The organism is Paenibacillus mellifer (assembly GCF_023195895.1).
GTDB classification, from domain to species: Bacteria; Bacillota; Bacilli; order Paenibacillales; family Paenibacillaceae; genus Fontibacillus; species Fontibacillus mellifer.
Map to the genome: position 1 here is coordinate 57,672 of NZ_JALPRK010000018.1, position 50,416 is coordinate 108,087.

The 50,416-nt window shown below is 54.5% G+C and carries 46 protein-coding genes, 1 pseudogene and 1 riboswitch (1 of these 48 running past the window's edge); of the genes and pseudogenes, 7 read left to right on the forward strand and 40 right to left on the reverse strand.

Features of this window, described 5'->3' with window-relative positions:
- The 7 genes from M0651_RS17420 to M0651_RS17450 all read right to left on the reverse strand — a co-directional run.
- Positions 1-245 carry the 5' portion of an ABC transporter permease gene (locus M0651_RS17420; RefSeq protein WP_248553001.1) on the reverse strand. 955 nt of this gene lie to the left of the window's left edge, so 245 of the gene's 1,200 nt are visible here — the first part of the coding sequence; the start codon lies at positions 243-245; its stop codon lies beyond the left edge, outside the window.
- The gene (locus M0651_RS17425) at positions 242-931 is read right to left on the reverse strand and encodes an ABC transporter ATP-binding protein (RefSeq protein ID WP_248553002.1); all 690 of its coding nucleotides are present in this window, start codon (positions 929-931) and stop codon (positions 242-244) included. Before M0651_RS17425 ends, M0651_RS17420 begins: the two co-directional genes overlap by 4 nt.
- Positions 928-1,995: an efflux RND transporter periplasmic adaptor subunit gene (locus tag M0651_RS17430; protein WP_248553003.1), complete on the reverse strand. Its 1,068-nt coding sequence runs from the start codon at positions 1,993-1,995 to the stop codon at positions 928-930. The genes M0651_RS17425 and M0651_RS17430 overlap by 4 nt, the downstream gene beginning before the upstream one ends.
- A gap of 30 nt (positions 1,996-2,025) precedes the next feature.
- On the reverse strand, positions 2,026-2,661 hold the full coding sequence (locus M0651_RS17435; RefSeq protein WP_248553004.1) for a Yip1 family protein: 636 nt from the start codon (positions 2,659-2,661) through the stop codon (positions 2,026-2,028).
- A 310-nt stretch (positions 2,662-2,971) separates the two neighbouring features.
- The gene (gene nadE, locus M0651_RS17440; protein WP_248553005.1) at positions 2,972-3,781 is read right to left on the reverse strand and encodes an NAD(+) synthase; all 810 of its coding nucleotides are present in this window, start codon (positions 3,779-3,781) and stop codon (positions 2,972-2,974) included.
- A 136-nt stretch (positions 3,782-3,917) separates the two neighbouring features.
- Positions 3,918-4,352 (reverse strand): BrxA/BrxB family bacilliredoxin, encoded by a 435-nt coding sequence (locus M0651_RS17445; RefSeq protein WP_248553006.1) that lies wholly within the window; start codon positions 4,350-4,352, stop codon positions 3,918-3,920.
- Positions 4,353-4,494: 142 nt separating this feature from the next.
- A complete protein-coding gene (locus M0651_RS17450) occupies positions 4,495-6,192 on the reverse strand; it encodes a two-component system sensor histidine kinase NtrB (RefSeq protein WP_248553007.1) in 1,698 nt (565 codons plus the stop codon).
- A 129-nt stretch (positions 6,193-6,321) separates the two neighbouring features.
- Between M0651_RS17450 and M0651_RS17455 the strand changes: the two genes are divergently transcribed.
- Positions 6,322-7,590 carry a BaiN/RdsA family NAD(P)/FAD-dependent oxidoreductase gene (locus M0651_RS17455; protein WP_248553008.1) on the forward strand — a complete coding sequence of 423 codons (1,269 nt, stop codon included), beginning with the start codon at positions 6,322-6,324 and terminating at the stop codon, positions 7,588-7,590.
- 81 nt (positions 7,591-7,671) lie between these two features.
- Here M0651_RS17455 and M0651_RS17460 read toward each other — a convergent pair whose 3' ends face one another.
- The 17 genes from M0651_RS17460 to M0651_RS17540 all read right to left on the reverse strand — a co-directional run bounded on the left by M0651_RS17460 (position 7,672) and on the right by M0651_RS17540 (position 27,920).
- On the reverse strand, positions 7,672-8,196 hold the full coding sequence (locus tag M0651_RS17460) for an MgtC/SapB family protein (protein WP_372490991.1): 525 nt from the start codon (positions 8,194-8,196) through the stop codon (positions 7,672-7,674).
- Positions 8,197-8,278: 82 nt separating this feature from the next.
- A complete protein-coding gene (locus M0651_RS17465) occupies positions 8,279-8,857 on the reverse strand; it encodes an HAD family hydrolase (RefSeq protein ID WP_248553009.1) in 579 nt (192 codons plus the stop codon).
- A complete protein-coding gene (locus M0651_RS17470) occupies positions 8,850-9,869 on the reverse strand; it encodes an ABC transporter ATP-binding protein (protein WP_248553010.1) in 1,020 nt (339 codons plus the stop codon). Before M0651_RS17470 ends, M0651_RS17465 begins: the two co-directional genes overlap by 8 nt.
- Positions 9,866-10,909, reverse strand: a complete 1,044-nt coding sequence (locus tag M0651_RS17475; RefSeq protein ID WP_282577974.1) for an ABC transporter ATP-binding protein — start codon at positions 10,907-10,909, stop codon at positions 9,866-9,868. Before M0651_RS17475 ends, M0651_RS17470 begins: the two co-directional genes overlap by 4 nt.
- 34 nt (positions 10,910-10,943) lie before the next feature.
- Entirely contained in the window at positions 10,944-12,107 is a 1,164-nt protein-coding gene (locus M0651_RS17480) for an ABC transporter permease (RefSeq protein ID WP_248553011.1), read from the reverse strand.
- Positions 12,108-12,109: 2 nt separating this feature from the next.
- Entirely contained in the window at positions 12,110-13,108 is a 999-nt protein-coding gene (locus tag M0651_RS17485; RefSeq protein WP_248553012.1) for an ABC transporter permease, read from the reverse strand.
- A gap of 103 nt (positions 13,109-13,211) precedes the next feature.
- On the reverse strand, positions 13,212-15,182 hold the full coding sequence (locus M0651_RS17490) for an ABC transporter substrate-binding protein (protein WP_248553013.1): 1,971 nt from the start codon (positions 15,180-15,182) through the stop codon (positions 13,212-13,214).
- Between the two features lie 384 nt (positions 15,183-15,566).
- Positions 15,567-16,595 (reverse strand): LacI family DNA-binding transcriptional regulator, encoded by a 1,029-nt coding sequence (locus M0651_RS17495; RefSeq protein ID WP_248553014.1) that lies wholly within the window; start codon positions 16,593-16,595, stop codon positions 15,567-15,569.
- Between the two features lie 92 nt (positions 16,596-16,687).
- Complete coding sequence (gene iolB / locus M0651_RS17500; RefSeq protein ID WP_248553015.1) at positions 16,688-17,524, reverse strand: 5-deoxy-glucuronate isomerase; 837 nt, start codon at positions 17,522-17,524, stop codon at positions 16,688-16,690.
- Between the two features lie 4 nt (positions 17,525-17,528).
- Positions 17,529-18,578 (reverse strand): inositol 2-dehydrogenase, encoded by a 1,050-nt coding sequence (gene iolG / locus M0651_RS17505; RefSeq protein WP_248553016.1) that lies wholly within the window; start codon positions 18,576-18,578, stop codon positions 17,529-17,531.
- A 27-nt stretch (positions 18,579-18,605) separates the two neighbouring features.
- A complete protein-coding gene (locus M0651_RS17510) occupies positions 18,606-20,054 on the reverse strand; it encodes a CoA-acylating methylmalonate-semialdehyde dehydrogenase (protein ID WP_248553017.1) in 1,449 nt (482 codons plus the stop codon).
- 42 nt (positions 20,055-20,096) lie between these two features.
- The gene (gene iolC, locus M0651_RS17515; protein WP_248553018.1) at positions 20,097-21,113 is read right to left on the reverse strand and encodes a 5-dehydro-2-deoxygluconokinase; all 1,017 of its coding nucleotides are present in this window, start codon (positions 21,111-21,113) and stop codon (positions 20,097-20,099) included.
- Entirely contained in the window at positions 21,110-22,030 is a 921-nt protein-coding gene (gene iolE / locus M0651_RS17520) for a myo-inosose-2 dehydratase (RefSeq protein WP_248553019.1), read from the reverse strand. Before iolE ends, iolC begins: the two co-directional genes overlap by 4 nt.
- 32 nt (positions 22,031-22,062) lie before the next feature.
- Positions 22,063-23,925: a 3D-(3,5/4)-trihydroxycyclohexane-1,2-dione acylhydrolase (decyclizing) gene (gene iolD / locus M0651_RS17525; protein ID WP_248553020.1), complete on the reverse strand. Its 1,863-nt coding sequence runs from the start codon at positions 23,923-23,925 to the stop codon at positions 22,063-22,065.
- A gap of 521 nt (positions 23,926-24,446) precedes the next feature.
- On the reverse strand, positions 24,447-25,745 hold the full coding sequence (locus M0651_RS17530; protein ID WP_248553021.1) for an ABC transporter permease: 1,299 nt from the start codon (positions 25,743-25,745) through the stop codon (positions 24,447-24,449).
- 51 nt (positions 25,746-25,796) lie between these two features.
- Positions 25,797-26,453: an ABC transporter ATP-binding protein gene (locus M0651_RS17535; protein WP_248553046.1), complete on the reverse strand. Its 657-nt coding sequence runs from the start codon at positions 26,451-26,453 to the stop codon at positions 25,797-25,799.
- A gap of 147 nt (positions 26,454-26,600) precedes the next feature.
- On the reverse strand, positions 26,601-27,920 hold the full coding sequence (locus tag M0651_RS17540; RefSeq protein ID WP_248553022.1) for an MFS transporter: 1,320 nt from the start codon (positions 27,918-27,920) through the stop codon (positions 26,601-26,603).
- 266 nt (positions 27,921-28,186) lie between these two features.
- On the opposite strand from M0651_RS17540, the gene M0651_RS17545 reads away from it, so the two are divergent.
- Positions 28,187-28,654 (forward strand): MarR family winged helix-turn-helix transcriptional regulator, encoded by a 468-nt coding sequence (locus M0651_RS17545; protein ID WP_155607251.1) that lies wholly within the window; start codon positions 28,187-28,189, stop codon positions 28,652-28,654.
- Between the two features lie 284 nt (positions 28,655-28,938).
- On the opposite strand, the gene M0651_RS17550 is transcribed toward M0651_RS17545, so the two are convergent.
- The 8 genes and pseudogenes from M0651_RS17550 to M0651_RS17585 all read right to left on the reverse strand — a co-directional run bounded on the left by M0651_RS17550 (position 28,939) and on the right by M0651_RS17585 (position 34,823).
- Positions 28,939-29,112, reverse strand: coding sequence for a hypothetical protein (locus tag M0651_RS17550; protein WP_248553023.1), 174 nt, complete (start codon positions 29,110-29,112; stop codon positions 28,939-28,941).
- A 22-nt stretch (positions 29,113-29,134) separates the two neighbouring features.
- Entirely contained in the window at positions 29,135-29,476 is a 342-nt protein-coding gene (locus M0651_RS17555) for a hypothetical protein (protein WP_248553024.1), read from the reverse strand.
- Between the two features lie 71 nt (positions 29,477-29,547).
- Entirely contained in the window at positions 29,548-31,071 is a 1,524-nt protein-coding gene (locus M0651_RS17560) for an MDR family MFS transporter (protein ID WP_248553025.1), read from the reverse strand.
- A gap of 140 nt (positions 31,072-31,211) precedes the next feature.
- Complete coding sequence (locus M0651_RS17565) at positions 31,212-32,165, reverse strand: ABC transporter ATP-binding protein (RefSeq protein WP_248553047.1); 954 nt, start codon at positions 32,163-32,165, stop codon at positions 31,212-31,214.
- Positions 32,166-32,306: 141 nt separating this feature from the next.
- Positions 32,307-32,765: pseudogene (locus tag M0651_RS24310) on the reverse strand (energy-coupling factor ABC transporter ATP-binding protein); the annotation flags it as partial.
- A 1-nt stretch (position 32,766) separates the two neighbouring features.
- Complete coding sequence (locus M0651_RS17575) at positions 32,767-33,372, reverse strand: ECF transporter S component (RefSeq protein ID WP_248553027.1); 606 nt, start codon at positions 33,370-33,372, stop codon at positions 32,767-32,769.
- Positions 33,373-33,486: 114 nt separating this feature from the next.
- A complete protein-coding gene (locus tag M0651_RS17580; RefSeq protein WP_248553028.1) occupies positions 33,487-34,239 on the reverse strand; it encodes an energy-coupling factor transporter transmembrane component T family protein in 753 nt (250 codons plus the stop codon).
- Positions 34,240-34,241: 2 nt separating this feature from the next.
- The gene (locus M0651_RS17585) at positions 34,242-34,823 is read right to left on the reverse strand and encodes a GNAT family N-acetyltransferase (RefSeq protein ID WP_372490993.1); all 582 of its coding nucleotides are present in this window, start codon (positions 34,821-34,823) and stop codon (positions 34,242-34,244) included.
- Between the two features lie 183 nt (positions 34,824-35,006).
- Here M0651_RS17585 and M0651_RS17590 point away from each other — a divergent pair, with 183 nt between their 5' ends.
- Positions 35,007-35,960 (forward strand): alpha/beta hydrolase, encoded by a 954-nt coding sequence (locus M0651_RS17590; RefSeq protein ID WP_248553029.1) that lies wholly within the window; start codon positions 35,007-35,009, stop codon positions 35,958-35,960.
- Here the strand turns inward: M0651_RS17590 and M0651_RS17595 are convergent.
- Positions 35,942-36,142 carry an aspartyl-phosphate phosphatase Spo0E family protein gene (locus tag M0651_RS17595; protein ID WP_248553030.1) on the reverse strand — a complete coding sequence of 67 codons (201 nt, stop codon included), beginning with the start codon at positions 36,140-36,142 and terminating at the stop codon, positions 35,942-35,944. The genes M0651_RS17590 and M0651_RS17595 overlap by 19 nt on opposite strands.
- Before the next feature lie 219 nt (positions 36,143-36,361).
- Between M0651_RS17595 and msrC the strand changes: the two genes are divergently transcribed.
- Positions 36,362-36,853: a free L-methionine (R)-S-oxide reductase MsrC gene (gene msrC / locus M0651_RS17600; protein WP_248553031.1), complete on the forward strand. Its 492-nt coding sequence runs from the start codon at positions 36,362-36,364 to the stop codon at positions 36,851-36,853.
- Between the two features lie 173 nt (positions 36,854-37,026).
- Here the strand turns inward: msrC and M0651_RS17605 are convergent, their stop codons facing one another.
- A complete protein-coding gene (locus M0651_RS17605; protein ID WP_248553032.1) occupies positions 37,027-39,018 on the reverse strand; it encodes an endonuclease MutS2 in 1,992 nt (663 codons plus the stop codon).
- A 765-nt stretch (positions 39,019-39,783) separates the two neighbouring features.
- Between M0651_RS17605 and M0651_RS17610 the strand changes: the two genes are divergently transcribed.
- On the forward strand, positions 39,784-41,664 hold the full coding sequence (locus tag M0651_RS17610; protein ID WP_248553033.1) for an LTA synthase family protein: 1,881 nt from the start codon (positions 39,784-39,786) through the stop codon (positions 41,662-41,664).
- A 72-nt stretch (positions 41,665-41,736) separates the two neighbouring features.
- Here M0651_RS17610 and M0651_RS17615 read toward each other — a convergent pair whose 3' ends face one another.
- Positions 41,737-43,173 (reverse strand): MATE family efflux transporter, encoded by a 1,437-nt coding sequence (locus tag M0651_RS17615; RefSeq protein ID WP_248553034.1) that lies wholly within the window; start codon positions 43,171-43,173, stop codon positions 41,737-41,739.
- Between the two features lie 148 nt (positions 43,174-43,321).
- Between M0651_RS17615 and M0651_RS17620 the strand changes: the two genes are divergently transcribed.
- Together M0651_RS17620 and M0651_RS17625 are read left to right on the forward strand one after the other, a co-directional pair.
- Positions 43,322-44,227, forward strand: a complete 906-nt coding sequence (locus tag M0651_RS17620) for an AraC family transcriptional regulator (RefSeq protein WP_248553035.1) — start codon at positions 43,322-43,324, stop codon at positions 44,225-44,227.
- A 107-nt stretch (positions 44,228-44,334) separates the two neighbouring features.
- Positions 44,335-45,195, forward strand: a complete 861-nt coding sequence (locus tag M0651_RS17625; RefSeq protein ID WP_248553036.1) for a DegV family protein — start codon at positions 44,335-44,337, stop codon at positions 45,193-45,195.
- Positions 45,196-45,277: 82 nt separating this feature from the next.
- Here the strand turns inward: M0651_RS17625 and M0651_RS17630 are convergent, their stop codons facing one another.
- From M0651_RS17630 to M0651_RS17650, 5 genes are all read right to left on the reverse strand, one after another.
- On the reverse strand, positions 45,278-47,002 hold the full coding sequence (locus M0651_RS17630; RefSeq protein WP_248553037.1) for a methyl-accepting chemotaxis protein: 1,725 nt from the start codon (positions 47,000-47,002) through the stop codon (positions 45,278-45,280).
- Positions 47,003-47,031: 29 nt separating this feature from the next.
- Entirely contained in the window at positions 47,032-47,520 is a 489-nt protein-coding gene (locus M0651_RS17635) for a chemotaxis protein CheW (protein ID WP_248553038.1), read from the reverse strand.
- A gap of 292 nt (positions 47,521-47,812) precedes the next feature.
- Positions 47,813-47,897: riboswitch (cyclic di-GMP riboswitch) on the reverse strand.
- Between the two features lie 139 nt (positions 47,898-48,036).
- On the reverse strand, positions 48,037-49,179 hold the full coding sequence (locus tag M0651_RS17640) for a phosphodiester glycosidase family protein (protein WP_248553039.1): 1,143 nt from the start codon (positions 49,177-49,179) through the stop codon (positions 48,037-48,039).
- Positions 49,180-49,303: 124 nt separating this feature from the next.
- The gene (locus M0651_RS17645) at positions 49,304-50,092 is read right to left on the reverse strand and encodes a sulfite exporter TauE/SafE family protein (RefSeq protein WP_248553040.1); all 789 of its coding nucleotides are present in this window, start codon (positions 50,090-50,092) and stop codon (positions 49,304-49,306) included.
- A gap of 77 nt (positions 50,093-50,169) precedes the next feature.
- Positions 50,170-50,416, reverse strand: a 247-nt coding sequence (locus M0651_RS17650) for a glycosyltransferase family 2 protein (RefSeq protein WP_248553041.1), incomplete at its 5' end; no start/stop codon positions are given.

Sequence of the window (50,416 nt, forward strand, 5' to 3'; positions counted from 1 at the left end):
TCCCGCTGCCGGAAATAGGCGTTGTCATCGGGCTCTCCGTTGTTATAGTTCGGATAAATCAAGAAATATCCATCTTCATAGTTCGACATTTCGGACATAATCGAGCTTTGGCCGGCTTGCCCGATGGACACGACCGTAACCACTGCAGCGACACCAAAGACGATGCCGATCATCGTCAAGAAGGAACGCAGCTTATTCATTCGGAGATTGTCCAGGGCAACGAGGATACTCTCCCAAATGCTCATAGGCTAACACTTCCTTTACGCTTGTCGCTTAAGATCCGGCCGTCCCCAAACGTAATAATCCGGTCGGCATGCTCGGCGATATCCGGCTCGTGGGTCACGAGCACGATCGTCGTGCCATCGGCATGAATTTCTTTGAACAACTCCATGATTTCATAGGATGATTTCGTATCCAGGTTCCCGGTTGGCTCGTCGGCCAATAGAATCGGTGCGTTCATCGTCAGCGCCCGGGCGATCGCCACCCGCTGCTTCTGCCCGCCGGAAAGCTCATTCGGACGATGCTTAACCCGTTCGGCTAGTCCAACCCTGCCCAACAGCTCGAGCGCCCGTTCGTTCCGCTTCTCCCGGGAGATGCCGGCATACATCATCGGCAGTGTGACGTTCTGCAGGACGGTTTGCCTTCCCAGCAGATTAAAGCTCTGGAACACAAAACCGATCTTGCGGTTTCGCACCCGGGACAGCTCCTCCTCGCTCAGGGACTGCACCGGATCTCCATCCAGCTCATAACTGCCGGCGGTCGGGATGTCCAGGCAGCCGATAATGTTCATCAGCGTCGACTTGCCGGAGCCCGACGAGCCCATGATGGCTACGAACTCGCCTTTTTCGATATGCAAGTCAAGCGGCATCAGAGCCTGCACCTCGAGAGGGCCGTTTTTGTAGACTTTAGTAATGCCTTCTAGCGTAATCATCGAACCTTCACCTTAGCGCCATCCTGCAGTTTGTCGCCGCCTTCCACTACGACGAGATCCCCCGCGGCCGCTCCCGTGACCAGCTCGATTTGGTCTTCGCCTTCCTTGCCCGTGGTAACAAGCGATTTAACGGCAACCCCGTCCTGGACCTTAAAGACGTAAGCCTGCTCACCGTCGTATTGAACCGCGTCGATCGGTGCGAGCAACCGCTCCTTGTCGGGGATCTCCATTTCCACCGTCACGTTATAACCCGGCCGAAGCTCCGGAGATACCTGATCCAGGGTAACCTTCATCTCTACGGATGTATCCTTGGATGTCGGATCGGACAGCCCCGCCGTTGGAGCGAGATAGGAGATGGTGCCATCATAACTGTCGGCGAAGGCCTCGCCGGTAACGACGGTCTTCATCCCTTGCGCCGCCTTCCCTGCATCCAGCTCGTTCAGGTATGCCGTAACCTTCAGACTGCTCACATCGGCGATCTTCGCGATTTCCCCGCCTTCGGCAAGCATCTGTCCCGCGTTTACCGTTAGTGAGGTAACCACACCGTCCGCCGGAGCCAGCACCTGCTGGTTAGCGAGCTGCTTCTCCAGGGATTCGATCGTCAGTTGACTGGAGCGAATACGTAAGTCATAGGCGGTGAGGTCCAGCTCCTTCGGCTCCTGGTCAGGGTTATCGGTAAACGCCTGCTTGAAGCTTTCAAAATGTTGCTTCTTGGCCGCCAGCCGCTCCGCTTCGGTCAATTGCAGATTAATTTGCTCCTTCTCTAGCTGCTCCTTGACCTGCTCCATACTTAGCGTTAATAGAACCTGTCCTTTTTTAACCGTATCGCCTTGCTTGACCTTCAACGCTCCTACTACGCCGCTTGCCGGCGCATATACTGCCATTGTCTGACCCGGCTCCAGCTTGCCGTTCGTAAAAATCTGCTCGACGATCTTCCCCATCGTTACTTCTGCGGTCTTCACCTCGGCCGCCCGATTGAGCCCCACCATATTGGTGATCACCAACACGATGACGGCCAATCCGACGACGGCACCCCAAAACCATTTCTTCTTGAACAAGTCCATCACCTATCCTATTTATGTATAATAGCGGACTTAACTCAGCAGCAGAGAGCCCAGCGAAATCACGAGCCAAGCTGCAATAATCCAGGTGGCCACCGTTTTGCGCGGCCGATTCATGATTACCGAGGAGCCGATGATATACAGCACAAGGCTCCAAATGGAGAACGGATTGATCAAGGATAATAATTGATACATTTGACTGGACTTATCTGTGACAAACGCCCCCAAGCTAAGTGAAACGTCCGTTTGCGATTGAACGTCCATCGTCATGATCATGATCCCCGTGATCAAGCTGCCCACGATGCCCGGCAGAGCTGCAAATGCGGCGATGGATACAAACTGCATGTATTTGCCTTCCCCACGAACCACCAGATTCAACAGCATCAGCAGCAATCCCGTTACAAACAACATGATCACCGGCACGATCGCGCCCATGACGTATGCCGTCGTTTTGGCCGTGGCCATAAATGTTTGCTGCATCCCCGCGTCGATTTGCTGGTTCTGGAACTGCCGTTGAAACTCCTTCTCCAGCGTCGGCATCTGCATGTAGATCACCACGATGGAAACCACCAGCAGCACCGCAAGCGCGAACAACCAAGCCGTCTTGCTCTCCCGCACCCGCTTAAACGTTTCCTCCGGTGCCGTAAAAATCGTCAATACGTTCTTCAATGAAACCCCTCCTCAAATCTCCCAACTTAACTCCATCCTATACCTCTTCCAAATAAAGACTATAACATGGATCATGTTATATATACGGACAAAGTCGCAAAGAGATTCACAGGCGGTTCCATCCGCAAGTCCGCGCAAGCCTCGTTCGTGATGTCTCCCTGCATTATAGCGTTTTCTCACGCCGCCGCCACAGGCCTCGGTCCGGGATTTGTCCTGGACTTAAGTCCAAGCCTAAACGGCAAAAAACGCGAGTCTCCAGGCAATAACCCAGGCTCGCGTTGTAGTGAAACCGATGTGTGGTATTCAGAGATCAGATACCCGGAATTGGGCTGCGCTTATGCTCCGTCTTCCGATAGAACGACTCCAGCCGCTCTTGAACTGCTGGATCAACCGGCTTACCTTCAAGATAATCACTGTTATCGTCGTAACTGATCCCCAGCTCCTTCTCGTCCGTTTGCCCCTCCCACAGACCGGCGGTTGGCGCCTTATCAATCACGCTTTGCGGCACGCCGAGGCGAGCGGCAAGCTGGCGAACTTGGCGTTTGTTGAGCGAGCTCAGCGGCGTAACGTCGACGGCTCCGTCACCCCATTTGGTATAGAAGCCGGTGATCGCTTCGGAAGCATGGTCAGTGCCAACGACAAGCAGATTCAGCTCAAAGGCCAGCGCATACTGCATGACCATCCGCGTCCGCGCTTTGACATTCCCTTTGCCTTGATGGCTTAGGTGACGGGACTTTCCGATATTTTTCAGACTGTGCTCGACTTCAAGCGCGATTTCGTCTACGGCTTCCTCAATGTTCGTCTCCGCCGTTTGTTCTAGCCCAAACGCCTTGGCCACCTCGTAGCTGTGATCGATGTCCTCCTGCTTCCCGTAAGGCTGGAACACGCCCAGCGTCATATACGGCTGCCCGGTTTCCTCCGTTAGCTCGTCCGTCGCCCGTTTGCATAAGCCAGCGGCCACCGCGCTATCGATCCCGCCGCTGATGGCGATTAAGAGACCTGTCGTGCGCGCTCCCTTGACCTGTTCCTTCAAGAAGTCGACGCGTCGGCGAATTTCCTCATCCACGTCAATAACCGGTTTAACGCCCAACCGTTTGATGATTTCCTGCTGCAAATTCATCCAAATCCCTCCGCATCCAAAATATTACACCTTATGTAAGTAGTATACCCTAAATCTAAAAACGCCCCGGACCATCCGGATAGGCCCGGATGACGGGGCGAACACGGCCGGCTAATTGGCCGCCGCTGCGATCGGCCTACCGGCAGAACCGGTCGAACGCGTTAGTCAAATCGGCCGCGATTTCCTCAGCCGAACGGTCTTCAATTTGGTGACGCTCGATGAAATGCACGAGCTCTCCGTCCTTCATCAAAGCGATCGAAGGCGAAGAAGGCGGATACGGCGCGAAATACTCGCGGGCCTTCGCCGTCGCTTCTTTATCTTGTCCAGCGAACACGGTGAACAAGTGGTCCGGTGTCAGATCGTGTTGCAGCGCCTTCGCAACGCCTGGACGGCATTGTCCCGCCGCACAGCCGCAAACGGAATTGACGACGACGAGCGCCGTCCCCTTCGCGCTTGGCAACTTCTCTTCAACTTCCTCCGGCAAGCGCAGCTCTTGAACGCCCAACACGGTCAATTCGTCTCTCATCGGTTGCACCATGTCTCGCATATATTGGTCAAATGACATCGACATTACCCATCACTCCTTAAGCATAATAAAATGGCCATTACCCAAGCGCCGCACCTCGCGCCGCCCTTAGCCAGATTAATTTTATTATACATTCATAAGGAAGGAAAGCAACTCCGCTCCCCATCATTCCCCTGCGAAATGAGGCTTAGGAGAGCGGGAAAAGGACGGTAAACGTGGTCCCTTGGCCCTCCGCCGAATCAACGCTGATTTTGCCGCCGTGGCGTTCAACGATGCTAAGGCATAAAGCCAGCCCAAGCCCTGTCCCCTTCGCTTTCGTGGTGAAGAAAGGCTCGAACAACTTCTCCCGCTGCCCGGGAGGAATCCCCGGTCCCGTATCACTGACAAGCAACAGTGCTCCTTGTTCGGCTACCCGGGTCTCGAGCGTCAGCTGTCCCTTCTCTTCCATCGCTTCCATCGCGTTGCGCGACAGGTTCAAGATCAGCTGTTTGATCTCCTTGGCGTTCAGCAGCAATGGCGGCAAGGCATCGTCCAATTTGACCTCGATCGTTTGCCCGCGAAGGTTCCCGTCCGCCCAGAGCAGCGGCGTCAATTCCTTAATGATGTCGTGGAGATGGCATTTCTCGCTTTCAACCGGACGATTCTGTGCCAGGGATAGAAAGTCGTTGATGATGCCGTTAGCTCGGTCCAGCTCCTCCATGACGATTCGATAGTAGTGGTCCAGCGTCGGCGGGCTCTTCTCCCGCATAAGCTGCAGGAAGCCCCGGACCACCGCCATAGGATTGCGGATCTCGTGAGTAATGCCGGCGGCCATTTGGCCAACCAGGCCCAGCCGCTCCACATGGTTCAGCTCCATTCGAAGCGTTTCCAATTCGGTGATATCCTGAACAATAGCTACCGCACCGATGACTTCCTTGGAGTGACTTTTTTGAATCGGCGAAGTACTGGTAAAATAAATGTGATCGTTCGCTTTGATCAGGTCGGTCATCTTGATTTGGCCTTCAAGCGATTGTTCGACCCTGGAGGCGATCGACTCGATTGGGACACCGCTGAGCACATCGTTCAGCTTGCGCAGCAACAAATCCTCGCGCCGCAGCTCCTCCGACTCCTCGCGGTACGTCCGGTATAATTGGAGAAACGTGTCGTTTATCGATATAATAGAGCCTTGTTGATCCAGCAAGACGATGCCAAGCGGAGCGGCGTCCATCATCTGCTGAAGCTTCTCCGCTTCGCGGAAGTACTCACGCGACAGCTGCAACACTTGGCCTCGCAGCTTCTCCTTCTCCAGCGTGCTCTCGATCATGTAGACAAACAAGCTGCCGGCCAGCATCGTCACGAGTATGTTGATAAACCCGTTCGACAACGCGCTGAGGTCGGAATGAAATGACATATTGTTTTCCAAAAATGGAGACAAGCCGATCATCATCTCTCCACCCATGAAGAAAAGGGAAAGGATGGCCACTTTTCCTTGGCGGCTGGTTCTTTTAAAATAACGGGAAGTGAGCAGGACGAGGGGATACAAGAGCAGCCCCGTTTCCATGATAAACCCAACAAGGGTGTAATTTACTGCAAATAAAGGATAGAGTATGATTTGCATCAGAGCCAAGGCGACCCCATCCCGAAACCTGCCATACAGCATCAGGGCAAACAGGGGTAAAATTCCATAATTTAAAGGGATAACGTCCCATAACCGCGAGGCAAAGATGTCGCAAAGCAGCGTGCTGGTGAAGCAGGTATACGTTAAGCCTATGGCGAAGGGACGCTCCTCGGCTTTACGTTTATTGTGCTGCCAGTAGCAATTTCTTTTCTCAAACGTCAACGGAAACAGAAAAGCCGGTAAACTGGCGATCAGCACTTGAAGCATGATCTCTTTCACAACATCCACGTTCTCCCTCCTCAGGCGGAAGAATACAAGAATACAACTCTAGTTTCGATTAAATCATAGCCGACAAAGTTTTACAATAATGCATAGTTTAGAAAATAGTAAGAAAGTACAAATCGAGAGGATACGGACATGAAAAAAGCAGACGTAATCGTCATTGGCGGCGGCCCCTCCGGGCTGATGGCTGCCATTGCGGCGAGCAAGCAAGGTGCCAAAGTTCTTCTTATCGACAAAGGGGACAAGCTGGGGCGCAAATTGGGCATCTCTGGCGGCGGAAGATGTAATGTCACCAACGCGAAGGAGCTTGATGAGCTGATCAAGTATATTCCTGGAAATGGACGTTTCCTGTACAGCGCTTTAACCACTTTCAGCAATCAGGACATTATGGCGTTCTTTGAGAGTTTAGGGATCAAGTTGAAAGAAGAGGACAACGGGCGTATGTTCCCTGTCTCCGATAAAGCCAAAACCGTGGTAGATGCGCTGATCAACAAGGTGCGCTCCCAAGGTGTCCAAATCAGAGTAAACAGCCCCGTAGAGGAAGTGCTCTATGAGAATGGGCGAACCGTCGGCGTCAGGCTGAAAACAGGGGAAGTGTTAGAAAGCACGGCGGTGATTGTCGCTGTTGGGGGGAAATCCGTACCCCAAACCGGTTCGACGGGTGACGGATATGCCTGGGCGGAAAGCGCCGGACATACGATAACGGAGCTTTTTCCAACAGAAGTTCCGTTGACCTCGAACGAGCCCTTCATTCAAAGCAAGGAACTGCAAGGGCTCTCCTTGAGAGACGTTTCTCTTTCCGTATGGAATCCCAAGGGAAAAAGGCTCATCGAGCATCAAGGCGACATGTTGTTCACGCACTTCGGGATATCAGGACCGATTGCTTTACGTTGCAGTCAGTTCGTCGTCAAAGCTTTGAAGCAATTTGGTGTGGGCAATGTTGAAGTGTCCGTCGATTTTGCTCCCGAGAAAAGCATGGACGAGGTCTATAAAGAGACTCTGAAGCTTGCGGAACAAGAACCCAAAAAATCAATTAAAAACGTATTAAAAGCTTATTTGCCTGAGAAAGTCATCCCGATCCTTCTTCAGATGGCAGAGTTAGATCCTCACATGACGTACGACCACATTCCGAAGCAAAGGTGGCTGCAATTCGCCCAGTTCATGAAACGTTTCCCCATTCGGGTGTACGGTACATTATCCATTGAGGAAGCTTTCGTCACGGGCGGCGGGGTGAATTTAAAGGAAATCGACCCCAAAACAATGCAATCGAAGCTGATGCAAAGACTTTTCTTCTGCGGCGAAATTCTGGATATCCACGGTTATACGGGAGGGTACAACATTACAGCCGCCTTCTCAACGGGTTATACCGCAGGCAGCAGCGCAGCGCAAAGCATCGACGGATAAATGAGGAACGGTAAACGGGACGCCGCAGAGCTAAAGGCCTGCTTCGTCCCGTTGTTCATCTCCGTCCTCCGGCGGTGTGGATCAGTTTGAATGATCCGCATGATCCTGATCATCCATCTCGCATCGGTCCGCCTCCAACCGATCATGTTCCCTTCGCTCGATCCAGCTGCCGATGCGCACAAAGACAAAGGCGATCACTACAGTGAATAACACAATGCCGTAGAAGCCGGCGCCAATCCCGATCCCCACACCGCCGGCAAATAGGATCATCGCCGCGGATGTCAGTCCCTTCACCTCGAATCCGGCCTTCATGATGAGGCCCGCTCCGAGAAACCCCAGTCCGCTGACGATTTGCGCCGTAAGCCGCATCGGGTCCATCATCGTTCGGTCGTGCAAATGGCCGTATTGAACGACGCTCTCGATCGAGATAATCGTAATGAGCGCCGACGCGAGTGTGACGAACGTATACGTCTTCACACCCGCCGGCTTGTTCTTGTGCGTGCGGTCGAAGCCGATCACGAGTCCGAGCAATGCGCTGATGAGCACCCGGAAATAGATTTCATACATGTAAAAGAAAGCCATCATCTGCATCCCCGCTTCACGCATCCTCCCCCCTCCAATCGATACGCCTTCCGGTTTGCCCGTCAGCATACACCGCTGTCAACTAGGGTTCTCTGACTCCGTCACCTCACCCTTCACCGTCATTCCCTTTCTCGGACAGCTTCGCATCCAACCTTTCAGCCAGTTCGATCAGCTCCAACGGAGTTCCAATTGTACACTGCGGGATCTCCGAATCGTCTGCCGGCGTCTTCGGATAACGCGGCGTCCAGCTTAGGAACACGCTCGTGATTCCGAGCGCATTTGCTCCCTTGGCGTCGCGGCTTAAGTTGTTGCCGACCATGATGATTCGGGGAAGATCAGACTCATCCAGCTCCATCGCGCCCATCGCTGCCTTGAACATCCGCGGACTCGGCTTCGTTGCACGGATGTTCTCGGAGTAGATGAGCGTCTCGAAATATTCATACAGCCCGTTTCGGGTCAGCAGGTTCTTGAACGATTGCGCAGCGCCGTCGGCCACAATCGCCAGCCGGAATCCTCGCTCCGCCAGCGTCTTCACCATCACGTCCGCGCCGGGAATGACCCGGCCGTCAAGCACGATGCCCTCCTCGTCCCTTGTCTCCGTGCTTTCATCAATAATCGTATCTCCGCAATCCAGGAAGATAATCAACTTTCTTGGATTTGGATTGGCTGGGGCATGTTCAATCATGGCGTACACCTCTTAAGTTTAATTGTTCCGCATAGTGGCAGGCCACGGAATGGCCGTCCGCGATTTCCCGGAGTTCCGGCGATTGCAGCTCGCATTTCTCGGTGCGGTAGGCACAGCGCGGATGGAAATGGCAGCCGCTCGGCGGATGGGCCGGATTCGGCACCTCGCCATCCAGAATGATACGGCTGTGGTCCGCTTCCGGATCGGGCTGCGGCACGGCTGACATAAGTGCCTCCGTATACGGATGTTTGGGACCCGCGAACAACGCCTTCGTTGGCGCCAGTTCGACGATACGTCCCAAATGCATGACGGCAACACGATCTGAAATGTTCTGCACAATAGACAAGTCGTGCGAAATAAAGAGATACGTAATCTTAAACTGTTCCTGTAAATCCTTAAGCAGATTAATGATCTGCGCTTGAATGGACACGTCCAGCGCGGACACCGCCTCGTCACAGACGATCAGCCGCGGCTTCATGATCAGGGCGCGGGCGATGGCGATCCGCTGGCGCTGGCCGCCGGAGAATGCATGCGGATAACGGCGTAGATAACTGGCGTTGAGGCCAGCTTTTTCCGCGATATCCTTCACTCTCTCTTCGACCTCTGACCGGCTCAGCTTGAAGTTGGCGACAAGCGGCTCCGAAATAATATCGAACACGCTCATGCGCGGGCTAAGAGAGGAGTAAGGATCCTGAAAAATCATCTGGATATCTCTGCGCAGCCGCTTCGCTTCCTTTCCCTTCAGCTTCAGAAAGTCGACGCGTTCCTCCTCTTCGGTGCGGTAAATGACTTGCCCTGTGGTGGCGGGGATGCCTTTGACCAGGCAACGGCCCAGCGTCGTCTTGCCGCAGCCGGATTCCCCAACGATACTTAGCGTCTCGCCTTCGTACAACTCGAACGAAATATCGCTTAACACCTGAACCTTTGTCGGCTTAGCGAATAACTTCGCCGACTTCGGCTTCACCTGAAATTCCTTGTTCAACCCGACAACGTCGAGCATGGCTTTCGTCAAGGCGATTCGCCTCCTTCCGGTTCCGAGTACAGGAAGCATCTGACGGTATGATCCTCGGAAATCGAGGTTATCGGAACGGCAGACGCATTACACACCCCTTCGATGCGGTCCTTACAGCGTTCATAGAAGCTGCACATCGGCGGCATATCGATTGCCATCGGCACCGAGCCCTCGATGGACTCCAGCCGCTTCTCCTTGCCCCCTCCAAGCCGTGGCATCGATCTCATTAAGCCTTTGGTGTAAGGATGTTTGGGATTGCGGAACAATTCCTTCACCGGCGCTTGCTCAACGATTTTGCCCAGGTACATCACCGCGACCTCGTCACACATCTGCGCGATGATGCCAAGGTCGTGCGTAACCAGTAGGATCGACATGCCAAATTCCTGCTGAAGCGACCGCATCAGTTCAAGCACCTGCGCCTGAATGGTCACATCCAACGCTGTCGTCGGCTCGTCGGCAATCAAAAGCTCGGGGTTGCACGACAGCGCCATCGAGATCATCGCGCGCTGCCGCATCCCTCCGGAGAACTCGTGCGGATATTGATCAAACCGCTTCTCCTCGTCCGAGATGCCGACCTTGGATAACATCTGGAGCGCAATTTGTTTGGCTTCTTTCTTGTCCTTCGTCCGGTGGATGCGAATCGCCTCCATGATCTGATTGCCGATCGTATACATCGGGGAGAACGCCGTCATCGGCTCTTGAAAAATCATCGAGATTCTGCGGCCGCGGATGGAGCGGATTGCCTTGCCGTTGGGTTCAAGAGAAAGGATGTCAATCCCCTTCTCTCCCTCGCTGTCGGAAGGGCGGTAATGAATGGAACCCGACGTCTCGCATTCCTTAGGATTGAGACTGATGAGCGATCGGCTGGTTAAGCTTTTGCCGCAGCCGGACTCGCCGACGAGCCCCAGGGTCTTCCCTTTTTGAATTTCAAAATCAACCCCGTCCACAGCATTCATAACCCCGTTGTCCATCTGGATACGAATCTTCAAGTTTCGAACCGAGAGCAGAGGCTGCTCGGTTGCTAGCGGTTGCGTCGTCATACGGTCCCCTCGCTCGCTTCATAGTATCGTTGAATCATTTCTTGTATGGATCGGCGGCATCGCGCATCCCGTCGCCCAGGAAGTTGTAAGTCAGCACGGTTAATATGACGATGCCCAGCGGGAACAGCTTCCACGGATACAAGGCAACGTTCTCGATCTGCTGGGCTTCCTGCAGCAACACGCCCCAGCTTGTCGCAGGGGAGCGAATGCCAAGGCCCAGGAAGCTCATCGCCGTCTCGGAGAGAATCATGCCGGGAATCGCCAGCGTCGTCGCCACGACGAGGTAGCTGATAAAGCCGGGCAGCAAATGCTTAATAATGATTTTCGTATCGCTGACCCCGGCGATTTTGGCTGCAACGACGTAGTCTTCATTTTTCAACGAGATGAACTTTCCCCGCACGACACGCGCCAGATCCGTCCAACCGATCAACGCGAAGATGATCACGATGTAGAGATACATCGTGACGACCGGGATGCGCGGCGGAATCGCCGCCGATAATGCCATCCACAGCGGCAACGTTGGGAACGAGCGGATAATCTCGATGATCCGTTGGATCAGCGAATCGATCCAGCCGCCGAAGTAGCCGGAGATTCCGCCAAGAATGAGGCCGATCACGAAGCTGATGCCTACCCCGACTAGCGGGATTGACAGCGAAATTTGACTGCCAAGCACAATGCGGGAGAATAAATCCCGGCCCATGCCGTCCGTGCCAAGCATGAAGATTCGCCCCGGCTGCTCAACCCCCAGTAGGTGAATGTCGGTGCGGAACAAGCCGAGGAACTTGTAGTCCTCCCCCTTGACGAACAATTGCAGCGGATATCTCTTCTCCTCGTTATTGACGAAAATTTTGCGCATCGTCTCCGGATCCCGCTCGGATTTCAACTCATAGACAAAGGGACGAAGGTGGAATTTCCCCTCGGCGTCAACGAAGCGCGGCAGCGTTGGCGGCGCGTTGACGTATTTACTGTCATAACTTTGCAGGCTATACGGCGCGATGAATTGGGCCAGCAGCGCGACAATGTACAGCAGCCCGAGAATGACAATGCTGATCCGGGCCAGCTTGTGCTTCTTGAACCTCAAGTACATCAGCTTCCATTGCGAGCTGTAGTTCAGGTCCGATTTATCGTCCTGCTTGCCTGGCCTTGGGACTTTGGCGGTTGTCGGAACTTTCTTCTTAAATATCGTCGATGTGTTCATCGTTAGTTACCTCTGAACTCTGTACGAATTTTTGGATCAAGCCAAGCCAGCAAAATATCCGAGATCAACGTTCCCAGCACGGTAAGCAACGCCATAAACAGCAGCCATGAACCGGCTAAGTACATGTCTTGGCCCAACAGGGCATTGTACATGACCGGCCCCTGGATCGGAAGGTTAAGGACGATCGCGGTAATGGTCGAACCCGTAAAAATAGAAGATAGCGACCAGCCGAGCGTACTTACGATCGGGTTTAAGGCGGCGCGCGTCGGATATTTGAACAGAATTTTCAGATTCGATACGCCCTTCGCGCGGGCGGTTACGATATTCGGCTTGTTCAACTCGTCAAGCATCTGGCCTCTCATGACGCGGATCAGATCCGCAGTATGCGCAATCCCGATGACAATGACCGGGATGATCAAGTGCTTCGCCAAATCAACCACTTTATCCATAGACCACGGCGCATTGACGTATTCGGGCGAGAACAGTCCTAGCAGCGGGTCCCCAAACCATTTGTAGGAGAAAAACATCAGAATAATAGCCAGCAGGAAGTTCGGTGTCGCCATGCCGATAAAACTGATTCCCGAGAAGAAATAGTCCCCTGCGGAATACTGCTTCACGGCCGTATAGATGCCGATCGGGATCGCAACGATATAATGGAAAAACAACGTGACGAACGAGACGACAAGCGTAAGGCCCATATACTGCTTGACGACGTCTAGAACCGGTTTGTTGTAGCTAAACGAAAAGCCAAAATCGCCGTGAAGCACGATTTTTTTGATCCAGACCGCATATTGCTCGTATACCGGACCGCTTAGCCCCAGGTTCTCTCTCATCTCATCCATTTCCTCCGCCGTCATGTTGTCGCCCGCGGCCGCCATTTGCGCCGCATAGGTGGACACGTAGTCCCCGGGAGGCAGCTGGATAATATAGAAGACGATAAACGAGATCAGGATGACGACGGGAATGGCCAATAAAATGCGCTTGAGAATGTATTGAAGCATCTGTGATCTGTCCCCTCCAATGCGATTTCGCGCGTGCCCGGCATGGAGACGTGGGCAACGGGAAACTTGGATTTCCCGCCGCCGCCTCCCTGTATCGCCGAGTTTATTGCTTCAGGTAAAACTGCGCCGGATGCCCGTGACCTAAGGAACGGAATTCGTCCGCCCACACGGCCTTCTCCGGAACATTGCGCATTTGATTGCTGGCCACGACCAGCGTTGGCGTCGGGCCGGCGTAGCCGATCACCCATTGGTTATCCATATGAACTTTATAGATTTCGTTAGCAATGCGATTGATTTCATCTTTGGAGCTACTGGCTTTCAATTGCGACCAGAGATCCAGGATTTTGGCGACATCACCTTCCGGCTTCACGCCTTCCTTGCCGCCCGACTCCGTATACAAACCGTAATGACCAAACCATGGCGTGATCACGCGCAACGGTACAAGCGTATCCGGACGGAATGCGACGTTTGCGACGGAAATCGCTTCGGTGTTAATGGGGACTTCGTTCGCGTATTTCATATCCGTAAACGCGCCGGACTCGACGACCTTGACGTTAAACTTCAATCCCATATCTTCAAAATACTTCTTCAGCAGCTCCAAGAAGGAATCTGCGTTCGTGCTTGATTCGATATCGGTTAAGGTGAGATCCGAGCCGTCCGGGAACGTGCGGAAGCCATCCTTGCCGCGTTTCAAGCCGATTTCATCCAGCAGCTGGTTCGCGCGGTCCGGGTCGAACTCGGCCCACTTCTGTGCCCATCCTTCCTGGTAGCCGAACACGCCTTCCGGAACAGAAGCCTGAACCGGGTCGGCGATGCCGTTGGTCACGATTTCAGTAATCTCGTTACGGTCGACCCCGATCGAGAGCGCCTCGCGGAAGCGGGTATCCTGGAACAGCTGGCGCAGCTTCGGATCCTTCGTGGTCTGGTTCAGCTGGATGCCCGCACTCGTCCAGCTTGGCTGCGTCCACGGCAGGACGCGAAAATCCCCCTTCTTTTCGTTTTCTTTCAGAATCGTAAAGTCTTTCGCGCCGTAAGTCGCCAGATTATAGTTGCCAGCCAGCGTACCCAGCAGAATTTGGCTCGGATCCTGAACTTTGGTCACGACAATGCGATCCAAGTAAGGCAGTTGATGGCCTTCGGGGTCGGTTTTCCAGTAGTACGGATTGCGCTGCATGACGAACTGGTCGCTATTCGGATCCGTGCTAGCAACCCAAGCACGCAGCGTTGGGATTTGCGGGTGTAGCCAGTAGTAGTAACCGGTATCGACGAGGAACGCCTTCGCATCCTCATAACCCCATTCCTTGGCAATTTCGGCGGTTTTCGCCTCACCGACGAACTCCGGAAGAATCGTCTTGTGGAAATGCGCCGGCGCGAAAAACCACTTATTATCAATCGCGACCCGCTCGAGGAACTGCACGCTCGGATACTTGTGCGTTACGGTGAACGTATAGTCGTCAACCTTCTTCACTTCAGCGAGCGCTCTCTCACCCGTTACCGGATCAACCGAATAATAGGCGTCATAGATCTTCTTGCCGAACGTTTCCTTGGTCAGCATATGCTCCCAATAGAACAACACGTCGTCGGCCGTAAACGGCACGCCGTCCGACCATTTCATGCCTTCGCGCAGATGGATCGTGAACACCGTGGAGTCCTTATTCACCTCATAACTCTTGGCAACGTTTGGTTCCACCCCGGTGCCGTCCGCATTGAAGCGGAACAACGCTTCCTCCGTCGGCTGTCCGACGGCCCATTTGTCGCCAGGTCCCGTCCAGGCCATCGTCCAGTCACCGCCGTATTGGCCGATCTCCTCAGCGACCTGCTCAACCATGATGTCCCCCGCTGCCGGCATCCGCTCCTCCAGCTTTGGCAGCTTCCCCTCCTCTACGAGTTTGGCGAGTGCGGGAGCTTCCTTACTCCCCGTGCTGACACCGCTGGCTACGGGCTTCGAGTCCTCGGCCTTCTGGGGATCATTAGACTTCGCCGTGTCGGGTGCCGCTGCGTTATTCCCATCACAACCTGCGAAGATGACAGCTATCGTTAAAAGAAGTGCCCACAACATTCCGGACTTTTTCATATAACCCCTCCATTAATGATTTACGTCCTGTCCTGCTCCTTCTTGCTGTCATTTAGCACTTAGATGTTCCGGCCTCACCTCCCCAGCTGTTAGAAGTAGCTTCAAGCAAGACCTTATCCGGGCCATGGGATTGAAATCTTACTCACCGAGCCTTAATGTAAGCGCTTTACATTGTGGTTTAAGCAAAAACCATTCGATCTAAATGAAAGGATGCGCGCTATGGCGGTGTTTGGAAAAGGCGATGGTGTATGACAAGATGCATACCATTAGGAGATGACGATGGGTTCGACTAGCTGGTGTGTGGGAATGGCGATGGATAGAATGAGATGTGTTGGGATGTGGAGATTGCGATGAGTATGTTGGGCACGAGGCCCCAGGCCGGCCTTAACGGCCGGCGGCTTCGTGCGGTGAAGGGCCTGTGGATTCTCGAACGACGAGCTTGGGTTGCATCACGATCCGTTGTCTGATGGCGTCCGTCACTCCGTCCGGCGAAGAGAGGAGCAAGCCGAAAGCAAGCTTCGCCATTTCGTCTGTCGGCTGAGCGATCGTCGTTAGCGACGGGTTCGTGACGGTTGACAATATCGTGTTGTCAAAACCGATGATCGACAACTTCTCCGGAACGCGAACACCGCATTCCCTGGCGGCCTGCAACGCCCCGATCGCCAGCATATCGTTGCAGCAGAAGATCGCCGTCGGCGGATTGGGCCCGCCAAGTAATAACTCTGCCGCACGTTTGCCGTCCCTGATCGTGGAACGGCAGGCGACAATCCGTTCGTCGTCCAGCGTTTTGCCCGCCTCGAACAAGGCAAACCGGAACCCTCTTACCCGCTCTTTACTGCTGCTGAATTTGGCGTTCTCGGACAAGATCGCTACGTTCTCGTGCCCGAGCTGCAGCAGATGACCGGCAGCCAGCGAGCCGCCCTTAAAGTCATCCGTCAGCACGCTATGCACGTCGATGTCCGGCGTCTCGCGGGCGATCATAACGATGGGGACGGAATTCTCGGATAGTTTCGCAATAATATTCGCGTTCTCCACGCCGGTACCAATCAGAACGCCGTCGACGCTTTTCTGCTCCAACAGCTTGATATACTTCTCGATGCGTTCGTCATTATTATCCGTGCTGCACACGATGACGCTGTATCCTTCCTCATGGGCCATGTCCTCCACGGCCCGGGCAATTTCGGAGAAGAACGGGTTCGACACATCGGGAATCAGAAGCCCCAGCGTATACGTCTTCTTCCCCATCAAGGCGGATGCGATGACGCTTGGCTTGTATTGCAGACGATTCATCACCTTAAATATTTCTTCTCGTTTCTTCTTGCCTACGTTGCCTTTGCCGTTAATGACATTGGAGACGGTTGCAATGGACACTCCCGCTTCCTTGGCTACATCGTAAATCGTAGTCGCTTTCATATCCAACCTCGTTCATTATCGGATGAATTCGTACAAGCGTTGCCGCTCTCTATTGTGCTATTATCCGATGATTCCTTTTCCTTTGCAAATGTTCATTCTTGTCTGTCCTCACGCGTACGCAGCGGATCAAGCGTCCATGCGTGGTCCGGATCGTTATGAATCTTCCAAACGCGAACGGGGCCGGCCATGACGTTAAGATAGTAGACCTCGTATCCCGGAGGCGCAGATACCGGATGATATCCCTTTGGCACGAGCACCGTCTCGCCGTTCTTCACCGCTAGCGTCGAGTCGAGCGAGCCGTCGTCCGTGTATACGCGTTGAACGGCAAACCCTTGCGGCGGATTCACCCGGTAATAATACGTCTCCTCCAGCAGCGATTCATCCGGCAGGGCGTCTTGGTCGTGCTTGTGCGGAGGATAGCTGGACCAATGTCCCGGAGGTGTAAACACCTCGACGACAAGCAAGCTGTCCGCGGATTGCTGTTCCGGCAAAATATGATGAATATAACGCCTCGTCACGCCTTCTCCCCTGACCTCGACGCGGATATCCTCCGGCCCGATCCTACGCGCCGGATGGCCGCCTTTCCGATCCGGCGCATGGCAGATCGCCAGCTCCGTTTCGGTCAATGCTTCGACTTGGTACCGGTTGCCGCCCGGTACGTAAACTGCGTGCGGAGGAATGCGTTCGAATACACTCATTCGCTCGCCGACCGCCTCCCACGTACACTCCGCGGTAGATACATTTACTTTCCCTTCCAATAGGACGAGGCAGTACTCGCGTTCTCCCGTATCCCGTTCGATTCTCTCCCCAGGCTTCAGACGATGCACGTCAAACCCGACATAACTCCAACCGGCGGACTCCGGTGTAACCGATAGCCGGGGGCGTTCCCCCGACACTCCCGTGTCGGGACGAACGATCAAATTTGACATTCCCTCATCTCCCTTCGTTTCCCGCCTGGATGGATCCAGTGACATCCAGCTCCGACAGCTTGACAATTCGGCGCTCCCGGAGTGACAGCTTCGCCGCCCGAGCGATCCGCTCCGCTTGCCAGCCGTCCTCCCCGTTAACCGGAACTGAATTGCCGCTTAACACACAGTCGACGAATTGCTGCGTCTCCAGCACATATGCTTCGTTGTAACGCTCCAAGAAGAAGTGCAGCGGCTTGTCGCCTTGCACGCCTTTCGATGTACTGAGTGCCACCGTATTGGCATGATCGTTGTCAGCGCTTGCCGCTCCGAGGGTGCCAAACGCTTCCGCGCGCTGGTCGTAGCCGTACGCCGCTTGACGGCTGCAATCGATGACGCCGAGCGCGCCATTGGTGAATCGCAGTGTCACGACGGCCGTATCGACATCCTCGTATTTCGCAAATACGGGGTCGACGAGCACGCCGCCGTATGCGAATACTTCCTCTACCTCGCTGCCGGACAAATAACGCGCCATATCGAAGTCGTGGATCATCATATCCATGAAGATCCCGCCGGATACCGCGATATAGGATTCCGGAGGCGGACTCGGGTCGCGGGACGTAATTTTAATGAGGTGTACGTCGCCGATCGCTCCCGACTCGACATGCTCCCGAACTCGGCGGAAATTGTGGTCAAAGCGACGATTGAAGCCAACCTGCAGCTTCACGCCGGCGCGGCGCACTTCCTCAAGCGCCTCCTCCGTCTGAAGGATATCCATGCTGATCGGTTTCTCGCAAAAAATATGCTTGCCGCTTCTCGCGGCGCTCTTGATGAGCGGAACATGGCTGTCTGTGGACGAGCAGATGAAGACCGCGTCGATATCGGGATGATGAATAATCGCGTTGCTGTCGGCCGTTACGATCGGAATCTCCCTCTCCTGTGCCCATTCCTCCAACTCGGCATCCGCGTACAAATCGCTGATCGCGACGACCTCCGCTTGCTGCAGCCTTCTCAGATTATCGACGTGAATTTTGCCGATTCTCCCGGCGCCGATAACGCCAATCCTTACTTTGTCCATGTAGCCCCTCCCCCTGCTTCTGCCTGGTCACGACCAGCGAGCGGTCACCATTTTTTTGCGCGTATAAAATTCGACCCCGTCTGTGCCGTTCGCATGCAGGTCGCCGTAGAATGACTTCTTGTAACCGGAGAACGGGAAAAATGCCATCGGGGCAGGCACGCCTAAGTTGATTCCAAGCATCCCGGCGTCGATCGTCTCACGGAACTTCCGGACATTGGCGCCGCTGCTCGTGAACAGGCAAGCGCCGTTTGCGAATTCCGAGCGGTTGGCGATCTCGACCGCTTCCTGGAGCGTCTCGGCCCGCATGACCGACAAGACCGGCGCGAAAATCTCTTCCCGGCCAATCGCCATCCCGCCGTTCACCCGATCGAAGATCGTTGGGCCGAGGAAGTAGCCCTCGCCGCTGGCCGCCTCATCACCGCGACCGTCTCTGACGAGCACTGCACCATCGGCGACGCCGCTTTCGATGTAGCGAATCGTCCGTTCCTTGTGCGTCTGCCGGATGACCGGGCCAAGGAACACGCCTTCGTCAAGACCGTTGCCGATTGCGACCTTGTCCGCGGCGGCGGACAATCTGGCGACGAGGTCATCCGCAATCTCGCCAACGGTAACGACGACGGCGCAAGCCATACAGCGCTCACCTGCAGAGCCAAATGCCGCGCTTACGATTTCCTTGACCGCAAGGTCCAGATCCGCGTCCGGCATAACGATCGAATGGTTCTTGGCTCCGGCTAATGCCTGAACGCGTTTGCCATTTGCCGCGCCGGTCGCGTACACGTATTCGGCGACCGGCTGCGACCCGACGAACGAGATCGCCTTAACACCGGGATGCCGCAACAACCCGTTCACGACATCGTGCGCACCGTGTACGATGTTCAGTACGCCGGGCGGCAGGCCGGCCTCATGAAACAGCTCAGCCAGTCGGTTCGCCAGCAGCGGCGTCCGCTCGGACGGCTTAAGCACGAACGTATTGCCGCACGCGATGGCCAGCGGGAACATCCAGCAAGGCACCATCATCGGGAAATTAAACGGCGTAATGCCGCCAATGACACCCAGCGGATAGCGGTACATGCCGGATTCGAGGTTCGAAGCGATGTCCGGCAGCTGTTTCCCCATCATGAGCGTTGGCGCGCCTGCGGCGAATTCCACACACTCAATTCCGCGCAACACCTCGCCATGGGCTTCACCAAAGCTTTTGCCGTTCTCCAGCGTAATGAGGCGGGCCAATTCATCCCAATGCTCCACGAGCAGCTGCTGGTACCTAAACAGCACCCTCGCGCGTCGCGGAACGGGCGTCTGGCTCCAAGCTGCAAAAGCCTCCGCCGCGGCGGAAACCGCCACATCAACATCCGCCGGCGTAGATAACGGCACCTTCGCCAGCGTTTCTCCCGTTGCCGGGTTGTAGACATCCTCCGTCTGGCTGGATGCGGACGCGACCCATTGTCCGCCAATCCAATTGTTAAGCGTTGAGTTCATAGCGCATGTTCTCCCCGTTTCTATGGGCCGGCGCACTTCGCGTCAACCGGCTGTAATTTCCCCGCGCTCGCAGCGCCGGATGTAATCCTCCACCGCCGCGGCGGTCGGCATCGCGTCCGAACAGCTGTGACTCGAGATGACAATACTCGCCGCCGCCCCACCAAAAGACATGCTCCAGGCAACGTCCCATCCGGACATCAAACCGTGGAGAAAGCTGGAAGCATAAGCATCCCCCGCTCCAAACGTCTTGATGACGTTCGCCGGATACGACGGGGCGCGATGCTCCAATCCATCCTTCGTATAGGCGATGGAGCCCTCCTTGCCGTGCTTGATAACCACGAGCTTCGCACCGCGCTCGAACCACTTGGCTGCCGTGTACCGGTCGCTTCGGTCCGCATTCCGCTCGAATCGTTCCAGGCTGTCGAATTCCTCGCGAGTGCCGATGAGGATGTCGCTTTTCTCGGCGACGAGATGACCGTACACCGCCGTCTCCTCCGGCGATCGCCAAGTATAAGGCCGATAATCGATATCGAAGGCTACCGGAGTCCCGTGCGCGCGGGCATACTCCAGCGCGACGAATACCGCCTCGCGCGACGGGCTTGCGGCAAGCGCTGTGCCTGAGATGAGCAGCACCCGGCTATCCGCGATCAGCAACTCGTCAACATCAGCCGGGCCAAGCATCAAATCAGCAACGTGATCCCGGTACATCAGGATGCTGCAATCGGTAGGGCTCTTGATTTCGGTGAACGCAAGCCCGGTTACCGCGCCGGTTCGGTCTGTTGAGACCGCGCTGTCATCGATCCCGTTATTGCGCAGATACGAACGAATGAACCGGCCCATCTGATCATCGGCCAACTTGCCGATGAATGCGACCCGCCGGCCAAGCCGGCTCATGCCAATCGCAATATTCGCGGGTGAGCCCCCGACATACTTGGTGAACGTCATCGTCTGCTCCATCGGGCGGTTGATCTCGTTTGCGTTCAAGTCAATACACAGCCGCCCGAGCGCCGTGAGGTCGAACCTCCGGTTCTCCGGAAACAGCGAGAGCAACGTGGTCATAATTGGTCCCCTCCCTTTGGGGTAGGATTCAACGAATGCAGGTAAGCCAGCGCCTTGGCTGCGTATTCGCGCGGCGGATGTTCCGCCGGATCCTGCTCACCCTCGAGCATAGCCCAGCCGTCGTAGCCGCGTCCGACCAGTTCTGCGAGGATTGGTCGAAAATCGATGCAGCCGTCGCCCGGAACGGTGAATACCCCTTCACGAATACAGGTGACGAAGTCGGAACCCGCCTCCTTCGCTTGACGCAGCCTGTCGGCGCGCACGTCCTTCAGATGAACGTAAGCAATGCGTTCGTAATGCTTGCGAAGCAACGTCAGCGGGTCAGCCCCGCCGTACAGCGCATGACCCGTATCGAAGAGCAGCCACACGGATTCCGGATCGGTCAACTCCATCAGCTTGTCGACCTCTTCGGACCGCTCGACGACAGTGCCGCCATGGTGGTGGTACGTCAGCTTCAACCCGTACTCACGCGCAATTCGACCGGCTGTATTAAGCCCTTCGGCCAAGCTCTCCCATCCCGCTTCGTCCAGCGGAAGGATGACCCGCTCATTCGGAGTGCGACGCGGGTCGAAATGCAGCGAGCCGCCCACTTCGCAAGTGCTGATGACTTCGGCACCCATTTCCTTCAGAAACTTTGCGTGCTCTCGGTACGCCTCCAATTCCTGTTCGCGGTAGGCTGGATCCGAGAACAACACCGACTTCCATTGCGAGACGAGCTGGATGCCGCGTCCGGACAGTTCTTGCTTCAGCACGCCGATCTCGGTCGGATACTTTCTCCCCATCTCCGTTCCCGTCAAGCCCAGCGCCTGTATATCATCCAAGATTTGCTCGTACGTGGTGTCGTTGCCATGCTCCTTGACGTCTTCTCCAACCCAAATAATCGGATGCACGCCTAAGCGAAAAGAAAACCCTGCCATCGCAATCCCTCCCGTTGCCGTTCCCGTTTCTGTTAATAAGCTCTCGCCTGCTGAATGCGCTCGTTCATTACTTCATGAGCCTTGACGACCCTCTCGCCCTGCGAGACGGCGGGAACACCGACGTTCCACCAGGATTCGTAGCCCCCGGTGTTCGTGCCGGGCAGTACCGTGATCTCGATCAGTGTCGTACGTGTCTCCGCTTGTGCCAGGCGGAGCGCCTCGCGAAGCTCCTCCGCGTTCGACGCTTTATAAGAAATGGCCCCAAGGCTGCGGGCATGCGCCGCATAATCTATCGGAAGCGGCGCGCCCGTATAACGGCCCGTGCCGTCCTCCCGATAACGGAATTCGTTGCCGAATCCGTCGCTTCCATGCTCGCGCTGCAGATTATGAATACACTGGAAGCCGTGGTTATCGAACAGCAGCACCGTGATTTTCCGGTCCTCTTGCAGGCTGGTAATCAGCTCGGAGTGAAGCATCAAATAACTCCCGTCCCCAACCAAGGTATAGACGTCGCGCTGCGGCTCCGCTAGCGAGACCCCGAAGGCGCCGCTCACTTCATAACCCATACAGGAGAAGCCATATTCCAGATGGTAGGCGTCTGACTGGGATGCCCGCCACAGCCGTTGCAAGTCGCCGGGCAGACTGCCTGACGCGCATACGATGACCGCGCTGTCGCCAATGGTCTCGTTAATCACCCCAAGCGCGCGCGTCTGCGCGAACCCGGCCTCATGTTCCAGTTCATACAGCCGGTCGACCTCACGATCCCACTCCGATTTGAGCGCTTCGAGCTCCGTTGCACCGTAAGCCGTCGTGTACCCGATTTCCGCCAAGAACTCCGCAAGCGCCGGCAACGTCACCTTCGCGTCTCCTGCAAGCGGGAGACCGTCCAGCTTGACGCCGTCCAATCGACTGACGTTCACATTAACAAACAATGCGTCCTCTTGGTACGCCGACTTGGACGCGGTCGTGAAGTCGGAATACCTCGTACCGACCCCAATGACAAGATCGGCCTGATGTGCAAGCCGGTTTGCGGCCAGTCCGCCGGTTACCCCGACACCGCCGACATTAAGCGGGTGGCTCCAGGGCAAGACGCCTTTACCCGCCTGGGTCTCCGCCACCGGAATGCCAAAGCGTTCGGCGAAGGCCGACAGCTCCGCCTCCGCCTCGGAATAACGCACGCCGCCTCCCGCGACGATGATCGGCCGGCGTTTGGAGACGATGGCGTCCGTCGCCCGGCGGAGAGCATCCGTAGACGGACATTGGCGTTCGATGACATGCACCCTCTTGTCAAAAAAAGCCGCCGGATAATCATAGGCCTCCGCCTGTACGTCCTGCGGTAGCGCGAGGGTCACCGTCCCCATCTCCGCCGGGTCCGTGAGCACGCGCATCGCGTTCAGCGCTGCCGTCATTAGCTGCTCGGGACGAACGATGCGGTCCCAATACTTGCTGACCGGCTTGAAGCAATCCGTCGCCGCGATCGTGTAATCATGGCCCGCCTCCAATTGCTGCAGCACAGGATCGGGCTGCCGGGAAGCGAAGTTGTCGCCGGGCAGCAGCAGCAGCGGAATGCGGTTGACCGTCGCCGTCCCGGCTGCGGTCACCATGTTCAGCGCGCCAGGACCAATTGACGTCGTGCACGCGTAGATGCGCCGGCGGCGCGATTGTTTCGCAAACGCGATCGCCGCGTGAGCCATCCCTTGCTCGTTCTTGCCTTGTACGTACGCGAGGCTTCCGGGGCTGCGCTCCAGCGCCTCGCCGATGCCGGTTACGTTGCCATGGCCGAAAATGCCCATGACACCGGCAACGAACTTCATCTCAACACCGTCGAAGGAAACGTATTGACTGTCCAGAAACCTCAGCAACGCTTGTGCCATTGTAAGCCGGATCGTCCGCATTTCGCCCTCCTACTCATTCATTAATCGCTTAAAAATATAACGCTTTCAATTATTTCAAGTTTGCTCCATAGATATTATGTAAAGCGCTTAATTTACTTTTTACTACAATTTTTAAGTAAACGCAATCATTTTTTATTTGGGAGGATGATAAATTTGAGTCATTCCCTGGAAGCCGCGCATTGGGAAGCGGCCTTGCGTTATAACCCGACCTTTATTTCGATGTTTTGGGATTGTGACATTCAACACCTGTATGAGCTGCACGAGTAAGACTCGTCGTTGTTCGTGTCCTGGGGGCAACTGCGCAGGGAGATTCCGATCCGGCCGAACGCGTTACTAACGTCGCTCGCAGGAGAGTAAGCCAACAAACAGAATCAACCCCGGCGTCGATTCACGATACCGGGGTTGATTCCCTTGGGTTAGTTCGGTCTACTCATTTTGTAAAGCGCTTAACAAACTATTCTATGTTTCAATTCACTCGAATAGAACAAATTTTTTTCGCCGCCCGTCACTTCCCCGGCCGATTAGCCGGACCGAGGACGTCGTCCGAAGGCCAGCCCAAATCCTCGGGACATGCCGCCTAACCACCGGGCTATCAGCACGCCACAGACCGCACCTGCCGGTATGCTCCAAAGCGGCGGAAACAGCTTGGCGCCAAGCGCCGCCGTCAGAACGACGACTGCCGGCAACAGCAGCAGCGTCATTGCCGGGGCCGCGCTGCGATAGGCCAGCGATTCCTCCAGCGGAAGGATCGCCATGAGCTCGCGATCGAAGAAGGCTTTCCGATGGCCGCCCAGCCAATAGAGAAGCAGCAACAGCAGTGCGGCATAAACGATCAGATTCACGGCGGGGTATGGAGGCAGCACAATGGCGGCCAGCCCGGCCAACGTCATCTGCGCATATAGCTTCCATTCGCTCCCGCGAAAGAAAGCTTTGACGAGCGCCTCGGCAAGACGGGCCTCCGGCTGCCGCGAGCGTGTCAGACGTCGCAAGCGTAGGAACAGCCAAGGCTTGGAGCCGCCGGGCCGGGGCGCTTTCGGCCGCTCCACGGCCGAAGCGAGGAGCAGCGCGGTCAGCCGTGTGCGCTGCCGCTCCTCCTCGCGCACCTCGGCGTCAAAGCGGCCCCGCAGGCGGAAGCGAAGCCAGCCGAGCGCGGCTGCAAGCAGCGCAAGCACCGACAAGGCGACCCCGGCCGCCAATCCGGCCGGCCGCCCGGCGCCCGCCGCAGCGGCCCAAGCGGACCAGGCCCCGAACCCCGCTGCCAGCGCTGAATAAGCCAGCGAACGCAGCAGAAGATGGCGCCACCCTGTGGTTAATACGCCAAGCAGCTGTTGGATCAACATCTGCACGATTTTCGCGGCATATGCTACCGCATATAACCCGGCGATGTCCGCCCAATCCATCCCGTAAACGCGGACCATAAGCGGACATAACACAGCGATAGCAGCGGCCAGCATCACGCCCTGAACGGCGGCGGAAGCGACCAAACCGCGCAGCATCAATCCCGTGATCCACCGCGGGCGCTGCCGCAGGAATAGCACGTCAGCCGCCTCGATATAGAAAGAAATCCCGCCGCTGCTATACAGGAGCAATAACAGGACGATTGGGATGAACGGATAAGGCAGTTGGGTCAGCCATACCGGCAATCCTTCCTTCCACAACCCATAATACGCCCGGCCTCCCAGCAGCAAGCCGGGGATGCCGAGATATAAAAGAATGATCCAATCAAACGTAAACTTCAGAACACCCAGCTTCTCCCGAAACCGGTCCCTCCAGCGCCGGGTGAATAACCGCCGAGCCGTCATCCTTGTCATGCTCTTCATCGCCTTCCACCTCTCTCTGCTCTCTGCCGCGTATCGTATCGACATTAGCTCTCAGGTTAAGGCGTCGAAGCAATCAAACAAGGAAGCGCCTGGCATCTCAGCCGCCGCCCGAATATCGTCCAGCGAACCACTCGCCTTGACCCGGCCATCCGAAATCAAGATCAACTCGTCACAGATCCGTTCCGCCGTGTCCAACACATGCGTGGACATCAGCACACCGGCGCCGCGGCGCCGCTCCTCCTCGAGTAAGCCGAGAAAATCCTTGGTCGCCCGCGGATCCAATCCAATGAATGGCTCATCCACGATGTATACGTCCGGACGGCCAAGGAACCCGATCATCAGCATCATCTTCTGCCGCATCCCCTTCGAGAAACCGCCGGGCAGCAAGTCGCGGGAGTCTGTCATGCGGAATTTCTCCAACAGGACCTCGGCCTCCCGCTCGAATTCGGTCTCGTCCATTCCGTATACGGCGGCGGCCAGCCCCAAATGTTCCCATAATGTCAGCGTGTCATAGAACACCGGTTGCTCCGGAATATAGGCGTAGTGATTCGCTTTGCCATGAAATTCCACCTCAGCGTCTGTATACGGCAGCAAACCAAGGATCGCCTTCAGCGTCGTGCTCTTCCCCGCCCCGTTTGGCCCAATGAGCCCGGTGAGCACACCGGGCCTGACAGCGAGCGCGATCTGTTTGATAGCGGCTTTCCCCATCTCGTATCCCGCTTGATGAATATTCACTTCCAACCATGCTTGTGCTTGTTCCAACAAGAATCTCCTCGAATCTATCTGTCATTTCTTCTATTATAGATCATCCGGCGCTCTTGTACATGTCCGCGAGACGGCCCGGCAGCCGCGACATTATGCACCTATCGCCGGTTCAACAGCGACGCGATCGCGCTTCATAATCGCCGGGGCAAAAGCCAGCAGCAGGAAGCCAATGGCAGCCATCAGGCAACCCGACAAGATGAAGGCCGGCTCCGGCCCAAAGGCGGTGACCAGCGAACCGCCGAACAACGGTCCGATCAATGTCGCCGTCGAGGTCAAGCTGGATACCGTTCCGAATACACGGCCCGTCACAGCCACAGGAGTCCGCTGCTGAAGCATAACCTGGAACGGAATAAAGGTCATGCCGGCGCCAAGCCCGGCCAGTGCAAACAAGGTCATCATCAGAGCGATCACCCCGTCGTTTAGAGACAGCTGGCTTACGATGAAACCCGCCGCGGCAAATACCAAACCCAGCAGGGCCCCGCCGATGCCCATTTTGAATAAAGGGGTGATGCGCAGGCGCTGCGTGAACCAGGCTGCCGTTAGGGTGCCTACCCCGCTAAACGTGATGCACCAGCCAAGCAGATCATCGGATACCCCCGGAATCTCCCGGAACAGGACAACCGCTTGCGAGTCCGCAATTTGCAGGACGAGCAGGGTCGCGCACAGAATCAGGGTACCGAAGGCGAGCAACGGAATTCCACCGATGATTTTCGCGCCGGCCGCCATTTCTGTCCAGAAGCTTTGCTTGCTTTTTGCGGATGATGGATCTCCCGCCTCTCCCTCCACTGACTTTGACAGTTCGGCAGCCTCACGCAGTTTACCCGGAACCTTGCTTAATAGAAGCGCCGACACGAGGAAGGTTCCTGCATCGACAACAAAGCACACCGTCACGCTAAAGGCCGCAGTCAGCATGCCGCCTAGAGCCGGTCCGATAATTTTGGTACCCTGTTCGATAATCGCGCTGTAGGAAACGGCCTGATCCAGTTGCTCATGCGGTACGATCTCCTTAATTTTGCCGTTCTTCGCCGGTGAGAACATGACGTCCAGAATCCCTTTGGCAATCAACAGGAGGTACACCTGCCAGATCTCCGTCACGAATACGAAGCCCAGCAGGACCACAAAGCGCACGAGATCGGAGATCACCATCAGCTTCTTGCGTTCGATCCGGTCAGCCAGCATCCCCGCCAACGGCCCCCCTACGAGCACGGGCAACACCATAAACAGGGATACCATCGTAATTTCCCAAGGCGTGGCTTGCCACTTCAGGCCAACCATCGTCAGTAACGCGAGTAAATACAACCAATCGCCTATGTTGGATACCAGTTGCGCCGACATCAGCGCTAAATAGGCGCGATTTTGCAGCAGTCCGGACTTTTCCCGACTTGCAGACTTGCTCCCAAATCCCATCATTCTTCCCTCATCCCCTACTCCAACCGATTATGAAGTTATCTTAATGAATCCAAAGGTGAAATCCATCCGTCTGGGGACGGAATCGGCCCCGGTGCCGCAGGCTGAAATTTGCCGAGGTCCCGAGGCGCAATCATAAACATTTATTTCCAATAAAAAAAGCGCAAATTGTGATAAATTATATTTTTTTTAATTCTCAAGTGTTTTAAGATTACAATAATTCGACCATGTAAAAAGATTCACAAATATAAAGTAAGGGCGGGATGCACATGATGACAACCGAAGAACGCGGAACGGACTTGTCGCTGCATTTGTACCGGGTTTTTGCCAAATCATTTAAGAGCGTCAACGAACACGCGGTTACGGGAAGCAAAATCCAGGGGTTTAACCCGACGGCTTTCGCTGTCCTGGAAGTCCTTTATTACAAAGGCTCACAGCCGATTCAGCAAATCGGGGCCAAGCTGCTACTCCAAAGCGGCAACGTGACTTACGTGATCGACAAGCTTGAGGCGGCAGGATTGCTTCATCGGACGCCTTGTCCGCGCGACCGGCGTGTGATTTATGCCGAATTGACGCCGAAAGGCAAAGAGCTGATGGACCAGCTGTATCCGGAATTTTCCGACCGCATCGACCATGCGCTTAGCGGGTTAAACGACGAAGAGAAACAAATTATGATCGAACTGCTGAAGAAAATGGGCCGCGAAGCCGAGAAGCTCGCCCCCCTGCTGCGTAAATAAAACAAAAAGGCTGTTGCCGAGGTCATCGTAACGATGAACTTGGTAACAGCCTTTTTTTGAATAAAGTGGTGTAATCACCTTATTTCGCCGATCTCTCTAGATCCAAGCAAAATAAGGTGATTTTTTCACGTTATCGGGTAAAAAAGAGCGTGATTCGCCGACTTATGCTCAAATAGGGTGAAACCATCACGTTATTTTGAAGCTTGAACCGCCAACCCTGCCTCCATAAGGTTAAAAAATCACGTTAAGGACGGAAGCCTAACTCCCTCCCCCCTAAACCTAAACTAATGGGTTGGATCCATATCCTTGTTGTTGTCGCGATTATTGATGTCCCGGTGCCGGCGGTCATTCACCTGTTGCTGCATCTGCTGGGCCTGATGCGCATTCACCGGAGTCCGATCCAAATCCTCAACCACATTGGTCAAATTTTTGTCGCTACCCGATTTGCTTCGTGCCATCGCATTTAACCTCGCTTTCTCCTTAAGGGTTCGTCATCGACGACAACGCTTGCGCACATTCATGGATATGGCGGACATAATCTCCGGTCAATTCCTGGATCTGCACGCTGTCCTCCGCTATGGTCTGCCCGTCCCGCTCCACATCAACCAACTCAACGCGAACCTCGCGCGGGTCCATATATGCGCATTGAAAATCAAAGGAATAAAACTGATGTCCCGCCGCATTAATATGAATCCGCAGCCCTTGGGGGTTCGCCGCATCGGCCTGCACCTGCGCGGAATCTCCCGGATTCAGATATTCCGGCAGTTGCTTCTGCCAGGCGTCCACCAGCGTGTGTTGATCAATATTCATTTCCTTGTTCATAGTTACACCTCCCCTTTCCCGTTAAGGTGCGAAGAGGCTGACTTTTTTATACCGGAAGATGAAAAACAGGGTTAGGTTCTGTCCACGACAGGCTCGCCTGCGGTATCGTCGTCCTCTTGCCCCGGGGCCCGGTTACGCAGCCCTAAAGCACACAGGATGCCAGCAACAGCGATGACGACCATGACGATAAACAACGTATGCAGGCTTTGCGCCAGAACCTGCTTCAACTCCCCCCAGAGTTCAGGAGCTAGCAGATGTACTTTCTCGGGAGACAGCAGTTGGTCGATATCGTCCTGTGAAATCGGGACACCCGAGGACGTACCATTCTTCGTCTGGGCTGCGATATGCAGATCGATCAAGGTACCAAAGGCGGTGACGCCGATCGTCTGCCCAATGGATTTGACGAAGGAGTTCAGCGCTGTAGAGGCCCCGCGAAGGCTGTAGCCAACGGAAGATTGAGCGATGATGGTAAATACGGTAAACGAGAAGCCGAACCCGATTCCGTATAGTGCGTTGAAGATGAGCAGCGGCCAAATCAATGTTTCCTCATGGATCATAGCCAACCCCGCCGCACCTATGGCAATGATGATCATGCCGATCAGCGAAGTGTAACGAGAGCCGCGGGAAATCAGCCAACGGCTGCCCAGGACCGAACCCAACATCCAACCGATGGACATCGGGGCAAGCGCCAGCCCGGAAATCGTCGCGTTTTGGCCGTGTACCCCTTGAATCCAAAGGGGAAGGTATGAGGTTAAACCGATCAACAGCGCGCTGGCTAAGAGGCTGGTTAAATTGGAGAAGGCGATGTCGCGGATCCGGAACAACTTTAGCGGCACCAGCGGCTCCGCCGCCCGCCCTTCCGCCACGAAGAACAACACCAGGAAGCAAGCCGCCACGGCGAAGATCCCGATCAGCCATGGCGAAGTCCAGGCCAGCTGCTGTCCGCCCGTCGCCAGCCCGATCAGTAAGGCGGATACACCAATCGTAAAGGTTGCCGCTCCCAGATAGTCTACCTTCACCTTCCGTTTCTCGATCCGCTCCTGCAGATAGACGATGATGAAGTACAGCGACAGCAAGCCAAACGGCACATTAAAGTAGAAGGCCCAGCGCCAATTCAACGAATCCACGACATAACCGCCCAGAAGCGGACCAATCAAGGAGGAAATGCCCCAAACGGAGCTGATCCAGCCTTGAATTTTGGAGCGTTCCTCGATGGAATAAATATCGCCGATGATCGTAAACGTAACCGGCACCAGACCACCGGCCCCGATCCCTTGCAAGGCGCGGAACCCGATGAGCTGCCCCATACTCTGAGCTGTCCCGGACAGAATGGAGCCGGCCAAGAACAACAGCGAGCTGATGACGAACACCGGCTTGCGTCCGTACAGGTCGCTGATTTTCCCAAATATCGGTGTAGTCACAGACATCGTCAACAGATAAGCGGTAAACACCCAACTGAGCAGCCGGGCTCCGCCTAAATCACCAACGATGCGAGGTCCGGCCGGGCCGATCACCGTGCCTTCGATCGCAGCTAAAAACGTGGACAACAGCAAACCGGTCAGGATATAGTTACGTTTCAGTTTGGTTGCTTTCATGATGAACGATACTTCCTTTCTCTACCATCCGAACAATGATTTCATAAGCATCCATTATAGTAGAATGCCCTGAAAAAAGAAAGAAGGACGGCAAACGCGGGATCAGTTCCCGGCTTGTCGTCCGTATCGCAATCGTGTCGCTATCTCCGCTTCGCTTCCTCCAGCTCCTCGTCCCTAAGCTGCCCTTCGGTCATTCGCCAGCGTTTGACGACTTCTCCTTCAAACAGCTCCGGCTCGTGGGTGATCATGATCAGCGCGGCCCCCTGCCCCACCGCCTCACGGCATAAATTCGTGAGCAAGCGAACGCCGCCATAATCGATGCCCGCGGTAGGTTCGTCAAGAATGTACAAACGTTTCGGACAAATCATGACCGAAGCCGCGCTCAGCAGCCGCTTCTCTCCGCCGCTTAACCAATACGGGGATTCATCGGTTTTGCCTTCCAGGCCAATCGCTGCCAGCATGCGTTCAGCCCTTTGCCGCAGCTCCTCTGGCTCGGGATCCTGCGGTCGCAGCCGCAGCTCGGCGCGCGGGCTGTACAGCAGCTCGTCCCATACGGTGGAGGCGACGAATTGCTGCTCTGGCTGCTGAAACACGTAGCCGATCTCGGACGCCAGAAAGTAAAGCGTCCGGCGGGCGGTGTCCCGGCCCTGCCAGAACACCGTTCCTTTAGGTGGGGGCAGGAGGCCCATCAATAGGCGGGACAACGTGGTTTTGCCGGAACCGTTGTCCCCGCACAGCAGCCGCCACTCGCCAGGGTACAGCGTCAGGCGGACATCCCGCAGCACCGACTCGGCCCCGCGGGCGAAGGCGTAGCTGAGCCCCCGCGCCTCGAGCAGCGGCGCGGGAGCCGCCGGCGTGCGCGGGAGTCCGCGCGCCGCGGCGGCGGTGGCGGCGGACCCCGCTGGGCCGCCGCCGCTTGGGCCTGGGCCTGCTGCCGCCGCCGATGAATCGGCCGGCAGCAGGCCCAGCGCTTCCAGCCGCGCGCTCGCGCCGCGGCGGAGGGGCTCCGCCGGACCGTCCAACGCGACGGTTCCGGCGTCCAGCACGACGAGCCGCGGCGCAGCCAGCGCGAGCTCGTCCATCCGGCCGGACATCGTCACGATGGTCCGGCCTTCGCGGTGCAGGCGGCGCAGCAGCGCCAGCAGCCGCCGGCGCGAGGCGGCGTCGAGGCTGGCCGCCGCCTCGTCGAGCACGAGCAGCGGCGGCTCCAGCGCCAGCACCGCTGCAATTGCGGTGCGCTGCCGTCCGCCGCCGGACAGCGCGTGCACGGGTGTATGGCGACGGGGCGTCATCGCCACCGCCGCCAGCGCATCCGTTACCCGCCGTTCCAACTCGGCGGCGGGCACACGCAGGTTCTCCGGGCCGAAGGCGACTTCGTCTTCGACCCGGCCCTGCACGAGCTGTGCGTCGGGGTCCTGGAACACGACCCCGACGCGCCGGGCCACCTCGCCGATCTCCGCTTCCGCGGGATCGACGCCGTCCACGAGCACTCGGCCCGTGCGGCGCCCTCCCCCGGTTCGGGGGAGATACCCGCTGATTAGCTGCGCCAGGGCCGATTTGCCGCTGCCGCTGGCACCGACGAGCGCCACCCACTCCCCGCATTCCACGGTGAGCGTTACGCCATGCACCGCCGGAACCCCGTCCGGCTCGAACGCGTAGCTGACGTCGTGCAGCTCCAGTGCGGGCCGCGACATCTTACGCTTCCATCCGGCGGCTTGCCGCGAAGCGGCGTAGGAGTCCGCTGCCTGCCAATGCGTCGCCGAGCAGCTTGACCAGCAAGCCGCACAGAATCATCCCGCTCAGTACCCGGACAACCAATGCGATCAGCAGGACATCCATTCCCCATTTTGTATAACCGAACATTTGGGCTGCGAAGAAGAACCACACCGGCACCATCGCGCCTCCCGTCACCATCAGCATCGGCCAACTCCACTTTTTATATCGCACAAGGGCAAACGCCCCCTCCACGATCACCAAATAACAGGCAGCGGCCACGAAGCAGGACAAAATGCCATACGCCGTCCCCATAAAGGCTTGGACAACCGCCCCTATTCCGTAGGTAATCAAGGCCGTACCCGGTTTGCGGATAATGTAATAGGCCAGCAATCCATAAATCATATACAACCCGGTAATCGTCGAGGTGAGAATCGGTCCCCCCAGCCCATTCAGCGCCTGATTGAGCGGTGACAGAAAAACCGTCAATACCGCATTCGCCGCCGCCAGCATCGCCATCAGCACGATATCCAGTGTGGTAAAGCGCTGAAACACCTTATTCGAACTTGCTCCCTTCACTTGAACCATCCTCTCTACGCCACCTATTGTTAACCATAAATCATAATTTAGGTTAACAATCAATTCACGTCAAGTCCTTTTTTTAGAGCAATAGCCCTCCCTAAGCTGAAAAGGGTTCAGCCCTCACACCCTCCACAGACCCGCCGTCAAAACAAAACTTAACAGAATCGTCCATACGCCAACAGCCTCAAACGGCACATCCCGCAAGAAAGTACGCTCCCGATACGCGCCAAATCCCTTGACATCCATAGCCCCTGCGGTTTGTTCCACACGCCTTATCGCTCCGGTAAATACGGTCACCAACTGACCTCGCCGCTGTTCCATTCGCTCCTGAATCCCTCGCGGCCGCCGGCCCAAACGAAGTTTACGGGCCGCTGCAGCCTGACGGCCTTCCTCCGACAGCAGCGGCAGAAACGTCAACGCCATCGAGATCCCAAACACAAACCGGTACGGCAGCTTTAACCGGGTGGTCATCATCACGACGAAATCCTTGGGGTCCGTTGACTCAATGTATGCCAGCGAGGACAGAAATAAGCTGATCATCCGCAGAGTCACGGCAGCGGCGTCGCTTAGTGCAGCCATCGACAACGGTAAGTGGCCCCCAGCAGTGCCTTCCCGCAGCTGTACGGCAACCAGAGTTACCGCAAATAAAGGCAGGCCAAAACCTAAGATCCAGGCGATGCGACGAAGTAACCGATGCCAACTCATCCCGGCCCCCAGCTTAGCCACCACAATCAACGTTAACAGCAGAACGGCCTGCCACTTCGGGTCATCCCAATGCATGGCGAGCGCGGCAAGACAAGCTAACGCGACCAACTTGCTGAGCGGATCAAGGCGGTGAAGGAATCCACCTCCGTTCTCTTTACTTTGCTTCATCGTTAGGTAGCTCCTCCTTTGTAATACTCTTTCTTCAGCAAGGAATACATCAGCAAATCCACGAAGCCACTCTCCGTCCATTGATATTGCCTTAGTAATCCTTCCTCTGCAAATCCGAACGCCTTTAGCAGCTTGCGGGAAGCATCGTTACGCGGATCGACCAATGCCTCAATGCGGTTCAATCCCATCGTTTCGTAACCATACGCGAGCAGCATTCGCAGCGTTTCCGACATATAACCATGTCCCCAATACTCCTGCCCCAGGTCATAACCAATTTCACCGCGATAGGCTCCTGCCAGCTCCCACACGTTAAAGCCGCAGCTGCCGATCAGCTTCTGTTCTTCCTTGAGTTCGATACCGAAACGCAAAGCGTCTTCGCTTTCGGATAAACCGTTAAGCAGATTAATCATTTCCCAGGCATCCTCCACCGAAGCAAACGGCGGAAGGTTCATATACCTTATGACTTCCGGATCGCTCCAATAACGGAACATCTCCTCGGCATCGCTCCGCTCCATCCGCCGCAGACGCAGCCTTTCGCTTTCCAGTACGGGAATGTCTCCGTCGCATTTATACACGTTTGCCATCTCCTCCTAGCCGCGTTCGCTCGTGCGATGTAACATCCTTTAATAGCTAATCATATCGTTGTAAGCTCGTCAAAGGGGATGGGCAAATTTTCAAGACAGGCGATTTTCCTTCCAACTTTTCGGTGATACTATTATAGACATAGAGAGCTTTACGGATAGGCTCGCAAGGAGGAACCCACGCACATGGTATTTACGATCGTGATTTTGGTTATATTGCTTGCCGTATTGATATTTGTGAGCGGGGTGCCGCGCTTTGCGGTTCACCAAATCACCCAGATGCGGCTGCAGACGAATGAGAGCATTTACGAATATTTAGAACGAACGGGCGTCTATACCCGCGAACAGTTCGAGCGGTTGCCCAAAAGAGCGGTACAAGTGATGTCCCGGGATGGGTTGAAGTTAAACGGGTACGTGCTGGAGCTGTTCCCTGAGAGCCACCGTTGGATGATCATTGTTCACGGTTATACCGTATCCCTGCTTGCCTCTACCCAATATATCGACATGTTTCAAAAGGCGGGGTTTAACATTCTGCTCGTGGATCAGCGCCGGCATGGCGGAAGTGAGGGCAGCTACACAACTTATGGTTATCAGGAGAAATACGATGTCCAAACGTGGGTGCATTGGATCCTGGAGAATTACGGAGAAAACAGCGCGATCGGCCTGCACGGCCAATCCTTAGGGGGAGGAACGGTTCTGGAGTATCTCTCCATTGCCCATCCCAATGTGAAGTTCGTGATCGCCGACTGCCCCTACTCGGATCTGACGGAGCTCATGCGTCATCAAATTTCCAAGCTGAATAGGCTGCCGGCCAGACCGCTCTTGCCGCTGGTTGACAAGCTGCTGCAGCGCAAAGCTGGCTTCCGACTGCACCAGGTTAGCCCGATTAAAGCCGTCGAAAACAGCACGCTGCCGGTGTTGTTCATCCATGGCACGGAAGACAACTACGTACCGACTTATATGAGCCGGGAGATGTACCGTCATAAGCCCGAACCTAAAGAACTGCTGCTCGTGGAGGGCGCAGTTCATGCCAATTCCTACGGCATCAATCCGAAGCGGTATGCCGACCAGGTCCAGACCTTCATCGAGAAGGCATTAGGCGCGAACGAACCGGCGGCCGCTTATTTACCGAGCATCTGACTTTGGGCCATGACGATATACTGATCCAGGCGTTGGCTTAATTCCAGAATCGTGCCGCTGCTGAAGTTGTCTTGAGTAGCGGCATTCATCAATTCCAGACGCAGGTGCTCAATGGTCGCCTTCAGATCATTGCTGATTTTGTTATTGTTACGGCTTGCGCCTCGGAGAGTTTGAGGTACCATAAAAATCACCTTTTCATTAATCTTGTCCCTATTTTACCTCATGATGCCAAAAAACATATTTTGCAAATTTGATAAAAATTAGCACTCGGTGTCGGACTTTGTAAAAAAAATATCCCCCGTCCACAGGAATGCTATCCCTCGGCAAAAAACTTATTTATAATAGATTTTAGTACTGTCGACGGCCTTGGTCCGCCCGCAACTTCAAGGAGGGAATGACTTATGTTTCATGCCAGCGATTATAGCGGCTCCCGCGAAGAACGGCAGAACGCCGTCTTATCGCAGCTTCAAGCACTCATTTGCGAGGAAAGCAGCCAGGTAGCTAATTTAGCCAATGCCTCTGCGCTGCTTAACTTTTTCTTAGAGGATATTAATTGGGTTGGCTTTTATTTGTTCGACGGCCAGGAGTTAGTACTCGGACCGTTCCAAGGCCTTCCGGCTTGCATCCGGATCCCACTCGGTAAAGGCGTGTGCGGAACCAGTGCGGAACGCCGAGAAACCCTGCGAATCGAAGATGTTCATGCTTTCCCAGGCCACATCGCTTGCGATGCGGCGTCCAACAGCGAGATCGTCGTACCAATCGTCGTTGATAACCAACTCATTGGGGTACTGGACATCGACAGTCCGCTGAAAGGGCGATTTGATGCCGAGGACCAAGCATTCCTGGAGCAATTTGTGGCGACGCTCGCCAAGCAGTTGGCCGCAGCCGTTTAATGGGTTCCCATTCACATCAGCAATGAGTAAGAATCGAAAACACAAAAGAAAAAGTGCAGATATTCTCGCTCAACCTGCCGAAATTCGGCTGATGAGCTTGAAATACCTGCACTTTTCTATTTTTCAGATGAGACGGGCTTTCAACCTAATCACCATCCGCCCAGGTTTAATCCTCAATCCTCCCCAGGCCTTTTGATGATCTCCAGCCCTTCCACATGGCGTTTGCTCATCAGCTTGCGCTTTTTCCGATTTTCCTTGGAATCAAATACGATATCGAGATCGTAGTCCTCCGGGTAAAGTGACTCGCTCTTGAGATATGGCTTCAACCGTTTATGGTTGATTTTGATCTTCTGTTTCTGAACCTGCACCCATGCCATTCCCCGAAAATCCGGAGGTACAACAACGATGCCGATTTTGCCAATGGACGTCACCAGGACGGCGTCGCCAACCTCAAACTTATGGGGCGGTTGGATCGCCACTTCAGCGGCTTCTCCGGAGGAGGCCCCGTCCGCTTCCTTTTGTCCGCCGTCTGCCTCTCGGCGATTCCGAGGCATGGACACTTGTGGAGCCGCGGCTTGCTTCGACGGTACAATAATATCATCCCACCGGATGCCGCCGCTTCCAGAACCCTCAGCGGATTGCTGTCGGCCGACGATATGCTGCGAGCGTTCGATGATCCCGCCGGACATCCCTAGCTTACGGGCGATTTCGATCGCGTAGCTGCGGCCGGATTGCCCGATGGTCAATCGGTATAATGGGCGCAGCGTCTCGGCGTCGAATTCCATCCGCGCGTTCTCGAAGCCTTCCGCACGTGAGGCAAACGTTTTGAGTTCGTTAAAATGTGTCGTAACCATCACCGTCGAACCCTTGCGTGCGAACTCCTCCAGAACCGCGATCGATAATGCGATCCCTTCACCCGGGTCGGTACCTGCGGCCAACTCGTCGATCAGCACCAAGGTAGAAGGCCCCGCTTCCTGCAGAATTTGTACCAAAGCCCCGATCTGAGCGGAGAAGGTGCTGAGCGACTGCTCCAGGTTCTGTCCGTCCCCGATGACCGCGCGGATGCCTTGGTATACCGCAAACCGGCTGTTCGGCGAAACCGGCACCAGCAGCCCCGATTGCACCATCAAGGACAGCAGACCCACCGTCTTTAGGACAACCGTTTTTCCGCCGGTGTTAGGGCCGGTGATGATCAGCGTCCGATAATCGGTACCTATCGCGACATCCAGCGGGACCATCGTTTGCAGCAGCTTTGGATGCTTAGCCCCGCGAATCACCGTTTCGCCGGTCTCGCTGAGCTGTACCGGAGCCCCCTCGATCGCTGCAGCATATTTCGCTTTGGCAAATATAAAGTCGTAAGTCCCGGTGATCTCGATGTTCCTAACCAGATCCGTTGCTTCTCGTTCGACTAAACCGGCGAGGTAACCTAAGATTTTGGCCTCCTCCCGAGCTTCCTCTCCTTGTAGCAACTCCAGCTCGCCCTGCAGCGCAGCGACCTCCTGCGGTTCGATGAACACCGTCTGCCCGCTGGTCGACTGGTCCAGCATACGCCCGTTGACTTGCTTGTAATAATCCTTTTTGACCGGAATCACATATCTGCCGCCGCGCACGCTCACGATGTTCTCCTGTAAAATCGAAGCATGGCGAGCCATAACGGACTGAATGCGCTTCTGAATCCGCTCTTTGACGACGGCGATTTTTTTGCGTGTCTTCTCCAGCTCTCGGCTCGCTTCATCCGTGATTACCCCGAACCGGATACACCGAAGAATTTCCTGCTGCAGTGAGGGCAAATCTTGCAGGTCGGTCGCATAAATGCCGATCCGCCAGGCCAATTCACCTTTAGAGGCCATATATTTCTTCAACTGCCCGCAGCTGTGCAGGAAGGTCTGCACCGCCATCAGATCCTGTTCGGTGAACAAATAACCCGTGCCAAGCAAAGAGACGACCAGCTCGATCCCTTCCAGCGAGGGCAGCGGTACGCTGGCCCCTTTCCCATACAGGGCGAGCGCTTCTGCGGTTTCTGCAATCGCCCGCTCGATCGCCCGTTTTCCCACCATCGGCGTAAGCTCCTCGATTCGATGCCGACCGGCATACGATACCGCGTATCCCAACAAATCCTGCTTAATGCTCTCATATTCCAACGTACTACACGAAAATGTATTCAAGGTAGAACCTCCTTCAATGGGTTGTCATTCCTTCTTTCTGAAATGAAAAAAGGCAAAGGACGGCACGTATGCCATCCTTTGCCTAGACCTCTCCCGCTGTTGCCGATCAGATCATCAAAAAAGCCGTGCTGAAAACAGCACGGCTTCATCATAATCATGATGACGGCAGCTAGGGAGAAGCTGCAAGATGTCCCGCGTGTGTTCTTAACTCATTCATAGACCGAAACAAGCGTACAAGAAAATACGGGCGCGCTTGGATTTCAAGCGGCACGTTCTGTACTCTGTGTAACCGTCTCTATGAAGTTAACTAGTTAAGAACCTTCACCGACATCAATATCTCTCCTCTATAGAGGTTATTCAAAAAGTCATCTTTCGATCACGAAGCAAGACAAGAAGTTATCTCGACATCGAATCTTGAATTCACCCGGGCCTTCCGTTGCTCTCGTAGCTTCCAGCTACGCTCCGCTACTCAGTCCCTAGCTTCATTCAACCTTCTCGGTGCTCTAAACCTGACTTTTTGAATTTTCATTAAACAGGTTATTCAAAAAGAAGGAATACCTTTAATTTACCAAAAAGGGGCGTTATTCGTCAAGAATCTGAGTTTATACGCAGTTCATCCGTTTTTGAGTGGAATATCTTGCTAATTGAGTGAATTGATTAATTTTATTCTTACGATCATTTCATGTATTATATATGGGGCGTTAAAATTGTTAACTAAGCATTAATTTCAACTAAAGGAGCTTTTGCGGAAAGGAAGGAAACGAAGTGTTACAATTCAATCGCATCCGGCTCGCCAATATCAAGCCGTTTGTCTTTTTCTCCGTCATTATGATCATGAAGATTTATCTCGTCTGGACATCCATTTTTGATGGAGTACCCGCTTGGGGGCCATTGCTGAAGGAAATCCCGTTTATCTGGGTTTTGTTCTGTCTGATTGAGTGGTTCTCCTCCAAACGTAAGATCGGCCTTTATCTAACTGTAAACTTGATTGTTACTGCCATTTTCTTCGCAGCCGTTATGTATCATAAATATTATGGGGTTATCGTCAATTATACTGCCCTGCAGCAAGTGAATCAGGTAACCGCCGTGAAGAACAGTGTGTTCTCCCTGCTGGCTCCCTATTATCTGCTGATCTTCTTGGACATCGTGGTGATCGGCTTCTGGCTGTTCCGGAAGAAACGCGCTGAGAAGCTTAAAGCTTTCTTTAATCTGAAGAAAGCCAGCACAGGCGTCATTGCCGGCATTTTCGCTTTCTCGCTACTGCTGTGTATCTTCAACGTATGGCCAAACCGGGCCAGCATGAATGAAATTAAGCAAGCCGAGCAAATGGGCATCCTGAACTATGAAACGTTCACGATTTTCTCCAGCAGCAAGAAAGAAGAGTTAGTCGATAAAAACCAGATCTCTCAGGCGAAAATCGACAACTTGAAGGGGATTACCACCCCGGCCGAACCGAAGTATTTCGGTACCGCCAAAGGCAAGAACCTGATCATTATCCAGATGGAATCGTTCCAGAACTTCCTAATCGACCTGAAGATTGACGGTCAGGAAGTGACGCCGAACATGAACAAGCTGGTGAAGGAAAACACCTACTTCAAGCATTTCTATCAAATGGTGGGTCAAGGCAATACGTCCGACGCTGAGTTTGTCGTTAATACCTCGTTCTACATTCCATATAATGAGGCGGCGACGCAAAACTACCCGGACAAGGAATTGCCGAGCTTGCCGAAGCTCATGCGGGATCAAGGTTATGATACCGCGACGTTCCATACCAATGTCGTTGATTTCTGGAACCGCGGCGAGTTGTACAAAGCGATTGGCTTTAACCGTTATTACGACCAGAAATGGTTTGGTACCGAGGACACTGTCTTCTTTGGACCTTCGGATGAAGTGCTCTATAAGAAAACAGCCGACGAACTGGATCGCATGCAGCAAGCCGGACAGCCTTTCTATACCCAAGTCATCTCTATGACGGCGCACCATCCATTTACGACGCCGCATGAGAAGGATAAAATCCAACTTCCGGAGCGTTATCAGGACAATATGGTCGGCGATTATCTGCGGGCGCAAAGTTATGCGGACTATGCGTTGGGTCAGTTCATTCAAGATCTGAAGCAAAAAGGCATTTGGGATAACAGTGTCGTTGTGATTTACGGCGATCATCTCGGCTTGCCGATGTATTCGCTGGACAAACATGGGCTTGAACTGATGAAAGAGATTTACGGCCGGGATTACAGCTATATCGATATGATGAACATTCCAATGCTTATTCATGCCCCGGGCGTGGATACGCCTGCGGTAATGAACAATGTCGGCGGCCAGGTTGATATTCTGCCAACGGTAGCCAACCTGTTCGGCATAAAGCTGGATAACCACATCCACTTCGGTGAGGATATTTTGAATCAAACGACTTACAACTTGTTACCTCAACGTTACTATCTCCCGTCCGGCTCGTTTCTGAACGACCAGGCATTATTTATCCCAGGGGTTTGGTACAATGACGGTACGAAATACCCGCTGGCGAAGGACGGCGTGGATCAAGCACTGACGACGGAAAGCGAATATAACCGAGCCCTTGAACTGCTACGCCTCAGCGACAGCTACGTCCAACAACTGCCTGACCGGGTGAAGGAAACTAAAGAATGACACGATAATATTAAATCAAAGAGCCGCAGGAGTCCTTAATCGGACCGTCCTGCGGCTCTTTTTGTCTATTCCTTACAACGCCGGAGTGGCTACTCCGTCCATCGCCGTTTTCCCTTGCGCTTGCCCGTGGCTTTCTTGGTTGAATCCACGTTCCTGAAGCAGCTCTTGTTCTTTCATACGTAGATGCTTACGCCCTCTCCAACGGAAGAACGAGAAGACGCCGCGGATATACTCATCACTGATCATGCAAGCGTAAATTGCAATAATGCCCCATCCAAGCGAAACGCCAAATAGATAGGAGCAGCCGGTTGCCACCACCGACATGAAGATTAAGGAAATGATCATCGTATACCGCGTATCCCCTACTGCATTCAACGAGTTGCCCAGAGCCATGTTAATCATTTTGCCCGGCTGCAGCAGCAGATTTAGCCAAAGCAGCGCAGCGCAGAGGGTTAGGATCTCGGCATCCTGCGTAAACAGTCCCAGCAGCTTTGGACCAAACAACACGAGAATAAAGGCGTTAACGATAACCAGCGGTAATCCGAAGGTCAGCACTCGGTAGACCGCGCGATACGCTTCCTTCGTCTTACCCGCCCCGTACAGGTGAGCGATTTGGATCTGCGCCGCCATCGCCAGCGAGAAGCCAAGCATGAAGCAAAACGACTCCAGCGTATTCATGTACGTCCTGGCTGCCAGCTCAGTGGCGCCAAGCACGGCAAGGAACGAGAAGATCGCCAGCTGCGAGAAGACCCAGCTTGCCGAATTGACGCCAAGCGGCCAGCCGATCACAAGCACTTCCTTGAACAGCTTACGATCAAACACCGGAATGTCCTTTATCCCGATCCGCCGCTGGAACGTGCCGAGGAAAATAAAGAGCAGGACAACCGTAGCGATCAAGCGACTAACCACCGTTGAAATGGCTACTCCGGTCAAACCCCACTGGGGAAATCCGAAGGCTCCGAAGATAAAGCAATAGTTCATCATTATATGAATGACGTTCATGCCGATCGCCGTAAACATTGGCCCTTTCGTATTCCCGGTGTTGCGGATCGCTGTCCCCAGCATGGAGATCATCGCGGTCAATATCATCCCGCCGCCCACGATCGAAATATAGACTTTAGCTAGCGGCAGCAGTTCGTCCGGCAACTGCAGCATTGTGGCGATCGGGCCCGGTACGGCGATCAGCAGAATGCTGAGGAAAATCCCGATTGCAGCCGTTACTTTAAAAGCGATAATCGCCACGGTCCGAGCGTCCTCCTCACGGCCTGACCCGATTTTCTGGGCGATGACGATCCCCGCACCGCTCGCTACAGTAGCAAACAGCGTGGTCAACGCATTAAACAGCTGGTTGGAGAACCCGACGACCGCAACCGCATTGTCGGAAATTCGGCTAACCATCAGCGTGTCGACGGTGCCCAGCAGGATTTGCAGGAACAATTCGATAAATATAGGCCAAGCGAGCAACCAGAGGGAAAATTTATCCTTCTCGCCGCTCTTCATTTTCTTCATTATTACAACCTCCTGGATATCGGAGAATCCGTTGGACTCCCTGTCGTCGTGTTAACATGAAACACATTATAGATGTTAACCTCATCTTGATGTATCATAGAATCAACTGAATCTTTCAATATTCCAACCTAAGAGGAGCTGGTATATTTTGCCTCCTATAATTGAGTTTACCGCGCCCCCTCTTCCCCATTACATCGTCAGCGGCTCGGCGGTGATCCCGGTGAACGGCAAGCATCCCAGCCGGCAAAATATCGGCGCCTTCGACCTATTAGTCGTCGAACACGGGCGCTTATTCATCGGAGAGGAAGGCCGTGATTACGAAGTGGCAGCCGGACACGCCCTGATTCTCCGCCCGGACTGCTATCACTATGCGCTGGAAGGCTGCCGGGAGGCAACCCTTCACCATTGGCTGCATTTTCAATTGATGGGCGATTGGCGGGTCGTTGAGGACGAAGAATATCGGCATTGCGGATGCAGTATGACGGATAAGGATATCCCCGGGTCGATTTCCCTGCCTCCGTTCACCGCTACGTCATATACCGTCCCCTTGCCCCAATATGCGAAGCTAGCCCAGCCGCAAAAAATCATCACCTTGTTAAACGATCTGGTCGACTTGAATCGGAACATCCATTTGGACAGCGTCCGGCTGCGTCAGCAGGCTCTTTTTCAAGACGTAATTGTGGAGTTATCCGCCTCATCCGCCCATGCCGGACTTCCTCCGCAATCGGCCTGCGCCGAGAAAGCCGCTTCCTATCTGCGCGAGCATTACGATGAACCTTTTTCCGCGCAAAAGCTTGGAGAGAACATCAATTTCCACCCGGTGTACATCGCGCGCTGCATGCAGAAGGTGTTCGGCTGTTCGCCTGCCGTTTATCTGCAGCGCCTGCGCATCGAACAGGCCAAACTGCTGCTCCTCCAGACGGACCTGACGATCGAGCGAATTGCCGAACAGGTCGGCTTTAACCAAGCCGCGTATTTCACGGCCTGCTTCAGTAAAACAGAGGGCATTTCCCCGCGGAAATATCGTCAGCGCTTCATATGGAACAAGGATTAAGCTCTATTCGCAAGATCTCCGGAGGTCATCTTTTTTGATTATCGGTCTAGACTCCTCTATAATTCAAAGAAACCGCTTTGATATTTAAGCCAACTGGGGGAAATGGATTGACACTTGTGAAAATATTCGCCGACAGCATCTCGGATCTGCCGGAGACCTGGGCCTCCGCCTACGATATCGGCATCGTTCCGCTTTATGTCATATTCGGCGAGACCGCCTACAAAGATAAACTGGAGATTACCACCGCCGACATATACCGGCGTGTCAGTGAGGACGGAGTCTTGCCTAGAACGGCAGCGCCCGCCCCGGCCGATTTCATCTCCGCTTTCTCACCTTGGATCGAGCAAGGGCATACGATCGTCTACATCAGCATGTCATCCAAGCTCTCGTCCTCGTACCAAAACGCATTGATCGCCGCAGCTGAATTTCCCGAGGGACGTGTACACGTCGTAGATTCCCTGAATGTTTCCGGCGGGATTGCCTTACTGGTCTTGAAAGCCGCCATCGCTGCCAAGCAGGGGTCCAGCCCTTCCGAACTGGTCAGCATGCTGGAGGAAATGCGGGAACGGGTCGAAATTGAAGTGCTGGTTGACAGTCTCGACTACCTGCATAAAGGGGGCCGTGCTTCCAGCGTTCAGCATATGATCGGAAGCTTACTCAAGATCCGGCCCGTGTTGAAAGTGAAAGAAGGGTTGGTCATCTCGGCTGATAAGTACCGTGGCAAAACGGAGAAGGCCGTCGAACGAATGCTTTACAACTTCATTGATAACGTCCACAAGGTCGATCGGGAGCTCATCATCGTTGCGCAGACGCTAGCCGAGAAAGCTGCTGGCTTCATTAGGAATACACTCCTCGAAAAGACGGACGTCAAAGAAGTCTCCATTATTGAAGGCGGGTGCGCCATCTCCTGTCACTGCGGTCCACGAACGGTTGCCATCATGTACCTTCGTCAGCCGCAGATGCGCTAGCCATGGAGAATTTATCATATCAAAAAAGGTCGGGCGAAGGGATAATATCCCTCTGCCCGGCCTTTCCTTCCTTATGTAGTGCTCAATATTTTCCGAATTCTCGGTCACTTAAGGCTATCCGCCCGCCACGGGCTGCTGAATGCCCCGTTGCCCGTGGATCCGTTTGGCTTACGCGGTTCTTCTCGGCCATTTGCCCAAGCATGCGCAGGACGTCGGGATGGACTTCATCTGAGTCTCTAAGCGACTTCGGAAGATTGCCTTTACGAAGGTTAAACCGTTCGACTTGCTCACGCAGCAAATCGGCTTGGCTGGACAACTCCTCGCTTGCTGCCGCCCCTTCTTCCGAAGTGGCTGAATTCGCTTGAATGACCTGAGAGACCTGCAGGATTCCTTGGTTAATTTGATTTACTCCCGTGGATTGCTCTCCCGAGGCGGTAGCGATATCGCCCACCAGATTAGCTACCTTCTCTACGTCGCACACGATAGCCTTCAATGCCGTAGCCGTATCGTTCGCAATTTTTGTACCGCCCTCCACCTTGCGTACTGAATTCTCGATCATGCCCGTTGTCTCTTTCGCCGCATTGGCCGAACGCGCCGCCAGGTTCCGAACCTCCTCAGCTACGACGGCAAATCCTTTGCCGTGTTGGCCGGCCCGAGCTGCCTCCACCGCCGCATTCAACGCCAAAATGTTCGTTTGGAAGGCGATTTCGTCGATCACCTTGATGATCCGGGAGATGCTGTCGGATGCGGTATTGATGCCGTCCATCGCTTTCAACATCTCGTTCATTTGCTCACTGCCCATCGTCGCGTTATTTCTGGTTTGCTCGGCTAGCTGGCTGGCCAGCGCCGCGTTATCGGCGTTCAACTTGGTTTGCGATGCGATTTCCTCGATCGAAGCGGACAACTGCTGGATGGAGCTAGCCTGCTCCGTAGCTCCTTGGGACAAGGAGATGCTGACATCTGAAACCTGCTTGGATCCGGAAGCAACCTGCTCGGATGCGGCCTGGATATGTGTCATCACGTCGTTTAAGTTATCCGTCATTTTACGGAAAGATGTCGCAAGTACGCCGATTTCATCCCGATGTACGTTAACGATCTCCACGTCCAAATTACCGTCGGCGATTTTCTCCGCCGCCGTCATCAATTGGGTAACCGGTTTGCTGATCATTCGGGAGATTAGAATTCCGAGCAGAATCGCAACTACTATCGTAATCCCCACAATCGCCAACATAGAGTTCACGGTCCGATTCGATTGCGCCGTTAAGTCATTCGATAATTTCAGCCCGTTCGTCCGTTTTTCTTCGAATAAACGGTCAATGTCAGTTGCAACCACGCCGATAATCGGAGTTCCCTCCTCATAAAACTTTTCGGTGGCCGCTTCCTTTTGACCAGATCTCGCAATTTCCACCACCTGGTCTCTAAGAATAGAATATGCGCTTAGGTTCTCCTTAAGCTCATTAAATACGGCCCGCGTTTCATCGGAATAGATTTTCGATTCGAATTTATCTAATCCGGCCAAGATCTGTTTATCTAGTTCAGCCAGTTTCTGCACGTAGCCGTCCATTTCTTGAACGTCCGAGCTAATCAATACATCCCGGATGGTAGCCCGCGTATCATTAAATATCATACCCACTTCACCGATGTCTCCAGTTGGGATCCCATAATCCGTATAGAGATCGCTGTAGTCCTGATCTATATTGTTGATGTTCGACAGCCCTACCACTCCGACCACCCCGGCTAGAAGAGCGACCAAAACAAAGGAACTAATTAACTTTCTCCCAATTTTCATGTTGTAAAGCCATTTCATCGACGATTCCCCCAAGTTGTTAGATTCAATTAAAATGTATCCGCCGTGATATGTCGCTCGTTAATGAATCGATTGCAATCCAGCAGAAGCAGCATGGCGCCGCCGGACTTTCCGACCCCCGCCACAAATCGGTTCTCCCCGTCCCGAAGCTCCGGTGGCGGCACAATGTCTCCAGCAGGGATGGACATCACTTCCGCAACACTATCTACGATAAGTCCAATCGGCATGTCCTCTAGTTCGACGACGATAACGCAGGTGCGATCGGAATACGAACGGGGCGGCATGCCGAAGCGTATCCGCACATCCATCACAGGGATAACCGTTCCTCGTAAATTGATGATGCCGCGAATATATTCCGGCATTTGCGGTACTGCTGTGATTGGCTGAATTCCGATGATCTCAGTGACGTATTTAATTTCAATTCCGTATTGCTCCCGCTCCACCAGGAAAGTCAAATACTTGTCCCGGAGAGAATCGGAGAACAGCTCCGCTTCCTCCCCATTCCATGGATCGGCCATCTCATCATCTCCTCGTTATTTTTGGTTATGTACCTCATGTACGAGCGGCCTCCATGTGCCGCTTCCGTTCTTACTCTCCAGACAAAACAAAAAATCTCCCCGAACATGCTCCAAGGCGTCAAGTTTGTCAGTAAATCCTCATGGTGTCGAAAGCCTTAAACGTAAGCATGATCGGAAAGATCTCGTATGGAGTGAAGAATTTAGAATATAATGGACATATATACATTTACTTTCATGAAATGAACAAAAAAAACAGACGTCACCTAAGCCGGGTGGGTCTGTTTCTAACCGTCCGGGGAGCTGGCTGACTTGATCCTAAGATTTTAGTCCCTATAGCTTTGCGTCCTTGCCTTTCGGCAAGTTTGCCTTTTTCCATGAAAATATGCAATGAAGTATCCACTATCTATTTCGGCATATCTAAGTAAATTATAAAGACTTTCTGACTAGGTTTTATTAACAAAACTAGTCAGAAGTTCCCTCTCCGTAACAAAATATACATAATTCTAATGACCTATGTCACTTCTTCCCCGGATCGATATCCTGCGGGCGGAGTCCCTCCCAAATGTTTGGAATGTTCACCTTGGACGGATCTTCAAAGACAAGAAAAGAGGTGGGTAAGTAACGTTCCCCATATTCGGACGAAGGCTTGTTGACGATGTTGCCGCCTCCTCTCACTAATACCGTCGATGACCCGCCGTCCAAATTAGCGGCGATCACGGCGCCGTGGTCCAGCATAATCTGCTGGACGTCATATAAGCTGGCGCCGATACTGTAACCCGGCTGGCGCCCGTCGATGACGACGAACAGGATGGCGCCGTCTTCACGTTGACCCATGGCCGTCCGCGGCGCGATGCCCCAGCCTTCTTTTTGGCTGCGAATCTGCCCTTTGCCGTTCACAATGATTCTCGGCTGGAACGTCACCGCTTCCTGTATGCCGAGCTTATCCAGCTCCTCCAACGTATATTTGCCGGCGATCATTTTCCCCTGCTTATCTAGACCAACGATTTGGGTTGCCGCGCCTGAACTGATGCCGTTGTAATACAGCTTCCCTTGCGAAATAACTACCCCAATCGGCTTGAACCCGTTGCCCTTCCAGTTCGGATCAGCAAATCCGCCGCCGTTGACGCCGGCGATAGCTCCGGTCCGCTCTACCATACTGGAGACCTTCTCCCCTTTGCCTCGTTTGGCCGGCACACCTAAACGAATTTTGGTTGGATCGTTGACAGTCATCACATAGCCATGGTAACCGTTACCCGAGACTTCCTCGATTTCGACAAGCGGCTTCTCCGCTTGTTCCTCTTCCTTCCCTGTGTTCGATAAGTCGATTGTATGGGTGTCCTTCTCCGTCCCCATCTGTTCGAACCGTGCCTGGTAGGCAGCTACCCGCTTGTCCAACTCCGCTTGCCCGATGATATATTTTGCCCAATGGCGATGCTGCGTCGTAATCAGCGTGTCGGCCATCAAATATCGCATATTATTGCCGGACGGGGTGAAGAACAGCCAGATTATGGCAACCGTCCCGATAAGCATCATCGCAATCATCAATCGGGATAATAGAAAGAAAAATCCACGCTTCCGCCGCTTCTTGACGGACGTGCGCTTCTTGACACTCGTTCCCCTCTTCACCGACGCACGGCTGGGTAATGTAGGCGTTGGCATGATGGTTGTCTCTCCCCTTGCTCTCTAATATAGCTTGCTGTACATTAAACGTCCGTTCTATTCTGAAAGTTTCATCGCCACAAAGAAGGCCCGCGATCGCACCATACGATCACGGGCCCATATCTTAAAGAAGCGACCACCAAATCTTCACTGCCGTAAAAGCGATGATGACCACCAATCCGTAACGCAGATATTTCACATTGATTTTCGCCCCGATCCAGGCACCCAGCGGGGCCCCGGCGAGACTGCCGAGGACGGTGTACAGCACCGGTTCCAGCGGAATGGGCATCGTCGCGATCTTACCAACTACTCCCCCTATAGCGGAGAACAACACAATGGCCAGCGACGAGGCAATCGTGGTACGGGGTGGAATTTTCAGGATCGCCAACATGACGGGAATGAGCATAAACGCCCCTCCGGCACCCACGATGCCGGAAACGATCCCGATCAGAAGCGCGGAAGCCATCGCGACTACGCGGTTAAAGGAGATCGCCCCCGCCCCGATTTCCGGCGCGACGCGGTTTGGAATTAGCATCAACACGACAGCAACGGCCGCCAGAATGCCGTAGACGAGGTTAATCACACCACTCGCCAGATAACCCGAAACGAGCCCTCCGAGCAGACTGCCAACCAAGGTGCCGCCTCCCATATACAAGACGAGCCCCTTATGGATACCGCCTGCCGGCGTCGAACGTCTGCGGAAGGCCAGTACGCCAGACAGGGAGGCGAACAACACCTGAAACATGCTGATCGAGGATACCTCCTGCCCCGTGAAGTGAGCCGCCCCCAGTGCCGCAGGAACAAACAGCAGCAGCGGATAATTGATAATCGCTCCGCCGATGCCTAATAATCCGGAGAAGAAGGAGCCCACCAGCCCCAATACAACCATTACCGCAAACAGCAAAACATCCATACTCCCACTCGACTCCCGTCTAAGATCCCCCGTGCAACTTCCCTTGTCGTTCCTCTGTACTTCCGGGCTAGTAACCGTTATAATAAATACCAAGTAAACTTATCAGAAATAGGTGATGATCCTTGCGCGCCACTTTGAAGAAACTGTTCGAAAGCCGCTGCCCTAATTGCAGCCAGCCACTCATTTCCGAACGGGACGCCGATCGTTCTTTGAAGACCTGTCCGCAATGCCACTATAAGGAAGAAACGTATCTTTCCCTGGGCGTCACCGTCGTCTACAACGAGACCCGAAACGACTTTAAATAACACTGCATTTCCTATCGTA

Excerpts from the sequence above, each read along its gene's own strand:
- M0651_RS17425 (WP_248553002.1), bottom strand. The coding sequence starts at position 931 with ATGATTACGCTAGAAGGCATTACTAAAGTCTACAAAAACGGCCCTCTC.
- M0651_RS17430 (WP_248553003.1), bottom strand. The coding sequence starts at position 1,995 with ATGGACTTGTTCAAGAAGAAATGGTTTTGGGGTGCCGTCGTCGGATTG.
- nadE (WP_248553005.1), bottom strand. The coding sequence starts at position 3,781 with ATGAATTTGCAGCAGGAAATCATCAAACGGTTGGGCGTTAAACCGGTT.
- M0651_RS17445 (WP_248553006.1), bottom strand. The coding sequence starts at position 4,352 with ATGTCGATGTCATTTGACCAATATATGCGAGACATGGTGCAACCGATG.
- M0651_RS17455 (WP_248553008.1), top strand. The coding sequence starts at position 6,322 with ATGAAAAAAGCAGACGTAATCGTCATTGGCGGCGGCCCCTCCGGGCTG.
- M0651_RS17460 (WP_372490991.1), bottom strand. The coding sequence starts at position 8,196 with ATGCGTGAAGCGGGGATGCAGATGATGGCTTTCTTTTACATGTATGAA.
- M0651_RS17465 (WP_248553009.1), bottom strand. The coding sequence starts at position 8,857 with ATGATTGAACATGCCCCAGCCAATCCAAATCCAAGAAAGTTGATTATC.
- M0651_RS17475 (WP_282577974.1), bottom strand. The coding sequence starts at position 10,909 with ATGACGACGCAACCGCTAGCAACCGAGCAGCCTCTGCTCTCGGTTCGA.
- M0651_RS17480 (WP_248553011.1), bottom strand. The coding sequence starts at position 12,107 with ATGAACACATCGACGATATTTAAGAAGAAAGTTCCGACAACCGCCAAA.
- M0651_RS17485 (WP_248553012.1), bottom strand. The coding sequence starts at position 13,108 with ATGCTTCAATACATTCTCAAGCGCATTTTATTGGCCATTCCCGTCGTC.
- M0651_RS17490 (WP_248553013.1), bottom strand. The coding sequence starts at position 15,182 with ATGAAAAAGTCCGGAATGTTGTGGGCACTTCTTTTAACGATAGCTGTC.
- M0651_RS17495 (WP_248553014.1), bottom strand. The coding sequence starts at position 16,595 with ATGAAAGCGACTACGATTTACGATGTAGCCAAGGAAGCGGGAGTGTCC.
- iolB (WP_248553015.1), bottom strand. The coding sequence starts at position 17,524 with ATGTCAAATTTGATCGTTCGTCCCGACACGGGAGTGTCGGGGGAACGC.
- iolG (WP_248553016.1), bottom strand. The coding sequence starts at position 18,578 with ATGGACAAAGTAAGGATTGGCGTTATCGGCGCCGGGAGAATCGGCAAA.
- M0651_RS17510 (WP_248553017.1), bottom strand. The coding sequence starts at position 20,054 with ATGAACTCAACGCTTAACAATTGGATTGGCGGACAATGGGTCGCGTCC.
- iolC (WP_248553018.1), bottom strand. The coding sequence starts at position 21,113 with ATGACCACGTTGCTCTCGCTGTTTCCGGAGAACCGGAGGTTCGACCTC.
- iolE (WP_248553019.1), bottom strand. The coding sequence starts at position 22,030 with ATGGCAGGGTTTTCTTTTCGCTTAGGCGTGCATCCGATTATTTGGGTT.
- iolD (WP_248553020.1), bottom strand. The coding sequence starts at position 23,925 with ATGCGGACGATCCGGCTTACAATGGCACAAGCGTTGCTGAGGTTTCTG.
- M0651_RS17530 (WP_248553021.1), bottom strand. The coding sequence starts at position 25,745 with ATGAAGAGCATGACAAGGATGACGGCTCGGCGGTTATTCACCCGGCGC.
- M0651_RS17535 (WP_248553046.1), bottom strand. The coding sequence starts at position 26,453 with ATGGGGAAAGCCGCTATCAAACAGATCGCGCTCGCTGTCAGGCCCGGT.
- M0651_RS17540 (WP_248553022.1), bottom strand. The coding sequence starts at position 27,920 with ATGATGGGATTTGGGAGCAAGTCTGCAAGTCGGGAAAAGTCCGGACTG.
- M0651_RS17545 (WP_155607251.1), top strand. The coding sequence starts at position 28,187 with ATGATGACAACCGAAGAACGCGGAACGGACTTGTCGCTGCATTTGTAC.
- M0651_RS17550 (WP_248553023.1), bottom strand. The coding sequence starts at position 29,112 with ATGGCACGAAGCAAATCGGGTAGCGACAAAAATTTGACCAATGTGGTT.
- M0651_RS17555 (WP_248553024.1), bottom strand. The coding sequence starts at position 29,476 with ATGAACAAGGAAATGAATATTGATCAACACACGCTGGTGGACGCCTGG.
- M0651_RS17560 (WP_248553025.1), bottom strand. The coding sequence starts at position 31,071 with ATGAAAGCAACCAAACTGAAACGTAACTATATCCTGACCGGTTTGCTG.
- M0651_RS17565 (WP_248553047.1), bottom strand. The coding sequence starts at position 32,165 with ATGTCCGGCCGGATGGACGAGCTCGCGCTGGCTGCGCCGCGGCTCGTC.
- M0651_RS17575 (WP_248553027.1), bottom strand. The coding sequence starts at position 33,372 with ATGGTTCAAGTGAAGGGAGCAAGTTCGAATAAGGTGTTTCAGCGCTTT.
- M0651_RS17580 (WP_248553028.1), bottom strand. The coding sequence starts at position 34,239 with ATGAAGCAAAGTAAAGAGAACGGAGGTGGATTCCTTCACCGCCTTGAT.
- M0651_RS17585 (WP_372490993.1), bottom strand. The coding sequence starts at position 34,823 with ATGGCAAACGTGTATAAATGCGACGGAGACATTCCCGTACTGGAAAGC.
- M0651_RS17590 (WP_248553029.1), top strand. The coding sequence starts at position 35,007 with ATGGTATTTACGATCGTGATTTTGGTTATATTGCTTGCCGTATTGATA.
- M0651_RS17595 (WP_248553030.1), bottom strand. The coding sequence starts at position 36,142 with ATGGTACCTCAAACTCTCCGAGGCGCAAGCCGTAACAATAACAAAATC.
- msrC (WP_248553031.1), top strand. The coding sequence starts at position 36,362 with ATGTTTCATGCCAGCGATTATAGCGGCTCCCGCGAAGAACGGCAGAAC.
- M0651_RS17615 (WP_248553034.1), bottom strand. The coding sequence starts at position 43,173 with ATGAAGAAAATGAAGAGCGGCGAGAAGGATAAATTTTCCCTCTGGTTG.
- M0651_RS17630 (WP_248553037.1), bottom strand. The coding sequence starts at position 47,002 with ATGAAATGGCTTTACAACATGAAAATTGGGAGAAAGTTAATTAGTTCC.
- M0651_RS17635 (WP_248553038.1), bottom strand. The coding sequence starts at position 47,520 with ATGGCCGATCCATGGAATGGGGAGGAAGCGGAGCTGTTCTCCGATTCT.
- M0651_RS17640 (WP_248553039.1), bottom strand. The coding sequence starts at position 49,179 with ATGCCAACGCCTACATTACCCAGCCGTGCGTCGGTGAAGAGGGGAACG.
- M0651_RS17645 (WP_248553040.1), bottom strand. The coding sequence starts at position 50,092 with ATGGATGTTTTGCTGTTTGCGGTAATGGTTGTATTGGGGCTGGTGGGC.